Below are 50,656 nucleotides of genomic sequence, written 5' to 3'. Positions count from 1 at the left end.
CGTGCTATTATTTCGCCTCTTTCGGGGTGGTTAGCTCAGTGGTAGAGCACTGCCTTCACACGGCAGGGGTCACTGGTTCGAACCCAGTACTACCCACCAAAGACCTTCTCAGGCTTAACAGCCTTCGAAGAGCCCCAAAAGACAACGCCCATGTCGTAGCAGTAATGCAGCAGTAATTAACGATATCGGTTTTGTTCTTCGGGCAGTATGCAAAAAGCCAACCTTCATCGGTTGGCTTTTTTGTTTTTGATTCATTAATCTTCTTCTGATCTGCCGCAATCTGGCTGCTGCCGGTTGCGCCAAGCCTGTTGCACGCCTATCTATCATCGATAAGTCGGCGAATCGCTGCCGAGCAAAACAGGAGAAGGCCATGGGTCCGCATACCAACACCATGCTCATCATCATCTGCACCGGCGTGGCGCTCATGTTGATCGGCTTCGGGTTTCGTGACCGCAATCTCGGCATGACCCTGATGGGCCTTGGCCTTGTCACCGCGATCGGCGCGATCATCTACAAGGCATACATCACCTTTTACTGACCACCGACCGCCGGCGGTTTCAGCTTTTCGGCGCCTGCTGGCGGGCCACCCGCGCGAGCAGGGTGTCGAGCTGGTTCGCAAACGCCTTGCGGTCGGACTGGCTGAACGACGGAGGGCCGCCTGTGTCCACGCCGCTGGCGCGCAGTTCTTCCATCATGTCCCGCATCGCCAGCCGTTCGCGGATGGTTTCCGGCGAATAGCGTTCGCCGCGGGGATTGAGCGCCATCGCGCCTTTTTCCAGCACCTGCGCCGCCAGCGGAATGTCGCCGGTGATGACCAGGTCGCCCTTTTCCGCCCGCTCCACGATGTGCGCGTCGGCGACGTCAAAGCCGCGCGGCACCTGCACGGCACGGATGAGCGGCGACGGCGGCGTGTAGAGCGCCTGGTTGGCCACCAGCGTCAAAGGCATCTGCCAGCGCTGCGCGGCGCGGAACAGGATGTCCTTGATGACGGCGGGGCAGGCGTCCGCGTCGACCCAGATGTGCATCGCGGTTACTTGCTCAGCGCTTTTTCGAGCGCCTCGGCCACGAGGTCGTTGGTCGATACGCCGCGTTCGGCGGCAGCGGCGCGCAGCTTATCGGCCTGCGCCTGCGACAGCTTCAGCGGGAAGGGCACCAGGCCGGCGGCCTGATCCAGCTTGCGCTGCTCGCGGCGGTCGGGCACTTGGGACGAGGCGCCAAAGCGGTCGGGCGTCGCCGATTGCTTGAGTTGGCCGGCCAGCTTGAGGGCCTGGTTCTTTTGAAGATCGAATTTGTTCATCGGAATTCCTGATAGGGAGCGCCATCATAGACGCAACCCGCGTCAGCGCGGTTTGCCGTGCTCCAGTTGGGCGATGCCTTCCTCTGCGCCGTCGTGCAGCGGCACGCTCAGGCCGAGGCGGGCGGTGGCCGCCGACACCTGCGAACCCTGCGTCGATCCGGCCGCCAGCAGGTCCTGGCCGGCCTGGTAGACCGCGCGCACCACGACAAGCGCTTCGTCGCGCGTGAGGTCGGTGGTGGTCAGCATCAACGCCGCCACCCCCACCGTCGGAATGCGCTCGGCCTGGTTGGGATACGTACCCGCAGCGATGTCGAGCGGCATCAGTGCGTTGTCGCCAGCCGTGAGCGTTTTGATGGCGTCGGCATCGAGCGGCAGCAGCTTGAGCTGCGCGGGAATCAGCGCGTCGCGCAGCGGCGTGGCCGGCACCCCGATCACCTGGGCGGCGGCGTCGACCGCCCCGGATTGCAGCAGCGGCAGGGCGGCCACGAACGGGGTGTCTGACACCTGGTAATCGCGCCCGGCCTGCAGGCCATGCGCGGCCAGCACGGTTTGCAATGTGGCGCGCACCGCCGACCCTTCAGGACCGAGCGCGATCGTCTTGCCCTTGAGGTCCCGTACGCCGCGAATCGCGGGATCGTCGCGTACGACGATATGGACCATCTCCGGATACAGGCTGCCCAGTGCGCGCAGGCTGGGAAACGGCCCTTGTCCCGCGAAGGGCCCCGTGCCCTCGTAGGCCATCCGTGCGGTGTCGGCCTGCGCCAGGGCCACCACGGCGTCGCCGCTGCGCAGCAACGCGATGTTGTCGGCCCCGCCACCGGTAATCAGTGGCGATACCCGGATCTGGCGCGCGCGCGCCACGTCGCTCAGGGCGCGGGCGAAGGCCAGGTACTCGCCGCGGTCCGGACCGCCGGCCAACGGATAACCCTGTTGCAGCCGCGACAGCCGGCCGTTGATGCGCGCCACCGAGCGTTCCAGTTCCTGCTGCACCACGTGCTGGGCCGTGCTGGACGCGCTGTAGGTCACCGAGTGGGTGATCTGGTCCAGCGTGTCCAGCAACTGCCGCGTGACGGGCGGCGGCGCGCCGGTATCCAGCGACGGCGCTTCCGCGGCCTTGAAGCCCGCGGGCGTCACCAGCTTCCACGCGCCGTCCTCTTCGCGATAGATGGCGCTGGCGTGGGCGACGATGCGATCGCCGGCCTTGTTGCCGCCGGACTTCACACCGCTGATGCTGCGCGGTCCGGCGCCCAGCAGCGTCACCAATGACGCCGCGCCGGGCTGGTCCCACGCGCCCAGCGAAATGTCGCGGGTCAGTTCCAGGTCGACGTCGTAATACACGACGCGCCGGGTTTGGCCTGCCGGGGCGGTGCTGTCCGTGGCCGATCCCATGCGCTTGAGGTCGGCGATGCGGAACAGGTCCTGTCCATAGGTCGCGTCCAGGCTGCGCGTGACGTCCGCGCGCAGCGCGTCGGCATCGGGCGCGCGGCCGCACGCGGTCAGCATCGCGCACAGCAGGATGATCATGAGTTTTTTGAACATGGCTACATCCCTCCCACGAACGGCAAGGAGATCAGCGTGCTCAGGACGATCACGTTCAGGATGTCCACCAGGAAGGCGCCGGTGACTGGGACCACGATGAAGGCTTCCGGCGCCGGGCCGTGGCGGCGCGTGAGCGCCTGCATGTTGGCGATGGCCGTGGCCGTGGCGCCCAGCGCGAAGCCGCAGAATGCCGCGGACATGATGGCGGCCTCATAGTCGCGCTTGAGCATCCGGAACACCACCCAGGCGGCATACAGCGCGCACGCCAGCGTCTGCACCGCCAGCATCAGCGCCAGCGGGCCGGCCAGCCGCGCGACGCTGGAAAGGTCCAGCGTCATCATCGTCATGCCCAGGAAGAGCGACAGCGAGATCGTGCCGATGATGTCGGTGGCGCGGTCGTCGAGCCGGATGCCCACCAGCGGGCCCGCATTGCGGATGAGCACGCCGGTGGCGAGGCACCACAGGAAGTTGGGCAGGCTGACCGGCGCGTCCTCCACCAGACCCGCGAGGACGCCGCCGACGACCAGGCAGACGAACGCGGCGGTCATGGACAGGATGAACGTACCGGGGTTGGGCGGCTGATGCCCTTCATTCAGGTCGACGGCCTGGTGCCCTTCGGCCGCGGTGTGGTCCAGGCTGCCCGACACCTTGTGGCGGCGCATGATCCATTCGGCCACCGGACCGCCCACGACGCCGCCCAGCACCAGCCCCAGTGTCGCCGCCGTCATGGCCAGGGGCATGACGTCCTGGATGTTGTTGAAGTCGGCAAAGCGCGTCGCATAGGCAGCGCCGGTGCCGTGGCCGCCCACAAGGGTGATCGTGCCGCCCAGCAGGCCCATGAGCGGGTGCATGTCGAGCAGCCAGGCCATGCCCAGCCCCACGGCGTTCTGCAGCACAAGAAAGGGGATCAGCGCGAGGAGAAAGGCGATGAGGCGGGGACCGCCGCGCGCCAGCAGTTTGAGGTTGGCGGTAAGCCCGATGCAGCCGAAGAACAGCAGCAGCAGCGTCGGCTTGATGCTGGTCTCAAGCGAGACGGCGACACCGCCCCAGGTCGACAGCAGGTAGGCCAGCACGGCGAACAGCAGCCCGCCCACGATGGGGTCCGGAATGCTGTAGCGCGCCAGGACGCCGATGCGCGCGGTCATGACCCGCCCGATGACGAGCACGAGGCAGCAGGCGAGGAGGGATTGGACGGGCGAAAGGGAGATCATATGAACCTTCGCGCCCCGCCGGGGCGCAGCAAGACTAGCTGTTCAAACCCGATGTTCAAGCCAATTGCCGCCGCATCGCTCGCGGACTGCGAAACTATCTTACGTCCAGCCCAGTGCTCCTGTACACGGGGGAGGGCGACGCCATCAGGCCCGCGACGGGCTGGCGGCGGGGAAGGGAAAGGCGCGCGACATGTAACTGGCGCCCTCGCCGTAGCCCGCCAGTTTCTCGGCCAGACCGGGCGTCTGCGGGGCAAGCGGCGCATAGCCATGACGCGTCCAATACCCGGCCGCCGAGGCCAGAGACACCAGGCTGGCGTACTTCAGGCCATTGTCCATGGCGCAAGCGGCGGCGGCGCCGACGAGCGCCTGGCCCACTCCCATGCCCTGCGCCGCCGGCACGACCGCGCAATCATGCAGAAACCAGTGATCGGCCCGTGCCGGCAGCGCCGTTAACGGCACATCCAGCGCAGGCGGCAGGCCCGCATCCCACGGATAGGAAATCAGATAGCCCAGCAGCACTCCTGGGGCCGCCGACGCTCGCGGCTGGGCGACCCAGCAATACCGCGGCGCGAGCGCGAGGCGGTTCAGGAAAAAGCCGGCGCCTTCCAGCAGAAAGCTGGGATAGGCGAGGGCCTGGGCCTGCAGGATGGCGTCCACATCGCTGCCCAGCATGGGACGGACTTGGTATTGCATGACAACCCGAAGATTGGAGATGCCCGCCATTTTAGCGGCCGGGCCCGCGCCGGCATTTCATGAAAATTCGACGAGCGCCTGCGCATACTGCACCGCATCGTGTCCCGCATTCCGTCATTGCAGAACCCCATGCACATCCAGTTCCGGTCCGACCCGCCAGCGCCGCAGGTGCTGGCAAAATCCCTGCCCCTGAGGTCCGTGTGGCCGCCGCAGCCCGCCGACGTGCCGTATGACATCCGCGTCACCTGCGTGATTCCGTGCCTGAACGAGTGCGAGAACCTGCGCGTGCTGCTGCCGCTGCTGCGCAACCGGCTCTCTGCGCTGTGCACAAGCTGGGAGATCATCGTGGCCGACGACGGCAGCACCGACGGCACGGACGCGTTGATGGCCGAATGGACCGAGCACGAGGGCTTTCGCCATGTGCAGTTGTCTCGCAATTTCGGCAAGGAGGCTGCGCTGAGCGCGGGACTGGAGGCCGCCAGCGGCAACGTGGTCATCTGCCTGGACGCCGACCTGCAGCATCCGCCTGCCTTGATCGAACTGATGCTGGCGCGCTGGTCCGCGGGGGCCGAAATGGTGTACGCCGTGCGGCGCGACCGCGCCGACGAATCCTGGCTCAAGCGCTCGGGCGCGCGCTGGTTCTACCAACTGCTCAGCAACGCGCGCGGCGTGCAGGTGCCGGCGCACGCCGGCGACTTCCGGCTGATGGACCGCAGCGTGGTCGACGCGCTGATCGCGCTGCCCGAGCGCACCCGCTTCATGAAGGGCCTGTATGCGTGGGTCGGGTTCAAGGGCGAGGCCGTGCCCTACACACCGGACGAACGCATGCACGGGACCAGCACCTACAGCGGGCTGCGCCTCTTTCGCCTTGCGCTGGACGGCCTGACCGCGTTCACGACGTGGCCGCTGCGCATGGTCAGCCTGGTGGGTGTGGTGTTTGCCGTGCTGGCGCTGGCCTATGCGGCGTTTCTTGTGGGCGATTACCTGACGTCCGGCAACGCCGTTTCCGGGTGGACGACCATCGTCACCGCGGTGCTGTTCTTCGCGGGCGTCAATCTGATTTCGCTGGGCGTGGTGGGCGAATACGTGGCCCGCATCTTCGACGAGGTGAAAGGCCGGCCGCTGTTCGTCGTGCGGCGCAGCCGCGGCCGTCCCGCAGGCAAGGCGCAGGGCTGATGATGGCGGACCATGGCAAACCGGCGCGCTCCGAATGGACCCCGCCGGCAGGACGGTTTCTGCTGGCCGTTGGCATCTGGCTGGCCTGGCTGGCGTGGATACGTCCGCTGACCTTGCCCGACGAGGGGCGCTATGCCGGCGTGGCCTGGGACATGCTGCGCAGCGGCTCGCATGCCGTGCCGCTGTTGGACGGCATGCCGTACTTCCACAAGCCGCCGCTCTACTACTGGCTGACCGAGTTGTCGTTCTCGGTGTTCGGCGTGCATCCGTGGGCGGCGCGCGTGCCGTCGTGGCTGGCCGCGTGGGCCGCCGCCGCCGGGTTGTACGCCTTCGTGCGGCGTCATCGCGATGCGTCTGCGGCCACGCTGACCGTGCTGGCGCTTTGCACGATGCCGTTCTTCTATGGCGGCGCGCAGTTTGCCAACCTGGACATGCTGGTCGCGGGGCTTATCACGCTGTGTGTGCTGGCCGCCGCCGAAACCGCGCTGCGCGTCGAACGCGGGGAAGGGGCTCGCGGGATGTCCGTGGCTGCCGCGGCGCTGGCCGGGTTGGCCGTGCTGGCCAAAGGGTTGATCGGCCTGGTGCTGCCGGGCGCGATCCTGCTGCTCTGGCTGGTCTGGGATCGGCGCTGGCGCGGGCTGGCGGCACTGGTGTGGCCGCCGGCGCTGCTGGTGTTCGTTGCCGTTGCCGCGCCGTGGTTCGTCCTGATGCAGCTGCGGTATCCCGGCTTTTATGACTACTTCTTCGTCTATCAGCACTTCCAGCGCTTCGCGGCCAGCGGCTTCAACAACGCCCAGCCGTTCTGGTTCTACCTGCCGGTGCTGGCCGGCCTGAGCTTGCCGTGGTCGCTGTGGGGCGGCGGCATCCTGCGCCGCGCGTTCTGGGCCGAGGGGCCGACGCGCGGCCTGCGGCGCCTGGCGGCGGTCTGGTTCGCCGTGGTGGTGGTGTTCTTTTCGTTGCCGCATTCCAAGCTGATTGGCTATGTGCTGCCGGCGCTGGCGCCGCTCGCTTTTCTGCTGGCCGAGGTCATTCTGGCGGCGTGGCGCGGCGACACCGGCGGGATGACGCCGCGCCTGGTGCGCATCAGCGCCGCCATCGCAGCCGGGATCTGCGTCATTGCCGTGGGCATTGCGGCGTTCAACGCCCGGGGCAGCGCCGCGCCGCTGGCCAAGGTGGTGCGGCAGGAGGCACGGCCGGACGACACGTTTGTCTCGTTGCATGCCTATCCCTTCGACCTGGCGTTGTACGCGCGCGCGCCACGGCCCACTTGGGTGGTGGACGACTGGCTCAACCCGGAAGTGCCGGTGCGCGACAACTGGCGCAAGGAGTTGTACGACGCCGCGAAGTTCGATCCGGTCACCGGCGCGCAGGTGCTGGTCGGCGGCGACCAGTTCAATGCCCGGTTGTGCGCGGCGCCGGACGGCGCGCGGTTCTGGGTGTGGGGCAATCATGGCGACGGCGCGGTCTACACGCCGCTGCAAGGGATGAAGCCCGCCGCCACCAGTGCGAGGCACGCGATGTGGCTGTTGCAGGTGGACGCGGCGCTCAGGAAGCGGCTTTGTGGCGGAACGCCCACAGCCGGCTAGCGACGAACGTCGCGAACGCCAGGCCGATGAGAATCAGCGCCAGCAGCGTGTCGTACGGCACGTTGGTGGCGTGCAACAGCCAGGCGTAGGCCGTTTCATTGATCAAAAAACCGATCACTGAAATGAAAAAGAAACGACGGGCCGCTACGGTCCAGGGTATGGGCGAATGTCGGAACGTAAGCCGGTAATGGCCGCTGAAGGACACCACGAAGGCAATCATCCAGCCGATCAGGTTGGCCGCCAGCGGCGGTGCGCCGAACGCTTCGACGCAACCCACGGCAACGGCCCAATGCGTTGCTGCGGCGGCGCAACCGACGGCGATGAAAAGACTGATTTGCCGGATGAGGGCGCGCATGAGGGATGTAATGGACGGAAAGACGGAGAGGCGGCGATGAGCAAGCGCGTCGTGGTGTGCGGTGACGATTTTGGCATGAATGCGGACGTCGACGAAGGCATGATTGCGCTGGCCGGCATGCGGCGCGTCAGCGCGGTCAGTTGCCTGACGTTGGGACCTGCCTTCGCGGCTAACGCGCCGCGCCTCGCCGCGCAGGATGTGGACATCGGCCTGCACCTGAATCTGTCGGAAACATTGAGCGCGGGCGCCGAACCCATGCCCACGCTGGCCGCGTTGATGCTGAAGGCCTACGCGGGCCTGCTCGATGCGGCGTGGATCGACGCGCAGATCGCCCGGCAGTTCGACGCGTTCGAAGCTGCGTTCGGACGCGCGCCGGACTATGTCGACGGGCACCAGCACGTGCATCAACTACCCGGCATCCGCAAGCGGGTCCTGGCGCTGCTCGCCCAGCGTTATGGGACGCAGACGGGCGTGCATGCCCCCTGGCTGCGCCAGACAGCGCCCGGCACGCAGTGCGGCATTCCGCTGAAGGAGTCGATGAAGGCGCGCGTAATCGGTGCGTTGGGGGCGTCGACGCTCGCGCGCGAGGCCCGTTCAAGCGGCTTGCGGACCAACAGGCGGCTGCTGGGCGTGTATGCATTCGAAGGCGGCAAGCGCCGCTACGCACAGCTCTTGCAGACCTGGCTGTTCAACGCGCGCGAAGGCGACCTCATCATGTGCCATCCGGCGCTGGGCAGCGGGCAGGACAGCGCCATGGCCCGCCAGCGGCGCGCCGAATTCGACGTGCTGGCTGATCCGAATCTGGGCGAATGGCTGCGCGCGAACGGCGTCAGCATCACGCGCCTGGCGTTGACGCAGGCGGATCCCGTGTTGTCCGTGCCGGCGCGCGCTATCCCTGCGTAAGGCTTTCCAGCAGCCAGGCGCCCGCCGGCCCCAGTGCGCGGCGCGTGGACCAGACCGCGTCGACATGGATGTGGCGCGGCCAGCCCGGCACCTTCAATTCCACGAGCTGGTCGCGGCCGAAGCGCTGAATCATCCAGCGCGGCAGTTCGGTCCAGCCAAAGCCCAAACTGGCCATTTCCAGCAGCATCAGGTAGCCGGGCGCCGACCATGTCGAATGGGCGGGCGTGGCCTCCTTGTCGTCCAGCTCATACGTGCTCAGGCGCAGTTCGCGTTCGGTCTTCAGGTGATCGGAGGTGACCGATGGCAGGCTGGCCAGCGGATGCGAACGCCCCACGCACAGGACGATTTCGGAGCGTTCGGCCAGGCACGCATGCGCCACGTCCGGCGGGTAGCTGTCCTGCGCCGCCATCAACCCCACGTGCGCACGCCCCTGCTGTACAAGCGCCACCACGTCCTCGTATTCCGCGATCAGGCATTCGAAGCGCAGCGCGGGATAGCGCGCGTCGATCTGGCTCAGCATGGCCTCGAACGTGCGCGACTGGAACGTGTCGGACAGCACGACGGTGAGCCGGGGCTCCAGGCCCTCGGACAACTGGCTGGCGCTGCGGTTCAGGCGATCGTTGGCGGCCAGCACTTGCAAGGCCTGTCCCAGCAGCACCTTGCCGGCGGCGGTCAGGGACGGCTGGCGCTGGCTGCGGTCGAACAGCGCGACGTTCAGGTCGACCTCGAGATTGGCGATGGTCTCGCTGATGGTGGACTGGCTTTTGCCGAGCTTGCGGGCCGCGGCCGAGAACGAGCCTTCGGAGGCGACCTGGGCGAAGGCGGCGAGGGATTCGAGAGAGTGGCGCATGAGTAGCCCGGCAATAGGTGTATCGGTTTTTCCGATGGATATTATCTTTTTCGTACCGGAAATGTCGCGGACAATGCGGTCACTCTTCAGCAATCGACCGCAGGTGGGTCATGACCCAAGCCAAGAAAACCCTCAAAGAACGTTTCATCCACGCCTTTCTGTTCGAAATCATCGCCATCGGCCTGTGTGCCCCCGTGGCGGCGTGGGCCATGGGCAAGTCGCTGTTCGAAATGGGCGTGCTGACCGCGGTGATCGCCTGGATCGCGCTGGTCTGGAACATGATCTACAACGCCGGGTTCGACCGCGTCGAAAACCGCTTCGGCTGGACCCGCACGTTCCGCATCCGCGTGCTGCATGCGTTCGGCTTCGAGCTGGGCCTGATCCTGATCGTGATCCCGCTGGCGGCCTGGTGGCTCAACATCAGCCTCTGGGAAGCCTTCGTGCTGGACATCGCGCTGGTGCTGTTCTATCTGCCCTACGCGTTCTTCTACAACCTGGCGTACGACCGCAGCCGTCCCCGCGTGATCGCGTGGCTGTCCCGCCGGAACGGCACTGCCGCCGCCGGCGTCTGACGTCTCAACCCTTCTTGCGCTGGTACGCCTGGCTGGCGTCCTGCATGAAGGTTCTGACCGCGGTCTCGTACTGCGTGCCGCTGCGGAAGGCGCCCGAATGCGAGGCGCCTTCTATTTTCACCAGCCGCTTTAAATCCGGCGCCACGTTGCGGGCGGCCGCAAAGAGTTCGTCGCTCATGGTGTGAGGCACCACGCGGTCCGCGGTGCCATGCATGAACAGCATGGGCGTGTGCAATTGCGCCAGCTTGTCCACCGACGCGAACGGCTGCGTGACCAGGAGGCTGGCGCCGGGCACGTTGCCCCAGCGCAGCGTGGCCAGCATCGCGCCGATGCTGGTGAAGCTGGACTCCACGATCAGGCCCGCGAAGTCCGGCTGCTCCGGGCGCGAGGCCAGGTCGATGGCGATCGCGCCGCCCAGGCTGTGGCCATAGACGAAACGGCGCGCCGGGTCCGGCTGCAGCCGCGCCAATTCCTTCAGACCCGCCATGGCGTCCAGCAGCGCGCTTTCTTCGGAGGGCAGGCGGGGCGTGGACGCGCCGAACCCGCGGTAATCGATCGCCAGCATGGAATACCCCATTCGGCTCCAGCCGTCGATGCGGAACGCGCTGCCGTTCAGGTTCCAGCGCGCGCCGTGTAGGTACAGCACGGTTGGGGCGCCCTTTTTCGGGCTGGCCAGATACCAGGCGCGCACCTTGTCGCCGTTATCCAGCGTCAGGTCGTAGACCTGCGTTCCCGCGGCAGGATCCCGCCACCAGGATTGCGGTTCGGCCTGCGGCGAAAAAATGGTCTGGCGCTGCCAGGAATCGAGCTGGGTGCAGCCGACCACGCCGGCGGCGACGAGCAGAGAGGCGGCAAATAGCCGGCGGGCGGAGAATCGGGGCAGGGCGGGCATGAATGGTCTGACCCGGCAAGTCGGGCCGGGTTCCGGCATCAGCATACTCCGGCGCGATCGCCGTCAGGCCGTGCCGGGGTGAACCTCTCGCGTCAACGCCAGCCACGCCTGCGCCGCATACGAAAGATAACCGCCACGGCGCCACACCAGGACCATCTCCCAATCCGTCCCCGAATCCCGCAAAGGCACGCGAGCCACGCTTGCGTGCAGTTCCTCGTTGGCCTTCATGCGCGGCAGAAAAGCCACGCCCAGCCCCGCCGCCACCAGCGCCACGATGAAATCGATCTGACCGCTGCGCGCGGCGATGGTCGGGACGAACCCCGCCCGTTGGCACGCGTCGTGGATGATGCGGTTCAGGGCAAACCCCGTTTCGAACAGGACGAAGGGCGATTCGCGCAAGTCGTGCAGCCCCACCGATTTGGCGCGGGCCTGCGGGTGATCGGCGGGCATCAACGCCACCAGCGGTTCGCGCGCGACCGGCTGCCATTCGAAGTGGTGCGGCACGGGCTTGAGCGATCCCGCCAGTTCGATTTCGCCGGCCATCACCATCTCTTCAAGCCGGCGGCTGCCGTGTTCGACCAGGCTGATCTCGATGCGCGGATAGCGGCTGCGAAAGCGCGCGAACATCGGCGCAAACAGCGAACTGCTGCCCAGCGGCGGCAGGCCCAGGCGCAGCACGCCCCGTTTCAGGCCCTTCAGGTCGTCCAGCTCGGCTTTCAAGTCGTCGCGTTCGGCCAGCATGTTCACGGCGCGCCGGTACACGATTTCGCCCGCCGCCGTCAGCCGCACCGGCTGCGCCTGCCGGTCCAGCAAGGGCATGCCCACCTCGTCCTCCAACTGCCGCACGGCCTTGCTGACCGTGGGCTGGGTCGCGTGGACCACCTTGGCCGCCTGAGAGAAACCGCCTTGCCGGACCACCTCGACCAGCGCGCGGAGCGTTCGCAATTCCATCGCTATGCCAAATTGGAATAAATAGGATTCATCGAATTCATTTTATCTATGCCCGCGCAAGGCGTAAAACGAGGGCTTGCCGCTGGATCTTCGTCTCATGCCCCGTCTTCGCCATTCCGTCCTTGTCCGCAGCGCGCTGCGCCGCAGCCGTCTGCTGCAGATTGCATTGATCGTCATTTTTGCCCTGCTGGGCCAGGCGGTGGCGCAGGCCTCGGGCCTGCCGGTGCCGGGCGGGGTCATCGGGATGGCGCTGGTGCTGCTCCTGTTGGCGACCCGGCGGCTGCGCGTGCGCAACGTGCAGCGCGGCGCGAGCTGGCTGCTGGGTGAAATGCTGCTTTTCTTCGTGCCGGCGGTCATGTCGCTCCTGGACCACCGTGAGTTCCTGGGCGTGCTGGGCGTGAAGCTGCTGGCCGTGATCCTGCTGGGCACGGCGCTTGTCATGGCCGGCACGGCGCTGACGATCGACCTTTGCTATCGCTGGATGAATCGCCGTGCAGCCTGAATTCAACCTGCTGTTCTGGCCGGCCGCCACCGTTGCCGCGTATGTCTGCGCGCGTCTGTTCTACCGCCGCTTTGCCTATTGGTGGACATCCACCCTGGTCGTCGCGCCCGCGTTGCTGCTGACGCTCGCCATCCTGCTGCACACCGGGTACCGCGATTACATGTCGGGTTCCCACTGGCTGATGGCCATGCTGGGCCCGGTCATCGTGGCGTTCGCGTTGCCGCTCTACGAGCAGCGGGCGCTGATCCGGCGTTACTGGCCGGTATTGGCCGCGGGCGTGGTGGTGGGCAGCGGCATCGCGGGCGTCAGCGCGTGGTTGCTGGGCAGCATGCTCGACTTGCCGCCCGACCTGCGGCTCAGCCTGCTGCCGCGCTCGGTCGCCACGCCGTTCGCCATCGCGGTGTCGTCCCATGTGGGGGGCGTGCCCGACCTGACGGCGGTCTTCGTCATCGTCACAGGTGTCTTCGGCGCGGCCATCGGCCAGTTCATGTGCCGCTGGCTCCCGCTGCGCTCGGCGCTGGCGCGCGGCGCGCTGTTCGGCATGGGCGCCCACGGCGCGGGTACGGCCAAGGCCCGCGAACTTGCCGCGGAAGAGGGCGCGGTCGCGGGGCTGGTGATGGTGATGGCGGGCCTGTTCAACGTGCTGGTCACGCCAGCCGTCGTGGTGGGACTGCTGGCCTGAACGGCCGTTCAGTGCAGCAGTTCGAGCGCGACCGGATACAGCGAAGCAACAAGCAGCAGCGCCATGCCCACATTAAACGCGCGGATCGCGGCGGGCCGGTGCAAAACGCGGCGCAGCGCCGTGCCGAACGTCACCCAGATGCCGATGCTGGGCAGATTGACGATGCCGCAGACCAGCGTCGCGATCACCAGATTGGCAAAGAATCCGTTCTGCGGCGTATAGGTGGCCACCACGCCCACCGCCATCACCCACGCCTTGGGATTGACCCACTGGAAGGCGGCGGCCTGCAGGAACGTGAACGGCTTGCCGCGCGCTTCGCCCTCGTCCAGTGGACCCGAGTTGGCGATCTTCCAGGCCAGGTAAAGCAGATAGGCCGCGCCGGCGTACTTCAGGACGGTATAGAGGACGGGCGTCTGCTGGAAGACCGACCCGAGCCCGACGCCGACCAGAAAGATCATCAGCGTGAAGCCCAGATTCACGCCCAGCAGGTGCGGCACGCTGCGCCGGAATCCGAAGTTCAGGCCCGACGACGCCAGCATCACGTTGTTGGGGCCGGGCGTGATCGAGCTGACCAGCGCAAACAACGCCAGCGGACCCAGGAGGGAAAGCGAGGCCAGCGGGACGTCGGCCCAATTGGCGGGAAACAGGTTCATGTCGGGGTCCTTACGATGGCGCGGCGTCCGCCGGCAATAACGGCGATCACGGCGGCGGCAAACACGAACGTCGTCGCCTCCACGGTTTCGCCAAACAGCAAAGCAGCGGCCACGACGGTAAGGAAGGGTTGCAGCAATTGCACTTGTCCCACCCGGGCAATTCCGCCGGCGGCAAGGCCGCGATACCAGGCGAAAAACCCCAGGAACATTGAGCCGAAAGCCAGGTAGGCGCAGGCGGCGATCACGTCCGAGCTGGGCCAGTAGGGCTGCTGCGCCGCCATCCAGCCGACGGGGACGGCAACAACCGGGGCGCTGATGGTCAGCGCCCAACATATTGTGCGCCAACCGCCCAGCGTACGCGAGGCCCGCGCACCCTCGGCGTACCCCATTCCGCCCAGCACCACGGCCACCAGCAGCCACAGGTAGCCGGCCGTCAGCGTGCCTTCGCCCTGGCGCAACGCGTAAGCGGTGACCAGCGCGGCGCCGGCGACGGCCCAGGCCCAGAAGGCGGCCGACGGCCGCTCGCCGCTGCGCAGGGCCGCAAAGGCGGCGGTGGACAGCGGCAGCAGGCCGTTGAATACGGCGCCTTGCGCCGAAGGCACCGTCTGCATCGCCATCGACGAGGCCAGCGGCCAGCCCACCACGATGCCCAGCGCGGCCAGGATCACGCCGGGCCACTCCTGCCGGTTCGGCCGGCGGCTGCGCGTCAGCCAAAGCAGTGCGATGGCGGGCAGGGCGGCGATCAGCGCGCGGCCCAATCCGACCAGCAACGGCGACAGCTCCGCCACCGCCACACGGGTCATCGGCAGCGTGAGCGAGAACACCAGCACGCCCAGGAAACCGTAGCCGTATCCCTCCCATAAGGAAGATGAGGCGGCGGAGGCGGCCGAAGGCGGAGCATAAAGCGCGGGACGGGACATGACGGCACCGTAAAAAGTGACATGGCCGCGACGCCTGCGGTTGCAGGTTTGCGGCATTGCTGTCACTCTACGCACAGTCATCAGTACAGTACCGGTACACCTACGCACGTCACTTTAATCACTGGCCTGGTCAAATCTCCATGACAGTTGCTCACTCCGCCCCATCTTCCTTGCCTTGGCAGCCCGTTCGCCAGGCCGATGCCACCCTGGTGGCGCAACTGGCCGACGGCCTGGCCCGCCGCATCGACGAGCAAGGCCTGCGCCCCGGCACGCGCCTGCCGTCCATCCGCAAGATGGCTGAACAGTCGGGCGTCAGCCGCTTCACCGTGGTCGAGGCTTATGACCGCCTGGTCGCGCGCGGGCTGGTGCAGTCGCGCCGGGGCGCCGGCTTTTTCGTGAAGGCGCGCAGTGGCCCGCTGACGGCGGTGGCCGCGGCCGCGCCCAGCACGCTTGCGCCGCCCGCGCGGGTGGACATCGCGTGGCTGTTGCGCAGCATGTTCCGGGAGTCCACCGCCCCGGGCATGCCGGGTGGCGCGGGCCTTTTGCCGCCCGACTGGCTGGACCCGGAAATGGTGGCGGGCGCGGTGCGCGCCGTGGGCCGCTCGGTGCGCGCCAACCTCGTCAGCTACGGCAGTCCGCAGGGATTCGCGCCGCTGCGCCAGCAGATCGCGGCGGTTCTGCAGAACGAGGGCGTGCCCGCCCATCCTGAGCTCAACCTGCTCACGACCAACGGCGTCACCCACGGGCTGGATCTGATTGCGCGCCATCTGGTCAAGCCGGGCGACACCGTGCTGGTCGAAGACCCGGCCTGGTTCGTGATCTTCGGCCGCCTTGCCGCGTTTGGCGCCCGCCTGATCGGCGTGCCGCGCGGGCCGGACGGCCCCGATCTCGACCTGCTCGAGCAACTGGCCGCGCAGCACAAGCCCAAGCTCTTCATCATCAACGGCTCGGTCCACAATCCCACCGGCCATACGCTGTCCGCGGGAGCGGCCTACGGCATCCTGCGCATTGCCGAGCGCCACGACTTTATGGTGGTCGAAGACGACACCTACGGCGAGCTGCATCCGGGCGGGGCCATCAAGCTCGCCGCGCTAGACCGGCTGAACCGCGTCATCTTCGTGGGCGGCTATTCCAAGATGCTGGCGGCCAGCCTGCGTGTCGGCTATGTGGCGGCCAACCCCGAATTGCTGCAGAAGCTGGCCGACCTGAAGATGCTGGCGGGCCTGACCTCACCCGAACTCGGCGAGCGCGTCGTGCACCGGGTGCTCATGGAAGGGCAGTACCGGCGCCATATCGAGCGTGTGCGGCAGCGGGTCGACGACGCGCGCCAGCGCTGCATGAAGGGGCTGCTGAAACTGGGCCTGACCATCCCGCACGAGCCGCACGGCGGCATGTTCGTCTGGGCCGATTGCGGCCGCGATTCCGAGGTGCTGGCGCGCGAAGCCGCGGACCGCGGCCTGTTGCTCGCGCCCGGCACCTTGTTTTCGCCGACGCAGGCGCCGTCCACCATGCTGCGCTTTTCGGTATCCGTCGCCGACCACCGGGGAATCTGGGCCGAACTGGAAAAACTTTTCGCGCAAAACGGGTCCTACAATCAATAATTCCGAGCCACATCGACCAGTCACCGAAGGAACCGTCATGTCCGCACCCATCAAGCCTCTTACCCAGAACTTTGCCGTCGCCCCGCAACTGGGTCCCGACGACATGGCCGACGTGGCCGCCGCCGGCTACAAGAGCGTCATCATCAACCGCCCCGATTTCGAGGGCGGTCCCGATCAGCCCACCGCCGCCGATGTGTCGCGCGCCGCGCAGGAAGCCGGCCTGCAGATCGAATACCAGCCCGTCGTGGGCAGCGCCATGACCGCCGCCGATGTTGCACGCTTTGCGGAGCTGCTGCGCACCCTGCCGGGCCCGGTCCTGGCATACTGCCGCACCGGCACCCGCTGCACGAACCTGTTCGCGGCTGCCCAGCAGTTGGGATAAACCCGGCCTTGACCCTCGTCAAGGCCGCCGGTTCGACGGATGTGGACCCGGCGGCTTTCCGGTAGCATAAAGATTCCTTTAAAACAGGAGCAGGCAAGATGTTCAAGAAGATCCTGATTCCCACCGACGGTTCCCCGCTCTCGGCGCAAGCCGCCAACGCAGGTATCTGCTTCGCGCGCTCGGTTGGCGCCGAAGTCGTCGCCCTCTACGTGACGCAGCCGTTCGCGGCCACCATCGGATTTGACGGCATGGCCGCGGCCTACGCCATCACCGACGAAGACTACGAAAAGGCCTCCGCCGAGCAAGCCGACAAGTACCTCAAGCAGATCATCGACCGCGCCGACACTGCCGGCGTCAAAGCCGATGCGCGCGCGGTGTCCAACTTCAACGTCGCCGACGGCATCGTCCAGGCCGCCACCGACGCCGGCTGCGACCTGATCTTCATCGGCAGCCACGGCCGCAGCGGCCTGTCGCGCCTGCTGCTGGGCAGCGTCACCGCCAAGGTGCTGTCGCTGGCCACCACCGCCGTGCTGGTGTATCGCGTCAAGGAAGACAAGAAGTAATTGCGCGCCAAAGTGGTGCGCGCTGCGCGCCGCTGCATGCGCCACGGCCCCTCCTCGGAGGGGCTTTTTTATGCCCGCCGAATCCGCTTATACGTTGGTATGGCGGGGCCAAACTCATTGCCTTCGCAAAGACCCTTCGGAAGGCCGATTCAGGCTTGTATCTTGCCGCACGGCGCGTAATATTTACGCATCTTCATCCAACCGTAGGAAGAGGCCATGACCCGCAAGACGCGCATCGAGCTTTATCGCAATATCGGCATCAGCGCCCATATTGATGCAGGCAAAACGACGACCACCGAGCGCATCCTCTTCTACACCGGCATCACCCACAAGATCGGCGAAGTCCATGACGGCGCCGCGGTGATGGACTGGATGGAACAAGAGCAGGAACGGGGCATCACCATCACGTCGGCCGCCACCACCGCCTTCTGGAAAGGCATGGCGGGCAACTACCCCGAACACCGCATCAACATCATCGACACGCCGGGCCACGTCGACTTCACCATCGAAGTCGAACGTTCCATGCGCGTGCTCGACGGCGCCGTCATGGTCTATGACGCCGTGGGCGGCGTGCAGCCGCAGTCAGAGACCGTCTGGCGCCAGGCCAACAAGTACAAGGTGCCGCGCCTGGCCTTCGTCAACAAGATGGACCGCGTCGGCGCGGACTTCCTGCGCGTGCAGCGCCAGATCGCCGAGCGCCTGAAGGGCGACGCCGTGCCCATCCAGTTGCCGATTGGCGCCGAAGACCACTTCGAAGGCGTGATCGACCTCGTCAAGATGAAAGGCATCATCTGGGACGACGCCAGCCAGGGCGTGAAATTCCAGTACGTGGACATCCCCGCGGCCATGCAGGAGCAGGCGCAGGAATGGCACGACAAGATGGTGGAAAAGGCCGCCGAGGCCAATGAAACCCTGCTTGAAAAATACCTGTCCGGCGAACCGCTGACCGAGGCGGAAATCAAGGAAGGCCTGCGTGCTCGCACGATCGCCAACGAGATCGTGCCGATGCTGTGCGGCAGCGCGTTCAAGAACAAGGGCGTGCAGGCGATGCTGGATGCGGTCATCGACTACATGCCGTCGCCGGTGGACGTGCCCGCCATCAAGGGCCATGACCAGCGCGACAACGAAATCGAGCGCCATCCGACCGACAACGAGCCGTTCTCCGCGCTCGCCTTCAAGATCATGACCGACCCGTTCGTCGGGCAGCTCGTGTTCTTCCGCGTGTATTCCGGCGTGGTGAAATCCGGCGATTCGGTCTACAACCCGATCAAGGAAAAGAAGGAACGCCTGGGCCGCATTTTGCAGATGCATGCCAACGAGCGCCGCGAGATCACCGAAGTGTATGCGGGCGACATCGCCGCCGCCGTGGGAATCAAGGATGTCACCACCGGCGACACGCTGACCGATCCGTCGCACATCATCATCCTCGAGCGCATGGTCTTCCCCGAGCCCGTCATTTCGCAGGCCGTCGAACCCAAGACCAAGGCCGACCAGGAAAAGATGGGGATCGCGCTGGGCCGCCTGGCGCAGGAAGACCCGTCGTTCCGCGTGCGCACCGACGAGGAATCCGGCCAAACCATCATCTCCGGCATGGGCGAGCTTCACCTCGAGATCCTGGTCGACCGCATGAAGCGCGAATTCAACGTGGAAGCCACGGTAGGCAAGCCGCAGGTCGCGTACCGCGAGACCATCCGCAAGACCTGCAACGAGGTCGAAGGCAAGTTCGTCAAGCAGTCGGGCGGCCGCGGGCAATATGGCCACGTGGTGCTCAAGCTTGAACCGCAAGAAGCGGGCAAGGGCTACGAGTTCGTCGACGCCATCAAGGGCGGCGTCGTGCCGCGCGAGTTCATTCCGGCGGTGGACAAGGGCATCCGCGAGGCGCTCAACGCCGGCGTGCTGGCCGGGTACCCCGTTGTGGACGTGAAGGCGACGCTGTTCTTCGGCTCGTACCACGACGTCGACTCGAACGAAAACGCGTTCAAGATGGCCGGCTCGATGGCGTTCAAGGAAGGCATGCGGCGCGCCGATCCGGTGCTGCTGGAACCCATGATGCAAGTCGAGGTCGAGACGCCGGAGGACTTCACCGGCAACGTCATGGGCGACCTGTCGTCGCGGCGGGGCATGGTGCAGGGCATGGAAGACATCGCGGGCGGCGGCGGCAAGGTTGTGCGCGCCGAAGTGCCGCTGGCCGAGATGTTCGGCTATTCGACGTCGCTGCGGTCGCTGACGCAGGGCCGCGCGACGTACACGATGGAGTTCAAGCACTACGCCGAAGCGCCGCGCCAGGTGGCGCAGGAAATCATGGCGGCCCAGGGCGCGGGCCGCTGATTTTCCCGCGGCGGTTTTTCAGGCCGCCGCGTTTCAGGCAACCGCGTTTCAGGCAACAGCGTCAGGCGGCGGCTGCGGCCGCCGCCGGGCGCAGCCGCGTCGCGGCCAGCTTCACGCCCAGCAGGATCATCGCAAAGCCATACGCATGAAAGAGCTGCGGCGCCTCGCCCAGCAGCGGCCAGGCCAGCAGCGCCGCGTAGACCGGCACCAGGAACATCGACAGGCCTGCGGTCGCCGGACCGGCCAGGCTGATGAGCCGGCCGTACACGTAATAGGCTCCCAGGCTCGGTACCACCGCCAAAAACAGCAGCACCGCCGCCAGGCGCGGGTCCGTCCACGCGGGCGCCATGCCGGCCGCCGCTTCAATGCCCGCAAACGGCGCCAGCGCCAGTGCACCGCCCAACATCATCGTCGCCAGCCGCGCGCTGTCGGGCACGGCCGGCAGGGTCAGACGCTTCTGCAGCACGGTGTACAAGGCCCAACCTGTGGCCGCCAGCAGCACCCACAGGTCACCCTGTCCAAACGCCAGCCGGGCCAGCGCGTTGGCGTCGCCGCGCGTCAGCACCACCAATACGCCGCCCAACGCCAGCGCGAGGCCGGCCGCGCGCGGCGCGGACAGCGGCTTGCGCCAGATCACCGCCTCCAGCAGTGTCACCAGCAGCGGGCTGCACGAAAAGATCAGCGCGATATTGGTGGCGCTGGTGGTCTGCGCGCCGATGTACTGCGGCGCCACCGCCACGCCCATGCCCAGTACGGCCAGCGGCAACAGCGCCGGCAATCCGCGCCAGAGCGCCCGGCGATGGGCGCGCAGGGCGGGCAGGGCGAACGGCAACAGGATCAGGAGGGCAATCAGCCAGCGGCCGAACGCAAGGAAAACAGGGGGAAGGTTGGCGTCGTGGGCCCAGCGGGCTGCGACCATGTTTGAAGCGAATAGCGCCGGGGCGCTGAAGAGCATGACGGCGCCGGACAGGCCGAGACCGGTTTTTGCGGGTGCTGCTGCGTTGGGCATGATTTCCAGCCGCGCGGATCGGCGCGCGGGCTTGCTGCGTGGGAACTGCCGGCGCGCCCGCCGGGTTGTGCCGCAGCGAAAGCGCCGAATCGGGACGCGCGGGATAGGTGCGCGCCTTGGAAAAAGTCTACGCGCCGACGCGCAAAATAGGTTTCTTGATTCACGCCGGTTTGCCGTGATATGAAGAATCTTATTTCTGTAAAATCGGCTGTCGCAGGGATTCTGTCTTCATATATCGCCAACGATGCCCACATTGCCCAAACTCGATGAAACCGACCGGAAGATCCTGCGCGCCCTGCGCGCGGACGGACGGCTGACCAACCTGAAGCTGGCCGACATGGTCGGCCTGTCGCCCACGCCGTGCTGGAACCGGGTCAAGGCGTTGGAAGAGGCCGGCGTGATCGAAGGCTACGCGGCCTTGCTGAACCAGAAGGCGCTCGGGCTGCCCGACACGGTGATGATCGAAGTCACGCTGGAACACCACGACGACGACACGCTGGCGCGCTTTGGCGAAGAAATCAGCCGCCTGCCCGAGGTGGTGGAGGCATTTCTGGTGACGGGCGAATACGACTACCTCATCAAGGTCGCCGTGGCGGGCACTGAGGGCTACGAGGAATTCCTGCGCAAGCGCCTGTACAAGCTGCGCGGCGTGCGGCACAGCCGCTCCACCTTTGTGCTGCGCCGCCTCAAGCACACGCCGTCGGTCGAACCCTGACGGGGGGGCGCCTTACCCGCCGATGAATTCCTGGATGGCGCCATTGAAAGCGCGGGGATTGCCCAGGTTCATGCCGTGCGACGAGCCCACGATGTCCACGCGGCGCGATTGCGGCAGCCATTGCGCCAGCGCGTCCAGCACGGCCGGATAGGGCGCCGGGCTGAGCGCACCGCCGATCAGCAGGACCGGCATCGTCAGGCTGCCGATCTGCGCCGGCGTCAACGTGTCAGGCTGCTCGTCCACCTGACCGAAGAGCGTGCCCACGTTGTCACGCACCATTTCCTTGAACCACGGCACCATGCGCTGCCAGGTGTCGGGTCCGGTCACGGTATCCACGAACAGGGCCAGGCCTTCTTCGACATCGCCTTGCCGGATCAGCGTCAGGGCGCGCTGGCGAAAGCCGCCGCGTTCATCTTTGCAACCCGGCAGCGGCAGACCGGGGTCGGCAAGGGTAAGACTGCGCAGCGAGCCGGGCTGACGCAGCGCGGCCTCCAGTGCGACGCGGCCACCGCGCGAATGGCCCACCAGATGGGCTGGGCCGCCGGCCACCGTGTCGATGAATTCCAGCACGTCGCTGGCATGCTGCTCGACTGAAAAGCCGCCGCCTTCGCCGTCCCAGGTTTCGGGCCAATACCGGCGCAGGCACACGGCCAGCACCCGGAAGGAACGACCCAGCGGCGCCATCTGCGACTTCCAGTAGCGGGCGTCGGACAGCGAGCCGTGCACCAACACCAGCGGCGTGCCGCTGCCGTACTCGGTGTAGGACATGGCGTAACCGCCGATGGACGCGGTTTGCAGGGGCAGAACGGGTTCGGAACGCATGTGGATCGGGTGGTGGAGCCAGGCCCGCATTCTAGCCCGGCACGGCGCTGCGGCGGACGCTGATACACTCGTCTGCGGCGCGCCGGCGGGAGTCCGCTCGCGCGCCAGTTTTCCTGAACGGAGTTTTCAACGATGTCGCCAGAATCCATCGCCGCCTTGCCGGAATCCGCCCAGCGCGTTGCGCGCCTGCTGGTGGACATGGGGCACGACAAACCCGTGGTGGTACTGCCCCAGTCGGGCAAGACCTCGGCGGAAGCGGCTGCGGGCCTGGGCTGCAAAGTCGCCCAGATCGCCAAGTCCATCATCTTTCGCCGCGCTACCGATGACGCGCCGGTGCTGGTCATTGCCAGCGGCGCCAACCGCGTGGACGAAAGCAAGGTCGCGGCGCAGGTCGGCCCGCTGGCCAAGGCCGATGCGCGTTTCGTGCGCGACATGACCGGCTACGCGATCGGCGGCGTCTGCCCCATCGGCCACGCGGTCAAGCCCGTGATGCTGCTGGACGCGGATCTTTTCAACTACGAAAGCCTGTGGGCCGCCGCCGGCCACCCGCACACCGTGTTCAACCTGACGCCGGCCCAGCTGGCCGACATGACCGGGGCGCCGGTCGCGGACGTGGCGCTGCGGGCGTGACGGTCCGGGTCTGAGCTTGGAGCTTGAGCTTGGGGCTTGAGCTTGGGGCTTGAGCTTCGGGCTCGGAGATCGCGGCCTGCGCGCCGGCCCGCCCCGGTCAGCCGGGGTGCGCCTGCAGCCCGTCGATCAGCACCTGCCGCCGGCCTTGCGAGCACGACTCCACCCGCGCCTCCACGCCGTAAACGGCAGCCAGTGAATCCGGCGTGATGACGTCCGCCGGTGTTCCCGCGGCGTGCAGTCGCCCCTCATGGATCATCACCGCCCGGTCCGCATGCTGCAGGGCCACGTTCAGGTCGTGCAAAACAATCAGGCTGATAAGACCGTGCTCGCGCGTCTCTTGGCGCAGCAGCCGCATGACGTGGAACTGATAGTTCAAATCCAGGGCCGATAGCGGCTCGTCCAGCAGCAGCACACGCGGATGGCGGATCAACGCCTGCGCCAGGCCCACCAGTTGCTTCTGTCCGCCGGACAGCGCGTCCAGATAGTGCAGCGCCAGATGCGCGATGCCCAGCCGCGCCAGCAACTGGTCGATGGCCTGCAGATCCACCGGACCGGCCGCCGCGTCGCTGGCGCGCCCCGCCACCAGCACCGACTCGAACACGCGCAGGTGGACCGCCGCAGGCAGGCTCTGCGGCAGATACACCACGTGGCGCGCACGCTCGCCGTGGTCCAACCGGGTCAGGTCACGGCCGTCCAGTGCCGCGTTGCCTGTCCGAGGCCGCACCAGTCCCGCCAGGGCCTTGAGCAACGTCGACTTGCCGCTGCCATTGGGTCCCAGTAGCGCCGTCACCTCGCCCTCGGCCAGGGCCGGGATCGACAGGTCGTGCAGGACGTCCTCGCGCCCATAGCCCACCGTCAGCGCTTGCACCGCCAGTCCGGCAGATTGGGGCGTGTGTGCCGGTTTTGTCATGGCAGTTGCCGGCGCAGCACGACGGAAATGAAGAACGGAATGCCGACCAGTGCGGTCACGATGCCCACGGGAACGACCACGCCAGGCATCAGATTCTTGGACGCGATGGATGCCAGCGACAGGATCACCGCGCCGACCAGGGCGCTGCCCGGCAGATAAAAGCGGTGGTCCTCGCCGAACAGCCGGCGCGCGATGTGCGGTGCGACCAGTCCGATGAAGCCGATGGTGCCGACAAAGGCCACCGCCAGCGCGGACAGCAGGCTCACACGCGCCAGCGCCGACACGCGCACGCGGCGCACATCCACGCCGAAGCTCGCGGCGCGGTCCTCGCCCAACCGCAGGGCGGTCAGCTTCCAGGATTGCCGCATGGCCAGCGGCAGCGCCACCGCGAACGCCAGGGCCAGCACGCCCACGGTCGTCCAGCTTGAACGCGCCAGGCTGCCCATCGTCCAGAACACCAGGTTCTGCAAGGCTTCGGCGCTGGCCGTGAACTGCACCAGCGACACCAGCGCATTGAAGGTGAACACCATGGCGATGCCGAACAGCACGACGCCCGAGGTGTTCATGCCGCCCCACCGGGCCACGGCATCCAGCAGCAGCGCCGCCAGCAGGGCAAACAGGAAGGCGTTGGCGGCAATCAGCCAGCCGGGGGGAATACCGGGCAATCCGAACTGAAGCACGATCGCCAATGACGCGCCAAAGGCGGCGGCCGACGACACGCCCAGGGTGAACGGGCTGGCAAGGGGATTGTTCAGGATGGTCTGCATCTCGGCGCCCGCCAGGCCCAGCGCCATGCCCACCAGGGCGGCCATCAGGGCGGATGGCAGGCGGATGTCCCAGACGATCACGCGATAGGTTGGATCGGCCTCGGCGGGTGCGACAAGCGTCTGCCAGAGCGCACGCCAGGGCAGCCCGGACGGGCCCACGGTGAAGTCGATCAGCAGCGCAAACAGAATCGCCGCCAGCAGCAGGGCAATCAGCCCCGCCCGGCGGCGAAGAATGTGGCGGTAAGCGCCTGCCGCGCTTGCGGCGTGCCGCATTACTGCAGCAGTTGCAGCCGGCTCTTGGCCGTAGTGGCGGCCGGCGTGGTCGGGTAGTCGCGGACGATGCGCTGCAAGGTGGTCTTGGCGCCGGCGCGGTTGTTCAGTTCGATCTGGCTGCCGGCGATGATCAGCAGCGCGTCGGGGGCGCGGGCGTTATCCGGCGACTTCTGGACCATGGCGTTCAGTTGCTCGATGGTGCCCTTGAAGTCCTTTAGCGCATAGCGGCTGCTGCCCTGATAGAACTGGGCGCTGGGCGCGAGCTGGCTGTTGGGATAAAGCGCGGTGAAGGCGGCCAGCGATTCGGCCGCTTCCTTGTACTGGCCCTTGCGGAACAGGTCCATCGCGCCGTCATAGGCGGTCTGTTCCTGGGGATCGCCGGCAGAGGCGCCCGGGGGATTGGCGCTGCCCGGCGCAGTGCCCGGCTTGGCGCTCGGTTGCTGGCGCGACACCAGTTCGAGCTGGTCGCGCAGTTGGGCGATTTCCTGCTGCAACGACTGGATCTGATCGGCCAGTTGCAGCTTGGCGCGTTGGCTTTGCTCGTTCTGCTGCTGCACCTGCTGGCGCAAATCCAGGATGGCCTTGCGGGCTTCATCGTCGGAAAAAGCGTGAGCGGGGGCCGTGAGGGCGGCAAGCGCCAGGCCAGTGGCCACAATCAGGGGACGCAGGGACAGAACGTAATCGCGCATGAATATTCCCGGGTAAAAAAACAAACGTCGGGACGGCCGGCTGGCCGTCCCGACGCGAGGTAGGGCTCCAGACTAAGCGAAAATCTTAGCGCAGATAGTTGATATCGGCGCGGCGGTTTTCAGCAAAGTCGGCTTCAGTCGTACCCGTCGAGCGCGGCTTTTCCTTGCCGAAGCTGATGGTTTCGATCTGGTTGTCGCTGACGCCCAGCAGGGTCATCATGCGACGCACGGCGTCGGCACGACGCTGGCCGAGGGCCAGGTTGTACTCAGCACCGCCACGTTCGTCGGTGTTGCCTTCGATCTTGATCTTTTGCTGTTGGTGCGAAGCCAGGTACTTGGCATGGGTTTCGACCAGGCCACGGTATTGGTCCGACACGGTGTAGCTGTCGAAATCAAAGTACACCGAGCGCTGTTGCGCCAGGATGCTTTGGGGGTTGAAAGGATCAAGGATTTGGCCAGAGGCCGAAGATCCTTGGCCAGCGCCTCCACCCTGACCCGCTTTATCGTCGAGAGGGACGGAGCTGCAAGCTGCCAGGGCGGCAGCCAGAGCGGCGATGGTTAGGCTTTTGGCAATGCGCGACTTCATGATAGTTCCTTTGCAAAGAGAGTCACACGTGTTATCGGGTAATGAATGGGCCCCAAGTCGGTTCACGTATTTCCCCGTTCAGTACCGAAAGCGTTTGTCGCACGCGTCCATCGCTTGACACACCTGCCAGCACGCTACGGCCATTTTGGATGGCGGCGTAGAGGACTTGCATTCCGTTGGGCGCAAAGCTGGGCGACTGATCGTCACGACCATCAGTCAGCAAGGCTTCGGCACCAGTGGACAAGTTCAGAGATGCGATTCGAAACGCGCCGTCTCGTCTTGCAACGTACAGCAGCGTCGATCCATCGGGGGAAATTCGGGGTGAGATGTTGTAACCACCATTAAACGTGAGACGGCGTGCTTCGCCGCCTGTCGAGCCGGTCTGATAGATTTGCGGCCCGCCGCTGCGGTCACTCGTAAAGATAATGGAAGCGCCGTCGGGCGTAAAGCTCGGCTCGGTGTCAATCCCGGGAGAACGCGTAACTCGGCTCGGATTCGAGCCATCGGCCGCATTAACGACGTAAATTTGCGACAAACCGTCACGCGTCAGGGCGACGGCGAGCTTGCTGCCATCAGGCGACCAACCCGGGGCGCTGTTGTTGCCCTTGAAGTTGGCGACCGGTGCGCGGGCGCTGGTGGCCAGCGTGTGCACGTAGACGACGGGTTTGCCGGACTCGAAGCTCACGTAGGCGAGCTTGGCGCCATCGGGCGACCAGGACGGCGAAATGATCGGCTCGCGCGAGCGCAGGGCAACCTGCGGATTCTGGCCGTCGGCGTCAGCCACCTGCAGTTCGTAGGTGGAGCCCTTCTTCAGCACATACGCGATACGAGTCGAGAACACGCCGCGAACGCCGGTGATCTTTTCGTAGATGCGGTCGGCGATCTGGTGGGCCACGCGGCGCAGTTCCTGCTCGGTGCCCGAAAAGGCCACGCCGTCCAGCTGCGACTTCTTGACCGTGTCGGCCAGGCGGTAGCGCACGTCGTAGCGGCCATCGGCGCCGCGCGTGATGCTGCCGTAGGCGATGAAGTCGGCGCCCTTGCCGCGCCAGTCGTCGTGGGCGATGGGGGAGTCGACGTTCAGGCCGGAGCCGGCTGCGTTGATCAGGCGGAACTGGCCGGTGCGGGTAAGGTCGGCGCGGATGACTTCGGCCAGCGCGCGGCCGTGGGTGTCGTCAACGGCGAAGTCGGCGATGGCCACGGGATACTGCGTGGCGCCGGTGCCGGAGATATCGACACGCAATTGTGCGTGGGCGGGCTTCATGGCCATCAGGCAGGCAAGCGCCACCATCAGCAGTCCGATTCCATACGCTCTCCAGAGCGCGAGAGTGGGTACTCGTCGACTATAAGCGGGAGTCATGTTCGTCAATCTCCTGTCAGTCATACATTCTGTAGACAACGTCAATAATGGGTTCGTAGCGGCCCGTCGAGGGCTTCGGGAACGGGTTGCAACGGCGGATGCCCGTCTCGACCGCGCGGTCGAAGCCGGAGTTGCCGGAAGAACTGGTCAACGTGACGCCATTCACCTTCCCGTCAGAACCTAACTGTACCCGGTATTGCGCGGTCGGATTCCCCGAGCCGCTGCGGGGCGGGGGCGGATACGCCACCCCGGGTTGCACGCAGGCGCGGACCTTGGCGCCATAGCCGCTGTCGCGTCCGCCGCCAGCCTGGTTGCGGTCGGCCGTGCCGCCCGGGATGCCGGCGGCGCCCAGGGCGTCGTTGCGGAAGGCATCCTTCAGCGCCTTGTCGGCGGCGGCCTTCTTGGCGGCAGCAGCCTTCTCGGCGGCAGCCTTTTCTGCAGCCGCTTTCTCAGCCGCGGCCTTTTCGGCAGCGGCCTTCTCCGCGGCAGCCTTTTCAGCAGCCGCCTTCTTGGTGGCTTCTTCCTTGGCCTTCTTCTCGGCAGCCGCCTTCTCAGTGGCGGCCTTCTCGGCTGCGGCCTTTTCAGCGGCGGCCTTTTCAGCGGCAGCCTTCTCCGCAGCCGCCTTCTGGGCGGCAGCCTTTTCAGCCGCGGCCTTCTCGGCAGCCGCCTTTTCGGCGGCCTGGCGTTCCTGCTCCAGGCGCTTCTTTTCCTTCAGTTCGGCCTGCTTGCGCTCTTCCTCGAGGCGCGCCTTTTCCTTGGCGGCCTCGGCGGCTTCGCGTGCCTTTTCTTCCTGCTCGCGCTTCTTCTTGGCTTCCTGGATGGCGATCTCGGGATCGACTTCCTCGGTCTTGGCCTGAACTTGCGGCTCGGGCTCGGGAGGCGGCGGCGGGGGGGGCGGCGGAGGAGGCGGCTCAGGCGTCTTTTCAGGCTCCGGCTCGGGCTGGGGCTTGGGTTGCGGCTTGGGCGGTTCGGGTTGCGGCGTGGGCGGCGGCGAGACGGGCGAATTGCCGTCTGCCCAGAGTTGCACCTGGACGGGGCCAGGGTTCTCGGTGTGCCAGTTCACGCCAAAGATCAGGGCGACCAGCAGCAGCAGGTGCACCGCCACAGCCAGAATCAGCGAATTCCGGTTGTCGTTGTTGGGCGGGGTGGCCGGCGGGCCGCTGCGGTGTCGAATTATGGGTGGCGTCATGTGCGGTGCATGCCGGCCAGGCCGGCGGAGGGCGGCGCGTTAGCGTTTCTTGGCGGGGACGGGCTGGGAGGCGGCGCCGGACTGGTCCACCAGCAGGCCCAGGCGGGTGATGCCGTTGGTGCGCAGCTCGTCCATGACCTTCACGACCGTCTCGTAGGGCACCTTGCCGTCGGCGGCGATTACCACCGGCGTTTCCGCGGTGATGCGCGAACGCACTTGCGCGACCAGTTCGGGGCGCGCGATGTCCTGCATGGTGGCGCCGGCTTCGCGCATGCGCAGCGCGATCTTGCCGTCTTCCGAAATCTGGACTTCCAGGGGCTTGACCGGCACGTCGGAGGCGGCGCCCACCGACGGCAGCTGGATCAGCCCGGGTGTGATCAGGGGTGCGGTCACCATGAAGATGACCAGCAGCACCAGCATCACGTCGATGTACGGCACCACGTTGATGTCGGCCTTCATGCGGCGGCCGGACCTGCCGCGCGAGCTTACCGAGGGCATTAGCGCACCTGCCGTTGCAGAATGTTCAGGAATTCATCGACGAAGCTGTCGAAACGGATCGAGATGCGATCGATGTCATTCGTGAAGCGGTTGTAGGCAACCACGGCCGGGATGGCGGCGAACAGGCCGATCGCGGTGGCGATCAGTGCCTCGGCAATGCCGGGCGCCACCGAAGCCAGCGTGGCCTGTTGCATGTTCGACAGGCCGATGAAGGCGTGCATGATGCCCCAGACCGTGCCCAGCAGGCCGATGTACGGGGACACCGAGCCGGCGGACGCCAGGAAGTTGAGGTGGGATTCCAGCGAGTCCATTTCGCGCTGGTAAGCGGCGCGCATGGCGCGGCGCGGGCCGTCCAGCACGGCCGTGGCGTCGCCGCTGGCGTTGCCGCGGCGGGCCTTCAGGAATTCCGTCATGCCGGCATCGAAGATGCGGGCGAGGGCGCCTTGCTCGTCGCGGCGCGAGGCCACGGCCTGCTGCAGCATCGACAGGTCGCCGCCCGACCAGAAGTCGTCTTCGAAGCGGCGAGTCTGGTCATGCGCCCGCTTGATGGCCATGCGCTTGGCGAAGATATAGGTCCAGGACATGATCGAGATGCCCAACAGCATCAGCATGATGAGCTGGACCGGCACGCTGGCGTGCGAAATCAGCGAAAGCAACGACATGTCGTTGGTGACTTGCATGGTTATTCCTGAATGAATTCCAGTTTTGCGCGAATGTCAGCCGGCAACTCCGCCGGCCGCATGTGAACGGCATCGACGCAACAGACTTGGATGTTGCCTTCGGCAAGCAGTTCCCCGTTGCGCTCCGCGCGCTGCGCGAAGTGTATCGAAGCGCGGCCCAGTTTGGTGACTCGGCTGCGTATGGTAAGCAAATCGTCCAGCCTGGCCGGTTTGCGGTAGGACATGTCCAAGGCGCGGACAACGAACAGCCGTTGCTCGCTGGCGGCCAGTCCGGACTGGTTGACGCCCAAGTCCCGCAGCCATTCGGTGCGGGCCCGCTCCAGGAATTTCAAGTAGTTGGCGTAGAACACCACCCCGCCGGCATCCGTGTCTTCGTAGTAGACGCGGACTTGCAGGGTAGATTCGGCGGACTTCGGGTCGGTCACGGTACTCAAATGATGATGGTGCAGATCGGGACGCGGGAAGTCCGTAGCAACTATAGGGTTAGAGCGTGTCGAGCTTGGTCAGCACGGCTTCAAGCGCGGACTCTACCGGAATCTTGGCCGCTTCGGTTTCCCGACGGGCCTGCAATTCCACCACACCATCGTTCAGGCCGCGTTCTCCAACTGTTACTCGCAGCGGCGCACCGATCAGTTCCCACTCGGCAAACATGACGCCGGGGCGGGCATCGCGGTCGTCCAGCACGACATCCACGCCGCGCGCCAGCAGGGATTCATAGAGCTTTTGCGCGGTGTCACGCACCGTTTCACTTTTGCCCCAGCCCACCGGGCAGATCACGACCTCGAACGGCGCCAGCGCACGGGGCCAGATGATGCCGCGCGCGTCGTGGTTCTGCTCGATGGCGGCGCCCACGATGCGGGTCACGCCGATGCCGTAGCAACCCATTTCCAGCACGGCTGGCTTGCCGGTTTCGTCCAGGAAGGTGGCCTTCAGGGCTTCGGAGTACTTCTTGCCCAGGTAGAAGACGTGGCCCACTTCGATGCCGCGCTGGATCGACAGCGTGCCCTTGCCGTCGGGCGAGGGGTCGCCGGCGACCACGTTGCGCAGGTCGGCAACGAGTTCGGGCTCGGGCAGGTCGCGGCCCCAGTTCACGCCCTGGGTGTGGAAATCTTCGCGGTTGGCGCCGCAGACGAAATCGGCCATGTTGGCCACGGTGCGGTCGGCAATGACGTGGACCGGCTTGGCCGTCTTGACCGGGCCCAGGTAGCCGGGCTTGCAGCCGAAGTATTCGACGATCTCGGTTTCGGTGGCAAAGCGGAAGCCCGCCAGGCCCGGCAGCTTGCCCGCCTTGATCTCATTCAGTTCGTGGTCGCCGCGCAGCAGCAGCAGCCAGATGTCGACCTTGCCCTTTTCGCCGTCGGTGGCCAGGACGATCGACTTGATCGTGCGTTCCAGTGCAATGCCCAGCAGCTTGGCGACGTCTTCGCACTTGGCGGCGCCGGGCGTCGCGACGTCTTCCATCGCCTGGGCGGCGGCGGCGCGGGTGGGGTACAGGCTGGGCGCCTCGGCCAGCTCGATGTTGGCGGCGTAGTCCGAGTCCGCGTTGTAGACCAGCAGGTCTTCGCCCGTGTCGGCGATCACCTGGAACTCATGGCTGCGCGTGCCGCCGATGGAGCCCGTGTCGGCCGCCACCGCGCGGAACTCAAGGCCCAGACGGCCGAAGATGCGCATGTAGGCGGCGAACATGGTGTCGTAGCTGCGCTGGGCGCCTGCTTCGTCGCGGTCGAAGGAGTACGCGTCCTTCATCGTGAACTCGCGGCCGCGCATCAGGCCGAAGCGGGGACGGCGCTCGTCCCGGAACTTGGTCTGAATGTGATAGAAGTTCAGCGGCAACTGGCGGTAGCTGTGGATTTCATTGCGCGCGATGTCCGTGATGACTTCCTCGGACGTCGGCTGCAGCACGAAATCGCGCTGGTGCCGATCCTTGATGCGCAGCAGTTCGGCGCCGTACTGCTCCCAGCGGCCGGATTCCTGCCAGAGCTCGGCCGGCTGCACCACGGGCATCAGCAATTCTATGGCGCCCGCCGCGTTCATTTCTTCGCGGATGATCGCCTCGACCTTGCGGATGACCTTCAGGCCCAGCGGCATGTAGGTGTAGATGCCGCCCGCGAGCTTGCGGATCATCCCGGCGCGGGTCATCAGCTGGTGGCTGGCGACTTCCGCTTCGGACGGGGCTTCTTTGAGGGTGTTGATGTGGTAGTTGGATGCGCGCATGTTTAAAGGTGGCAGCAGATACGTATAATCGACCGTAATTGTATTGAATTCGGTGGGGGTGGCCCATGCTTGACCGCGAAGGCTACCGCCCCAATGTCGGCATCATTCTCGTCAACACTAGAAACGAGGTCTTTTGGGGCAAGCGTATCAGGGAACATGCGTGGCAGTTCCCCCAGGGCGGCATCAAGTATGGCGAAAGCCCGGTGCAGGCCATGTATCGCGAACTCCATGAAGAGGTGGGCCTGAAGCCCGAGCATGTCCGTATTTTGGGGCGTACACGCGATTGGTTACGTTATAACGTGCCCGATCACTTTGTCCGGCGTGAGTGGCGTGGCCACTATAAAGGACAAAAACAGATTTGGTTCTTGTTGCGCCTGGTGGGACGTGACAGTGATGTTTGCTTGCGCGCGACGCAGCATCCGGAATTCGACGCCTGGCGCTGGAGCCAGTACTGGGTTCCGCTGGATGCCGTCATCGAGTTCAAGCGAGACGTCTATACCCAGGCGTTGAACGAGTTGTCGGCTATCCTCTTTCGGCGCCATCACGAAACCCGCTACCTGCGCCAACGGGTGCATGGTCAGCGGGCTGCAGAGAATTTGCCCGAAGGAACGGACGGTCATGCGCATATTGTTGGTTGAAGACGAACGGGACATGGCGTCCTGGCTGATGCGCGCGCTCGCCCAGAGCGGGTTCGTGCCCGATCACGCGGCAGACGCGCGCACGGCCGAAGCCTTCATGGCGGGCACCGAATACGATGCCATCGTCATGGACCTGCGCCTGCCCGACAAGCATGGTCTCGTCGTCCTCCGGGAAATGCGCAACCGCGACGACCGCACGCCGGTCCTGCTCCTGACTGCGCAGGGCGCGCTGCAAGACCGCGTGCGTGGCCTGAATCTGGGCGCCGACGACTTCCTCACCAAACCCTTCGCCCTCGAAGAACTCGAAGCCCGTCTCACGGCGCTCGTGCGCCGCAGCCGCGGCCGCCAGCATCCGCGCCTGCAATGCGGCTCCCTGTCCTACGACAGCGAAAGCCGTGCCTTCACGCTGGACGGATCGCTGCTGTTCCTGACCCCGCGTGAACACGCCGCCCTGGCGGCGCTGCTGACGCGCAGCGGTTACCCGGTGGACAAGTCGCAGTTGTTCGGCAAGGTCTTCACGCACGACAGCGAAGCCAACCCCGACGCCATCGAGGTCGTGCTGCACCGCCTGCGCAAGAAGCTGGCCGGCAGCGACGTGCGCATCGTGACCGTGCGCGGGCTGGGCTACATGCTGGAAAGCGTCGCCAGCGAGTCAGCGGAACCCTAAGTGAGCCTGCGGATACCCGGACTGCCGCGCGTCGGCATCCGCGCGCTTCTTATCATCCTGCTGCTGCCCGGCGTGGTGGTGCTGCTCGTCATCGACAGCCTGAACGACTACCGCACCCTGGCCGAAATCACCAACGAAGCCTACGACAGCGCGCTAGTTGAACCGGCGCGCGTGCTGGAAAGCAGCCTGGAATTCACGCCCGACGGCAACCTGCAAGTGGCCACGCCGCTATACGCGCAGGTCATGCTCGAATCGCGGGCGGGCCTGCGCAAGTATTTCCGCATCGAGGAAATCGATCCGCCCCTGCCCGACGGCGCGCCCGTGCCGCCCACGCAGGGCAAGACGCTGCTCGGCATGCCCGAGATGCCGCGTCCGCCGTCCTGGCCGCGGTCCAACGGCCAGCCCATCTTCTACGACAGCGTGTACCGCAACGATCCCGTGCGGGTCGTGTCCGTTGTGCGCGATCTCTATTACCAGGGCCAGCATCGCCAGGTGCTGGTGGTCGTGGCCGAAAGCACCGGCAAGCGCATCGAGGCCGAGAACAATGCGCGGCGGCAGGAGATCCTGCGCGATTCACGGATGTTGGCGCTGGTCGTGCTGCTGGTCTGGTGGGGCGTGTCGTGGGCCTTGAAGCCGCTGCGCCGGCTGCAGGCCGACATCCGCGGACGCCGCCCGGACGACCTGACGCCGCTGGACGCCTCGCGCGTGCCCAGCGAAGTCGCGCCGCTCGTCGAAGCCGTCAATCACCACATCGCCCGCTACCGGCGGGTACTGGACGAGCAATCCAACTTTCTGGCCGACGCCTCGCATCAATTGCGCACGCCGCTCGCCATCATGCTGACGCAGGCGCAATACACGCTGCGCGAACGCGATCCCGCGCGTGTGCGCGAAGGGCTGCGCGCCATCGTCGACCAGCTTGGCCGCACGCGCCGGCTGACGGAACAGCTCCTGTCGCTGGCGCACGCCCACCAGGCCGGCCAGACCCCGCGCCAATTGCTCGACATGAACGCCGTGTCGCGCGAAGTCGTGCTGCAGTACCTGCCGCTGGCGCACGAAAAACAGCAGGATCTGGGCTGGCTGCAGGCCGACGCAGAAGACGGCCAGGACACGCCGGTGCCGGTGACCGGCAACGAGGCCGAGCTGCACGAGGCCTTGTCCAATCTCGTGCACAACGCCATCCATTACGCGCCGGTCGGCGCGCAGATCACGGTTTCCGTGTGCCGCACCGACAACCGGGTCGAGGTCGCCGTATCCGACAACGGACCCGGCCTGGATCCCGTCATGCGCACGCGCGCCTTCACGCGTTTCGAGCGCGTGGGCACGGACAAGCCCGTGACGTCCTCCGGTTCCGGCCTGGGCCTGGGCATCGCGCGCGCCTATGCCCGGCGTAATGAAGGCGACATCGAACTGCGCGATGGCGAGCCCAACGAGCAGGGCGGCGTCGGCCTCGCGTCGGTGCTGTGGCTGCCGCTGGCGCCCACTGTGTCGCAGTATCCGCGGCCCGCCGAGGTCCAGCTCAAGGGCGATCAATAACTGCCCTTCCTCAACGCCCGATCCTTCAACGCCCGCTTCTCCACTTTCCGACTTTCTCGCGCTCGCCGCGTCTGCCGATCAGGGATAACCCCCGGATTCAGGAATGCGACAGCGCACAGAAAGCGGATTAGCAGCTTCCTTCCGTAATCTGCGATCCGGCCTGTCGTCAGGGGCCGGGCGCTGCCCGCTTCGTGCAGCGCATGAAAGGCCGGCGTGGCCCGGTACAAGGAAGGAGGACGGAAGTGAAAAAGACAATCAACAGAAAGGACTATTACGGCGGCGCGCTGATGGTCCTGATCGGCCTGGGCGCTGTCTATGGCGGCACGGACTATCACATCGGCTCGCTCAGCCACATGGGCCCGGGCTTCTTTCCCGCGGCGCTCGGCGGCCTGCTGGCGCTGACCGGCTTGCTGATCGCGATGTCGGCGCGCTCGGCCGAACCCGCGGCGCCCGCGCCCGCTGAAGGCCACCCCACCGGCATGCCCGATATCCGGGGCAGCGTCTGCATCCTGCTCGGCATCCTGGCCTTCCTGCTGCTGGGCCATTACGGCGGCCTGCTGCCCGCCACGTTCGCCATCGTCTTCATTTCGGCGCTGGGCGACCGCAAGAACACGATCAAACAGGCCATCCTGCTGTCGATCGCCATGTCCGCGATCGCGGTCGTCGTTTTCTGGTGGGCGCTGCAACTGCAGCTTCCGCTGTTCCGCTGGGGTTGATGCGCCATGATTTCTCAAGCTTTGGTAGACCTTTGGTACGGCTTCGGCGTCGCGTTCCAATGGCACAACCTGATGTGGTCGTTCTTCGGCGTGCTGGTGGGCAACCTCATCGGCGTGCTGCCCGGCATGGGCGCGCTGTCCGCGATTTCCATCCTCCTGCCGCTGACCTATGTCATGCAGCCCGTGCCCGCCATCCTGATGCTGGCCGGCATTTTCTACGGCTCGCAGTACGGCGGCGCCATCGGCGCCATCCTGCTCAACCTGCCTTCGCATCCGCCGCACGCGGTCACGTGCCTTGATGGTTATCCACTGACCAAGCAGGGCAAGGGCGGGACAGCGCTCGGCATCACGATGATCTGCTCGTTCTTCGCGGCGTCGGTCGGCATCATCGTCATGATCTTTGCCTCGCCGCTGCTGGTGGAGATCGCGTTCAAGTTCGGCCCGACCGAGATCTTCTCGATCATGCTGCTGGGCCTCCTGGCAGGCGCCACCATGTCGCGCGGATCGCCGCTCAAGGGCGTGGCGATGACGCTGTTCGGCCTGATGTGCGGCGTGGTCGGCACCGACGTGAACACCGGCACCATCCGGTTTTCGTTCGGCCTGCTCGACCTGTCGGACGGCCTGGAACTGGTCGCGATTTCGATGGGTCTGTTCGGCGTGGCCGACTTCCTGATGAGCGTGAACCGCATGACCATCATCGGCAGCGGCGCCAAGCTGCGCCTGCGCGACATGCGGCCCAGCAAGCAGGAATTGAAGACGGCCTTCTGGCCCATGGTGCGCGGCACGGCCGTGGGCACGCTGTTCGGCGCCATGCCCGGCACCGGTCCGACCATCACCACGTTCGTCGCCTACGCGCTGGAACGCAAGGTCTCCAAGACGCCCGAAAAGTTCGGCACCGGCATGATCGCCGGCGTGGCATCGCCGGAAGCGTCGTCGCACTCGAAGACGCAGGTCGACTTCATTCCGACGATGAGCCTGGGCATTCCCGGCGACGCCGTGATGGCGCTGATCCTGGGCGCGCTGCTGATCCAGGGCATTCAGCCCGGACCGCAGCTCATCACCGAGCATCCGGACATCTTCTGGGGCTTGATCGCCAGCTTCTGGGTGGGCAACGTGCTGCTCATGGTGCTGAACGTGCCGCTCATCGGCGTGTGGGTCAAGCTGCTCCAGGTGCCGTACCGCTACCTCTTCCCGTCGGCGCTGTTCTTCATCGCAGTGGGCGTGTACAGCACGCAGAACAGTCTCTTCCAGATCTGGGAAGTGCTGGCCTTCGGCGTGATCGGCGCGGTGCTGATGACGTTGGAATTCTCGGTGGCGCCCATTCTGCTGGGCTTCGTGCTCGGCCCCATGGTCGAAGAGAACTTCCGCCGCGCACTGCTGCTGTCGCGCGGTGACCTGGCGGTGTTCGTCGAGCGTCCGATCAGCGCCTGGTTCATCGGCGCAAGCGCCTTGCTGATCGCGCTGCAGGTCTGGGCGTTCGTGCGCCGCAACAAGGGCAAGAACAAACCCCAGGTGCCGCAGACGGCCTGATCCCTCACCTTGCATCTGCTACACGCGGCCCGGCCTTTGCCGGGCCGTTTGATTTGTGCGGCGGCATCCCTCATGCTTGGGGTTTTCATCGCCCTCGCACTGCCACCATGCACATTCTCTTTGCTTGTCCCCATCACGATCCTGACGCCTGGGTGCCTCGCCTCGAGGCCGCCATGCCCGGTTGCCGTGTTTCGGTATGGAATCCCGACGGCCCGCCCTCCGGCGCGGAGGTCGCGCTGGTCTGGCGTCCGCCGGCCCAGCTCTTCCAGCACGAAACCGGCTTGCAGACGCTCTTCAATCTGGGCGCGGGCGTCGATGCCTTGCTCAAGATGCCTGAGATCCCGGCCGACGTTCGCATCGTGCGCCTCGAAGACGCCGGCATGTCGGTGCAGATGGCCGAATACGCGCTGTATGCGCTGCTGCGCGTCTCGCGCGATTTCGAAGCCTTCGACCAGGCGCAGGCGCGCCAGCATTGGGACACGCGCGAAGGCACCCGGCAGGCCGATTGGCCCGTGGGCGTTCTTGGGCTGGGGCAGGTCGGTGCGCGCGTTGCGCAGACGCTGGCCGAATTCGGCTATCCCGTTGCCGGCTGGTCGCGCTCGCCGCGTGAGATCCCGGGCGTTGAATCCTTCGCCGGCGAGGCCTCCTTGCCCGCTTTCCTGGGCCGCACGCGCTTTCTCGTCAACGTGCTGCCACTCACGCCCGACACGCAAGGCATCCTGAACCGCGAAACGCTGTCGCAGTTGCTGCCCGATGCGCATCTGGTCAACGTGGGCCGCGGCGAGCATCTGGTCGAAGACGATCTGGTGCAGATGCTCGAAGAGGGCGAAATCGCGGGCGCCACGCTCGACGTCTTCCGCACTGAACCGCTACCGAAAGACCACCCGTTCTGGCACGACCCGCGCGTCCACGTCACGCCGCATATCGCCGCGCGCACGCTGCGCGACGAAAGCATCGAACAGATCGCGGGCAAGGTCGCGCAACTGATGCGCGGCGAATCCATCACGGGCGTGGTAGAGCGCTCGCGCGGCTACTGAGGCGCGGGCGCCACGGCTTTCTCCAGCCGCTGGTACATCGACGGCAGACGCTGCGACAGAAAGTCCAGCAGCGTCCGAACGGCGGGCATCATGCCCCGCCGTGACGGATAGATGCAGTGCACGATGCCCTCGGGCGATTGCCATTGCGGCAGCACCGGCACCAGCTGCCCGCGGCGCAGTTCCTCCTGCGTGGCGATCGACGGCAGCAACGCGATGCCGCGACCGCGCACGGCCGCTTCCGTCAGCACGATGAAGTCGTTGCACGACAGTTGCGGCTTCAGTTCGATCTGCACCTCTTCGCCCTTGTCATTGCGCAGCGGCCACCGCACTTCGTTCTGCGGATCGCTGAAGCTCAGTGTCACGTGCGACGCCAGGTCCTGCGGCGTATCCGGCGCGCCATGGCGCTGCAGGTATCCCGGGCTGGCCACCAGTGTGCCGCGCGCGGTGCCAAGGTGCCGCACGACCAGCTCCGCGTCCGTATCGAGCTTCGTGCGCACCCGCAGCGCCAGGTCCACGCCCTCGCGGATCAGGTCGACCCGCCGGTTGGTCACCAGCAATTGCACTGATATCGCGGGCCACGCATCCAGGAACTCCGGCAGCAGCGGGGCCAGCACGTCCTGCGCGATCGACACCGGGCAGCTCACGATCACCGGGCCGGTCGGCTCCGCCTGCAGCTGCCGCATCGCATCGTCCGCCGCACGCGCCGACGCGGCCATTTCCCGGCAGTAATGCAGATAGCGCTCGCCGGCGGAAGTCAGCCGCAGCCGGCGCGTCGTGCGCTGTAAAAGGCGCACGCCCAGGCTTTCTTCCAGATGGGAGATTCGGCGGGATAGACGGGATTTTGGAATGTCCAGCGCGCGCGCCGCAGCGCTGAAGCCTCCTTGCTCGACGACTTGCGAAAAGTAGTAGAGGTCATTGAGATCTTGCATGATTGTTCTATGTTTGGAACGAACAGTTCATCATACCCGTATTTATGTATTCAATCGGTCCCACTACAGTGTCGCCATGCACAACGGATCTGCCAACGCCGCCCAAGCGGCAAGGCCCCGCCCGATCATCCTGACGGGTGCGGCGCTGACAGATCCAGACCGTCCGCCGCGGGCGGGCCCACTGGAGATATCTGCAATGAAAACCCTCGTCATCCTTTCCTCGATTCTCGGCGAACGTTCCAACAGCAAGCAATTGGCCGATCACCTGATCGCCCGCATCAAGGCGTCGAACCCGGCCTCGGCCATCAAGGTCCGCGACATTGGCGCGCAACCGATTCCTTATTTCGACGGCAACACCGCTGGCGCCCTGTTCACGCCCGCTGAATCGCGCACGGTCGAGCAACAGCGTCTGGTCGAACTGAGCGACTCGCTGGTCGCCGAACTGATGGAAGCCGACCGCATCGTCTTCGCCGTGCCCGTGTACAACTTCAACCTGCCGGCGCAGTTCAAGTCCTACCTGGATCACCTGGCGCGCGCCGGCGTCACGTTCCGTTATACGTCGGAAGGCGTGCCCGAGGGGCTCGTCAAGGGTAAACAGGTGGTCGTGCTGACGGCACGTGGCGGCAAGGCGGAAGGCACGCCGTCCGACACGATGACGCCGTACCTGCGCCAGATGCTGGCATTCCTGGGCATGACCGAAGTCACGTTCATCGCCGCGGAAGGCATGGCCATGGGCGAAGTGGCCGCGCTGGAAGGACTGGCCCTGGCCAAGCAACGCATCGACGCGCTGCTGCCGGCTGCGAGCGAAGCCTCGCTCGCCGCCTGACCCGGCGCTGCCGCATCAAGCAAAAAGGCGAGCCGGAAAGGCTCGCCTTTTTCATTGGGCCAGGACGGCTGGCTTAGTCGCGCAGGCGCTTGATGAGGCTGGACGTGTCCCAGCGTCCGCCGCCCAGTTTCTGGACGTCGCCGTAGAACTGGTCCACCAGCGCGGTCAGCGGCAGGCGCGCGCCGTTGTTGCGCGCCTCGGCCAGCACCAGGCCCAGATCCTTGCGCATCCAGTCCACCGCGAAACCGAAGTCGAACTTGTCGTCGACCATGGTGCCGCCGCGGTTCTCCATCTGCCAGCTCTGCGCCGCGCCCTTGCTGATCACGTCCAGGACCTGCTTCATGTCCAGATCGGCTGCTTGGCCGAACGCGATGGCTTCGGACAGGCCCTGCACGATGCCGGCGATGCAAATCTGGTTGACCATCTTGGCAAGCTGGCCGGCGCCCGGGGGGCCAACCAGCGTGACCGCGCGGCCAAAACACTGGGCCACGGGCTTGATGGCGTCGAACACCGGCTGCTCGCCGCCGCACATGACAGTCAGCGCGCCGTTGACGGCGCCAGCCTGACCGCCCGACACGGGGGCATCGACGAAGTTCAGGCCCAGCTCCTTGGCTTTCGCGTGCAGTTCGCGCGCCACATCGGCGGAAGCCGTGGTGTGGTCGACGAAGACGGCGCCCGGCGCCATGCCGGCGAACGCGCCATCAGGACCCAGCACGACGCTGCGCAGATCGTCGTCGTTGCCCACGCAGGCAAAGACGATCTGCGCGCCGGCAACGGCTTCCCGCGGGGTGGCCGCGCTATGGCCGCCAAATTCGGCGACCCAGGCCTGCGCCTTGGCGGGGGTCCGGTTGTAGACGGTGACGTCATGCCCGGCGCGGGCCAGGTGACCGGCCATGGGCAAGCCCATCACGCCCAATCCGAGGAAAGCGACTTTCTGGGCTACGGCTGCGTCGTAGCTCTTGGTACCGATCGTTGCCATGCAATGGACTCCGCTGAATAAGGGTAGGTCTGTTTCAGGACACTAACCTTAACGCAATCAAAAGCCGGCGGCGAGTCCATCTCGGCGGCTGTCGCTGGCGCTGACGTAACCGTCCACGGCCGGATCGCCCAGCCGCCAGATGAATTGCCCTGATCCAAAGTCCATGTAGGGATCGTCCATGCCCTGCAGCACATGGCCGCGCTCGCGCAGTCCTTGCGCAACGGCAGGGGACACCGTCGGCTCCAGGTCCACCTCCAGGCTCCGGTTCCACTTCCAGCGCGGCGCATCGCAGGCGGCCTGCGGCTGCTGGCGGTAGTCCAGCATGCGCACCAGCGCCTGCATCTGGCCCTGCGGCTGCATATTGCCGCCCATGACGCCAAAGCTCATCACCGGTGCGCCATCACGCATCAGGAAACCCGGAATGATCGTATGGAACGGTCGCTTGCCGCCCGCGACCACGTTGGCGTGTTCGGGATCGGCGCTGAAGCAATGGCCGCGGTTCTGCAGGCTGACGCCCGTGCCCGGCACCACGACGCCGGATCCAAAACCCATGTAGTTCGATTGGATGAAGCTGACCATCATCCCGTTGCGGTCGGCGGCGGTCAGGTAGACCGTGCCGCCTTGCGGCGCATGGCCGGTCGCGAAGGTCTGCGCCTTACGCGGATTGATCAGACGGGCACGCTCGGCCAGGTAGTCGGCCCGCAGCATCTGTTCCGGCGCGACCCGCATGTGGCGCGCATCGGCCACGTGCGCGTAGACATCGGCAAACGCCAGCTTCATCGCTTCGATCAGCAGGTGCTGTGTCTCGGGATGATCGATTGGACGCGCCGCCAGGTCGAAGTTCTGCAGAATGCCCAGCGCGATCAGCGCCGCGATGCCCTGGCCGTTGGGCGGAATCTGATGCAGCGTATGGCCGCGGTACGCCTGGCTGATCGGGATCACCCACTCGGGGGCGTAGTCGCTCAGATCCTTCAGCGTCAGGGCCGCGTCGTGCGCCTGCGCGTGGGCCACCAGCTTGTGTGCGGTCTCGCCTTCGTAGAAGTCGCGGCCGCTTGTCGCGGCAATGCGCTTGAGTGTTGCGGCCGCGCCTTGCAGGACGAAGTGTTCGCCGACGTGCGGAGCACGTCCGCGCGGCAGGAAGTGATCGGCAAAGCCGGGCTGCGGCTGCAGCACGTCCGCCTGCGCGGTCCACTTCTGATGCACCATCGGCGTGATCGCGAAGCCGCGTTCGGCGTATTCGATGGCGGGCGCCAGGATGTCGGCGAAAGACAGGCGGCCCAGCTTTTCGTGCAGGGCGCTCCAACCCGCCACGCAGCCCGGGACGGTCACGCTGTCCCACCCCCGCGCCGGCACCGCGCCCTGATGCTTGCGCCGGAAGTAGTCCACGTTCCAGGCGGCAGGCGCCGGTCCGGAAGCGTTAAGCCCGTGAAGTTTGGCGCCGTCCCAGATGATGGCAAAGCAATCCGAACCCAGGCCGTTGCTGACGGGTTCGACCAGCGCCAGCGTTGCCGCCGAGGCAATTGCCGCGTCCACGGCATTGCCGCCTTGCGCCAGGATGCGCAATCCCGCCTGGGCGGCCAGCGGTTGGGAGGTGGCGACGACGTTGCGGGCAAAGACGGGCGTGCGGGTGCTCGTATACGGATTCTTCCAGTCGAAATTCATGTCGAATCATCGCGTGGGGTAAACCCGTAGCTTAACGTAGATGAAATCGGCTTTGTACGATTTGTTGCTGTAGGTAATTTTCAGTAGTCTTCAGCCGGATGCCCGATGCGCACCCAAAGAAAAACCCCCGGGACAAGTCCGGGGGTTTTTGGCTGGCAGGCGCCGCACAGGCGGCGCGATGCACCTTTACTCTTCTTCGACGAAGGTCTCTTCGCGCTTCTTGCGGATGGCCGGCAGGGCCACCAGGATCACCAGGAACACGGCGACGGCCAGCAGGGTCGCCGACAGCGGACGCGTCACGAAAGTGGTGAAGTCGCCACGGGACAGCAGCAGGGCACGGCGGAAGTTTTCTTCCATCATGGGGCCCAGGACCAGACCCAGCAGCAGCGGAGCGCCTTCGCACTTCAGCTTCGACCACACATACCCAATGACGCCGAACATGGCCGTGGTGAAGATGTCGAACGGGTTGTAGTTAAGTGAGTACACACCGATCGTGCAGAACACCAGAATCGCCGGGAACAGGATGCGGTAGGGCACCTTGAGCAGCTTGACCCACAGGCCGATCAGCGGCAGGTTCAGCACCACGAGCATCAGGTTGCCGATCCACATCGAGGCGATCAGGCCCCAGAACAGCTCCGGGTGGCTCGTCATGACTTGCGGGCCGGGCTGGATGTTGTGGATCGTCATGGCGCCCACCATCAGCGCCATCACGGCGTTGCCGGGGATACCAAGCGTCAGCAGCGGAATGAACGAGGTCTGGGCTGCAGCGTTGTTCGCCGATTCCGGACCGGCCAGGCCGGCCGGGTGGCCCTTGCCGAAGCGTTCCGGATTCTTCGAGATCTTCTTTTCCAGCGTGTAGGAAGCGAACGAGGACAGCACCGCGCCACCGCCCGGCAGGATACCCAGAGCCGAACCCAGCGCCGTGCCACGCAGCACGGCGGGAGCGGCTTCCTTGAATTCCTGCTTGTTCGGGTACAGCGTGCCGATCTTGTCGGTGATGTCGACGCGGTTTTCCTTTTGCTCGAGGTTGGTCATGATTTCGGCAAAGCCGAACACGCCCATGGCCACGATGGCGAAGTCGATGCCGTCCTGCAGTTCCGGCACGCCGAAGTCGAAGCGGGCAACACCCGAGTTGACGTCGGTGCCGACCATGCCGAGCAGCAGGCCCAGGATGATCATCGCGATTGCCTTGGGCAGCGAGCCCGAGGCCAGCACCACGGCGCCGACCAGGCCCAGGCACATCAGCGAGAAGTATTCGGCAGGACCGAACTTAAACGCGACTTCAGCAAGCGGGGGCGCGAAGGCAGCCAGCAGCAGGGTGGCAACGCAACCGGCGAAGAACGAACCCAGCGCGGCAATTGCCAGCGCGGCGCCCGCCCGGCCGTTGCGGGCCATCTGGTGACCGTCCAGCACGGTCACCACCGCTGACGTTTCTCCTGGCAACGCCACAAGAATCGCCGTCGTGGAGCCGCCGTACTGGGCGCCGTAGTAAATACCCGCCAGCATGATCAGGCCGGCCACCGGGGGCAGCACGTACGTGATCGGGAGCAGCATTGCGATGGTCGGAACGGGGCCAATGCCCGGCAGCACGCCAATCAGCGTCCCCAGGATGCAGCCCAGCAGTGCATACAGCAGGTTCTCGGGCGTGAACGCCACCGAGAAACCCATCATCAGGTTGTCAAACAATTCCATGGCCGGTTGCTCCTCAGTTCATGCCCAGAAACGACGGCCACAGCGGGAAAATCAGCCCCAGCCCCTTGATGAATGCCAGGTACGTGAAGACCACCAGGAAGATGCCGTTGGCAACGGCGACCTTGAGGTTGAATTCATGGCTGGCAAGACTGCTGACGACCACCAGCACGAATACCGAGATGTACACGCCGAGCAGCTTCAAGACCAGGCCGTACAGAACGACCGAGCCCACCACCAGGAAGACGATGCGCCAGTCGAACTTGTCGACGTGAGTTTCATGGGCTTTCTTGGACAGCGAGCCAAGCAGCACGATGGCGCCGAGCAATGCAAGAACAATGCCTAGCCAGAAAGGAAAGTACCCTGGGCCCATTCGGGCAGCAGTACCCATTTGGTAGCTGCTGGCCTGCCAGGCGAATCCCAGTCCGAGAGCGATGAACATCACCCCCGACCAGAAATCCTGTCGATTGCGTAGCTGCATGATTGGTTGGCTCCTGTTTACAGCATGTAGATAAAAGAGGTTTGTAGCCGGATGGACGCTCGCCGAAAGGCGAGTGACAGGCACAAAAAAGGCACTTCGGGGTGCCATTAATTATTCTGAAAGCGACGTTGTGGTTTCTTGAAAGGCCGAATGGTAATGGACGCCCGCCACGCTGCAAACCCTGTAAGGTCTGTGAAAGGCTGGGGTTTTCCCTAGAATTGGGGAACTCCCGATCCCCGTTTGTAACGCGGTCGGAAGTTTGAGGGCTTTTTGAAAGCTAAGTGAAAGTTTATAGAAAGATTGGCGAAAGCCGGATCGGCCGGATGCGGCAATTTCGGCGGATGGGGACTTTTCTTGGCAGGCAAGAGCCGGTAACCTTCGCGCGCCAAAACCCAACCGTATTTCCTACTGAATATTGCCGGGTTTCTCACCTTGCGTGAAGAGGCCCGGTCCAACCCAGGATGGTTTACGATAGCGCCCATGCTGCAAGATCTAGACCAACTCGCCGCCCGAATCGGGCAACTGGTGCAACGCACCCGCCAACTCCACGCCGAGCGTGACGCGTTGCGTCTTCGCCTGAACGACTTCGAAGCCGAGCAGCGTGTGCTCAAGCAGCGCGCCGCTGACCGCGAGGCCGAAGTCGTCACGCTGCAAAGCAAGCTTCAAGATAACGATGGCGCCGTCTCGGCCCTTCTCGAAGAAGCCAAGCGATCGGAAGCCGCGCTGCGCGAACAACTGGCGCGCGAGACCACCGAGCGCCAAGCGCTCGAGTCGCGCTTCGCCGCCCGCGAAAGCGAACTGCAGGGTAGCCTGCAATCGCGCGACACAGAACTACAGCGCTTGCGTGTGGCCGCCGCTTCGGCCCGCGAGCGCATCGACGCCGTCCTGGCCCGCTTGCCGGGTGCGCCGTCCGGAGAGCAACACTAATATGGAACGTGTAGACGTATCGATCCTCGGCCGTGAGTATTCACTTGCATGCTCCGTCGAAGAAAAGCCCACGCTGCTGGCCGCCGTGCGCCATGTCGATCAGCTCATGCTGCGCATCCAGGGCACGGGCAAGGTTTCCAGCAACGAACGCATCGCCGTGATGGCCGCATTGCAGATCGCTGGCGAGCTGCTTGCGATGAAAGCGCCGGATGGTCCGCTGGGCGGTTTGGCGGTCGGCGACTTCAAGCGTAGAATTGAGGACATGAACGCAGTACTCGATGACGCCTTGTCGGGTCAGGAAAAACTGCTCTAACGTTCATAAGCTGCATTCAAGATTTTCAAGTTTGTCCCTGCCGTGTTCGTGACTAGGCCATACATTCTCTGAACCTATGTCTTTTTGGCATATTGGTTGCGGGAGTGCAGAGCTGGAGTGATTGTCTCTTGCAGACGAACCCGATGCTCTTCGGAACGCGACCACCTTGAACCTCAGGGTTCGAGATGCCGGCCTTGACGGCACAGGCGGGGCATCTATCCCAGCGGACCTGCCATGGAGCAGGTCCGCGTCGGGTGCCTCTCGGCAATTCCCCTTCGTCCTCCCACATAGGACCAGTCCATGTTCAAACACCCCGTTTTTTCGCTCACCAAGCTTGGTGCGGCGTGCGCAGCCGTGGCCGCGATCGCTGTGGCTCAACCCGTTTTTGCGCAGGCCCAGGCGCCCGCGCCGGCGGCCGCTGCCGAGTCCTCCGCGAACCGTGCGCCGGAGCTGACCTTGCAAGCGATGGCGTCGTCCGAGGTCAAGCAGGACACCGTCCGCATCGCTTTGTCCGCCGAAGTCGACGCGCCGGATCAGCCGACCGCCGGTCAGAAATTGACCGCTGCGCTGGAAGACGCGGTCAAGCGCGCGCGCGACACGAAGGGCGTGGAAGTGCGCACCAGCAACTTCAACGTCTGGCCCAACATGAACAACAAGGGAAAGATCGCCTCGTGGCGCGGCCAGGGCGAGATCGTGCTGGAATCCAAGGACTTCGCGGCTGCCGCGGCCCTGGCTGCCAAGCTTTCCGACAAGACCGCCATTTCGAACATCAGCTTCTCGCTGTCGGACGCCGCACGTGAAGCCGAAGAGCGCAAGCTGCTGAAAGAAGCGGCGCAGGCCTTCAAGGACCGCGCATTGGCCGCGGCCAACGCATTCGGTTTCGACGGCTACCGCCTGTCCAAGCTGGACCTCGGCGGCTCCGGCGCTCCCGCGCCGATGCCGCGCATGATGGGCGCGGCCATGGCGAAAGGCGGTTCGTTCAGCAGCGCCGACGTCAGCGTTCCCCTGGAAGCAGGGAACGTGACGGTCAGCGTCGCCGTCAACGGGACGATCGTTTTGCAGTAAGACTGAACATGATGGCGCCCAGGGCGACCATCGGCAGGGACAGCCACTGTCCCATGCTCAAACCACCCGCGAGCAGACCCAGGAAGTTGTCCGGCTCGCGGGTGAACTCCACCAGGAAACGGAACGTTCCGTAGCCCATCAGGAACAAGCCGCTCACCTGTCCCAGCGGTCGCGGCTTGCTCGAAAACCACCACAGCAGCGCAAACAGCACGATGCCTTCCAGGCCCAGCTCATAGAGCTGCGACGGATGGCGCGGCAGTCCATCGCCGCTGTCGGGAAACACCATCGCCCACGGCACATCGGTGGGACGGCCCCACAGCTCGCCATTGATGAAGTTGCCCAGCCGGCCAAAACCCAGGCCCAGCGGAATCAACGGCGCGATGAAATCGCTGATCGCAAAGAACGGCAGACCCTTCTTGCGCGCAAACAGCAGCATCACCAGGATCACGCCGATCAGGCCGCCGTGGAAAGACATGCCGCCCTGCCACAGGTACAGCACCTCAAGCGGATGCGACAGGTAGTAGCCCGGCTTGTAGAACAGTACATATCCCAGCCGGCCCCCCAGCACCACGCCCAGCACGCTATAGAAGATCAGGTCTTCCAGGTCCCGCACGTTCAGCGACGTGGTGTGCCCGCTCTTGATGCGGTGGCGTCCCAGCAAATACACGAGCGCGAAGCCCGCCAGGTACATCAGCCCATACCAATGGATGGCGAGCGGCCCGATCTGCAGGGCGATGGGGTCGAATTTTGGATATTCCAGCATGTTCTGCCCGACACAATAAAGTTGAATGATAATAACCGGCGAGCACTGAAGATTCGCATGCAAGCGAGCCAGCTTCCCCGGGTGCGTTCGCCATGTCCGCGCCCCGACGGCCGACAGGAGACACTGACCATGCCGCACAACGAACGTTCCCGCCACATCACCGAAGGCGTCGCGCGCGCACCCAATCGCGCCATGTATTACGCGCTCGGCTACAAAGAAGCTGATTTTCAGAACCCCATGATCGGCGTGGCCAACGGCCATTCAACGATCACGCCCTGTAATAGCGGCCTGCAGCGGCTGGCTGACGCGGCCATCGACGCGATCCGCGCGTCGCGCGCCAATCCGCAGGTGTTCGGCACGCCCACTATCTCCGATGGCATGTCCATGGGCACCGAAGGCATGAAGTACTCACTCGTATCGCGCGAGGTCATTGCCGACTGCATCGAAACCGCCGCGCAGGGCCAGTGGATGGACGGCGTCGTCGTCATCGGTGGGTGTGACAAGAACATGCCCGGCGGCATGATCGCCTTGGCGCGCACCAACGTGCCGGGCATCTACGTCTACGGCGGCACCATCAAGCCGGGCCACTACAAGGGCAACGACCTCACCATCGTGTCCGTGTTCGAAGCCGTCGGTGAATACACCATGGGCCGCATGCCCGAAGAGGACTTCAAGCAGATCGAGAAATGCGCGATCCCGGGCTCCGGTTCCTGCGGCGGCATGTACACCGCCAATACGATGAGCTCGGCATTCGAAGCCATGGGCATGAGCCTGCCGTATTCCAGCACGATGGCCAACGAAGACGAGGAAAAGGTCACTTCGGCCGCCGAGTCCGCGCGTGTGCTGGTCGACGCGGTCAAGCGCAACCTGCGCCCGCGCGACATCATCACGCGCGAAGCCATCGAGAACGCGGTGTCCGTCATCATGGCCACGGGCGGCTCCACCAACGCGGTGCTGCATTTCCTGGCCATCGCGCACGCCGCCGAAGTGCCGTGGACCATCGACGACTTCGAACGCATCCGCCGGCGCGTGCCCGTGCTGTGCGACCTGAAGCCGTCCGGCAAGTACGTGGCCACCGACCTTCATCGTGCTGGCGGCATTCCACAGGTCATGAAGCTTCTGCTCAACGCGGGCCTGCTGCATGGCGATTGCATCACCATCACGGGCAAGACCATCGCGGAAACGCTGGCCGACGTGCCTGACGTGCCGCGCGCGGACCAGGACGTCATCATGCCGATTGATCGCGCGCTCTATCCGCAGGGGCACCTTGCCATTCTGAAGGGCAATCTTTCGCCGGAGGGCTGCGTCGCCAAGATCACCGGTCTGAAGAACCCGGTCATCACGGGTCCCGCGCGCGTATTCGACTCCGAAGATGACGCCATGTCGGCCATCATGGCCCAGCAGATCCGCGATGGCGATGTCGTCGTCATCCGCTACGAAGGCCCGAAGGGCGGACCGGGCATGCGTGAGATGTTGGCGCCCACCTCCGCGCTCGTTGGACAAGGCCTGGGCGAAACCGTGGGTCTCATCACCGATGGCCGCTTTTCCGGCGGCACCTGGGGCATGGTGGTGGGGCACGTCGCGCCGGAAGCGTATGTGGGTGGCCCCATCGCGCTGATCCAGGAGGGCGATTCGGTTACCATCGATGCCCACAAGCTGCTGCTGCAGCTCAACATCAGCGACGAAGAGATGGCGGCTCGTCGCCAGGCCTGGGTCCAGCCCAAGCCGCGTTATACACGCGGTGTGCTTGCCAAGTTCGGCAAGCTCGCCAGCACCGCCAGCCGTGGGGCAGTAACCGATGCGTTTGAAGATTAGTCTGTTGTTGGCCGCGGCCGGCGCCCTGGGCGCTGGCGCGGTGCATGCGCAAACCACTGGCCTGGATCTGGCCAAGAGCAAGGCCTGCATGGCCTGTCATCAGGTGGAAGCCAAGCGGGTCGGGCCGCCCTTGAAGAGCGTGGCGGAACGGTACGCGGGGCAGGGCGACGCCATGGTGGATTACCTGGCGGGCAAGATCCGCGGCGGCGGCCGGGGCGCCTGGGGCGCGGTGCCCATGCCCGCCCAGACACACGTCACGCCTGAAGACGCCCGCGCCTTGGCCGAATGGATCTTGTCGCTGGCGCCGGCAAAGCAGTAGCCTTATTCTCATGCCCCGGCACCACGCCGGGGGCGCCGGCCGCGTGCATCGGCCGTCTACAGCAAAGGAATCGTCATGGCAGAACAACCATCACCGGGCAATGAAGTCGCCGTTCTTGGCGGCGGTTGCTTCTGGTGCGTCGAAGCAGTGTTTGCCGATCTGCGCGGGGTAAAGAGCGTCTTGCCGGGCTACAGCGGCGGACACGTCGACAATCCCAGCTACGAGCAGGTCTGCGGCAAGGACACCGGCCACATCGAAGTCGCGCGCATCGAATACGATCCGGCAGAACTTTCGTACAGCGATCTGCTGCGCGTCTTTTTCGCCACCCACGATCCCACCACGCCGGGGCGCCAGGGCAACGATATCGGCCCGCAGTACGAGTCCGCCATCTTCTGGCAGAACGAATCGCAGCGCGAGCAGGCCGAGGCCGTCATTGCCGAGGTCGAGGCGCAGAAGGTCTACGATGCGCCCATCGTGACCAAGCTGCTGGCGCCGGCGCATTTCTGGCAGGCCGAGGACTATCACAGCAATTATTTCGCCCTGCATCCCGAGCAAGGTTATTGCCAGTTTGTGATCGCACCCAAGGTTGCCAAATTCCGCAAGCAATTCCAGGATCGCCTGGCGCGCTGAGCCGCGGGAATCGTTCCGCGCGACTGATGGCCCCGTACGGCGGACTGTGTTCCGCCGATTGAGCGCCCAAAGAAAAACCCCGCCTGTTGAACTGACCCCCGAAAGTTGGACTTTGATCCAACCTTCGGGGGTTTTTGCATGG

55 protein-coding genes, 1 tRNA gene and 1 other RNA gene are annotated in these 50,656 nt (G+C 65.5%); 28 read left to right on the top strand and 29 right to left on the bottom strand.

From position 1 onward, the window contains the following. The first annotated feature begins 24 nt into the window (after nucleotides 1-24). Both RT697_RS13810 and RT697_RS13805 read left to right on the top strand, forming a co-directional pair. Nucleotides 25-99: transfer RNA gene (locus RT697_RS13810), tRNA-Val, on the top strand. A gap of 271 nt (nucleotides 100-370) precedes the next feature. Beyond that, on the top strand, nucleotides 371-538 hold the full coding sequence (locus RT697_RS13805) for a hypothetical protein (protein WP_175125403.1): 168 nt from the start codon (nucleotides 371-373) through the stop codon (nucleotides 536-538). A gap of 19 nt (nucleotides 539-557) precedes the next feature. Here the strand turns inward: RT697_RS13805 and RT697_RS13800 are convergent, their stop codons facing one another. The 5 genes from RT697_RS13800 to RT697_RS13780 all read right to left on the bottom strand — a co-directional run bounded on the left by RT697_RS13800 (nucleotide 558) and on the right by RT697_RS13780 (nucleotide 4,719). Further along, nucleotides 558-1,025 (bottom strand): YaiI/YqxD family protein, encoded by a 468-nt coding sequence (locus tag RT697_RS13800; protein WP_313699566.1) that lies wholly within the window; start codon nucleotides 1,023-1,025, stop codon nucleotides 558-560. 5 nt (nucleotides 1,026-1,030) lie between these two features. Beyond that, nucleotides 1,031-1,297, bottom strand: coding sequence for a hypothetical protein (locus RT697_RS13795; protein WP_286939685.1), 267 nt, complete (start codon nucleotides 1,295-1,297; stop codon nucleotides 1,031-1,033). A 42-nt stretch (nucleotides 1,298-1,339) separates the two neighbouring features. Further along, nucleotides 1,340-2,836: a TAXI family TRAP transporter solute-binding subunit gene (locus RT697_RS13790; RefSeq protein WP_313699564.1), complete on the bottom strand. Its 1,497-nt coding sequence runs from the start codon at nucleotides 2,834-2,836 to the stop codon at nucleotides 1,340-1,342. A 2-nt stretch (nucleotides 2,837-2,838) separates the two neighbouring features. Then, complete coding sequence (gene gltS / locus RT697_RS13785; protein WP_313699563.1) at nucleotides 2,839-4,047, bottom strand: sodium/glutamate symporter; 1,209 nt, start codon at nucleotides 4,045-4,047, stop codon at nucleotides 2,839-2,841. Between the two features lie 144 nt (nucleotides 4,048-4,191). Continuing rightward, entirely contained in the window at nucleotides 4,192-4,719 is a 528-nt protein-coding gene (locus RT697_RS13780; protein ID WP_313699572.1) for a GNAT family N-acetyltransferase, read from the bottom strand. Between the two features lie 150 nt (nucleotides 4,720-4,869). Between RT697_RS13780 and RT697_RS13775 the strand changes: the two genes are divergently transcribed. Next, a complete protein-coding gene (locus RT697_RS13775; RefSeq protein ID WP_313699561.1) occupies nucleotides 4,870-5,916 on the top strand; it encodes a glycosyltransferase family 2 protein in 1,047 nt (348 codons plus the stop codon). Nucleotides 5,917-5,918: 2 nt separating this feature from the next. After that, the gene (locus RT697_RS13770; RefSeq protein WP_313699570.1) at nucleotides 5,919-7,502 is read left to right on the top strand and encodes a glycosyltransferase family 39 protein; all 1,584 of its coding nucleotides are present in this window, start codon (nucleotides 5,919-5,921) and stop codon (nucleotides 7,500-7,502) included. Here the strand turns inward: RT697_RS13770 and RT697_RS13765 are convergent. Continuing rightward, entirely contained in the window at nucleotides 7,462-7,857 is a 396-nt protein-coding gene (locus RT697_RS13765; protein ID WP_313699559.1) for a GtrA family protein, read from the bottom strand. The two genes, RT697_RS13770 and RT697_RS13765, sit on opposite strands and share 41 nt — an antisense overlap. Nucleotides 7,858-7,893: 36 nt before the next feature. Here RT697_RS13765 and RT697_RS13760 point away from each other — a divergent pair, with 36 nt between their 5' ends. Further along, nucleotides 7,894-8,760, top strand: a complete 867-nt coding sequence (locus RT697_RS13760) for a ChbG/HpnK family deacetylase (RefSeq protein WP_313699557.1) — start codon at nucleotides 7,894-7,896, stop codon at nucleotides 8,758-8,760. On the opposite strand, the gene RT697_RS13755 is transcribed toward RT697_RS13760, so the two are convergent. Beyond that, nucleotides 8,747-9,610 (bottom strand): LysR family transcriptional regulator, encoded by an 864-nt coding sequence (locus RT697_RS13755; RefSeq protein ID WP_312437868.1) that lies wholly within the window; start codon nucleotides 9,608-9,610, stop codon nucleotides 8,747-8,749. The genes RT697_RS13760 and RT697_RS13755 overlap by 14 nt on opposite strands. A 110-nt stretch (nucleotides 9,611-9,720) precedes the next feature. Here RT697_RS13755 and RT697_RS13750 point away from each other — a divergent pair, with 110 nt between their 5' ends. Beyond that, on the top strand, nucleotides 9,721-10,182 hold the full coding sequence (locus RT697_RS13750) for a multidrug/biocide efflux PACE transporter (protein ID WP_313699555.1): 462 nt from the start codon (nucleotides 9,721-9,723) through the stop codon (nucleotides 10,180-10,182). A 4-nt stretch (nucleotides 10,183-10,186) separates the two neighbouring features. Here RT697_RS13750 and RT697_RS13745 read toward each other — a convergent pair whose 3' ends face one another. After that, a complete protein-coding gene (locus RT697_RS13745) occupies nucleotides 10,187-11,074 on the bottom strand; it encodes an alpha/beta fold hydrolase (RefSeq protein WP_313699553.1) in 888 nt (295 codons plus the stop codon). Between the two features lie 63 nt (nucleotides 11,075-11,137). Next, the gene (locus RT697_RS13740; RefSeq protein ID WP_313699551.1) at nucleotides 11,138-12,025 is read right to left on the bottom strand and encodes a LysR family transcriptional regulator; all 888 of its coding nucleotides are present in this window, start codon (nucleotides 12,023-12,025) and stop codon (nucleotides 11,138-11,140) included. A gap of 97 nt (nucleotides 12,026-12,122) precedes the next feature. On the opposite strand from RT697_RS13740, the gene RT697_RS13735 reads away from it, so the two are divergent. Together RT697_RS13735 and RT697_RS13730 are read left to right on the top strand one after the other, a co-directional pair. After that, entirely contained in the window at nucleotides 12,123-12,527 is a 405-nt protein-coding gene (locus RT697_RS13735; protein ID WP_313699550.1) for a CidA/LrgA family protein, read from the top strand. After that, nucleotides 12,517-13,209 (top strand): LrgB family protein, encoded by a 693-nt coding sequence (locus tag RT697_RS13730; protein WP_313699548.1) that lies wholly within the window; start codon nucleotides 12,517-12,519, stop codon nucleotides 13,207-13,209. Before RT697_RS13735 ends, RT697_RS13730 begins: the two co-directional genes overlap by 11 nt. 8 nt (nucleotides 13,210-13,217) lie before the next feature. Here RT697_RS13730 and RT697_RS13725 read toward each other — a convergent pair whose 3' ends face one another. Then, nucleotides 13,218-13,862 carry a LysE family translocator gene (locus RT697_RS13725; RefSeq protein WP_056564249.1) on the bottom strand — a complete coding sequence of 215 codons (645 nt, stop codon included), beginning with the start codon at nucleotides 13,860-13,862 and terminating at the stop codon, nucleotides 13,218-13,220. Continuing rightward, nucleotides 13,859-14,782 carry a DMT family transporter gene (locus RT697_RS13720; RefSeq protein ID WP_313699546.1) on the bottom strand — a complete coding sequence of 308 codons (924 nt, stop codon included), beginning with the start codon at nucleotides 14,780-14,782 and terminating at the stop codon, nucleotides 13,859-13,861. Before RT697_RS13720 ends, RT697_RS13725 begins: the two co-directional genes overlap by 4 nt. Nucleotides 14,783-14,922: 140 nt before the next feature. On the opposite strand from RT697_RS13720, the gene RT697_RS13715 reads away from it, so the two are divergent. From RT697_RS13715 to fusA, 4 genes are all read left to right on the top strand, one after another. After that, on the top strand, nucleotides 14,923-16,383 hold the full coding sequence (locus RT697_RS13715; RefSeq protein ID WP_313699544.1) for a PLP-dependent aminotransferase family protein: 1,461 nt from the start codon (nucleotides 14,923-14,925) through the stop codon (nucleotides 16,381-16,383). A gap of 37 nt (nucleotides 16,384-16,420) precedes the next feature. Beyond that, nucleotides 16,421-16,765 (top strand): TIGR01244 family sulfur transferase, encoded by a 345-nt coding sequence (locus RT697_RS13710; protein ID WP_062838528.1) that lies wholly within the window; start codon nucleotides 16,421-16,423, stop codon nucleotides 16,763-16,765. Nucleotides 16,766-16,863: 98 nt separating this feature from the next. Further along, the gene (locus tag RT697_RS13705; RefSeq protein ID WP_175125369.1) at nucleotides 16,864-17,328 is read left to right on the top strand and encodes a universal stress protein; all 465 of its coding nucleotides are present in this window, start codon (nucleotides 16,864-16,866) and stop codon (nucleotides 17,326-17,328) included. 216 nt (nucleotides 17,329-17,544) lie between these two features. Then, nucleotides 17,545-19,656 carry an elongation factor G gene (gene fusA / locus RT697_RS13700; protein WP_313699542.1) on the top strand — a complete coding sequence of 704 codons (2,112 nt, stop codon included), beginning with the start codon at nucleotides 17,545-17,547 and terminating at the stop codon, nucleotides 19,654-19,656. A 61-nt stretch (nucleotides 19,657-19,717) separates the two neighbouring features. On the opposite strand, the gene RT697_RS13695 is transcribed toward fusA, so the two are convergent. Beyond that, nucleotides 19,718-20,665, bottom strand: a complete 948-nt coding sequence (locus RT697_RS13695) for a DMT family transporter (protein WP_313699541.1) — start codon at nucleotides 20,663-20,665, stop codon at nucleotides 19,718-19,720. A 244-nt stretch (nucleotides 20,666-20,909) separates the two neighbouring features. On the opposite strand from RT697_RS13695, the gene RT697_RS13690 reads away from it, so the two are divergent. Beyond that, on the top strand, nucleotides 20,910-21,380 hold the full coding sequence (locus RT697_RS13690; protein ID WP_175125365.1) for an Lrp/AsnC family transcriptional regulator: 471 nt from the start codon (nucleotides 20,910-20,912) through the stop codon (nucleotides 21,378-21,380). A gap of 12 nt (nucleotides 21,381-21,392) precedes the next feature. Here the strand turns inward: RT697_RS13690 and RT697_RS13685 are convergent, their stop codons facing one another. Further along, the gene (locus tag RT697_RS13685; protein ID WP_313699539.1) at nucleotides 21,393-22,202 is read right to left on the bottom strand and encodes an alpha/beta hydrolase; all 810 of its coding nucleotides are present in this window, start codon (nucleotides 22,200-22,202) and stop codon (nucleotides 21,393-21,395) included. 132 nt (nucleotides 22,203-22,334) lie between these two features. Between RT697_RS13685 and RT697_RS13680 the strand changes: the two genes are divergently transcribed. Continuing rightward, on the top strand, nucleotides 22,335-22,832 hold the full coding sequence (locus tag RT697_RS13680) for a YbaK/EbsC family protein (RefSeq protein WP_313699537.1): 498 nt from the start codon (nucleotides 22,335-22,337) through the stop codon (nucleotides 22,830-22,832). A gap of 97 nt (nucleotides 22,833-22,929) precedes the next feature. Here the strand turns inward: RT697_RS13680 and RT697_RS13675 are convergent, their stop codons facing one another. From RT697_RS13675 to RT697_RS13630, 10 genes are all read right to left on the bottom strand, one after another. After that, nucleotides 22,930-23,742, bottom strand: a complete 813-nt coding sequence (locus RT697_RS13675) for an ABC transporter ATP-binding protein (protein ID WP_313699536.1) — start codon at nucleotides 23,740-23,742, stop codon at nucleotides 22,930-22,932. Next, nucleotides 23,739-24,782 carry an iron ABC transporter permease gene (locus RT697_RS13670; protein WP_313699534.1) on the bottom strand — a complete coding sequence of 348 codons (1,044 nt, stop codon included), beginning with the start codon at nucleotides 24,780-24,782 and terminating at the stop codon, nucleotides 23,739-23,741. Before RT697_RS13670 ends, RT697_RS13675 begins: the two co-directional genes overlap by 4 nt. Continuing rightward, nucleotides 24,782-25,471 (bottom strand): tol-pal system protein YbgF, encoded by a 690-nt coding sequence (gene ybgF / locus RT697_RS13665; protein ID WP_056564227.1) that lies wholly within the window; start codon nucleotides 25,469-25,471, stop codon nucleotides 24,782-24,784. The genes RT697_RS13670 and ybgF overlap by 1 nt, the downstream gene beginning before the upstream one ends. A gap of 85 nt (nucleotides 25,472-25,556) precedes the next feature. Continuing rightward, the gene (pal, locus tag RT697_RS13660) at nucleotides 25,557-26,057 is read right to left on the bottom strand and encodes a peptidoglycan-associated lipoprotein Pal (RefSeq protein WP_056564223.1); all 501 of its coding nucleotides are present in this window, start codon (nucleotides 26,055-26,057) and stop codon (nucleotides 25,557-25,559) included. A gap of 31 nt (nucleotides 26,058-26,088) precedes the next feature. Next, nucleotides 26,089-27,414, bottom strand: a complete 1,326-nt coding sequence (tolB, locus tag RT697_RS13655; RefSeq protein ID WP_175186389.1) for a Tol-Pal system beta propeller repeat protein TolB — start codon at nucleotides 27,412-27,414, stop codon at nucleotides 26,089-26,091. Between the two features lie 16 nt (nucleotides 27,415-27,430). Next, the gene (gene tolA, locus RT697_RS13650; RefSeq protein WP_312437903.1) at nucleotides 27,431-28,603 is read right to left on the bottom strand and encodes a cell envelope integrity protein TolA; all 1,173 of its coding nucleotides are present in this window, start codon (nucleotides 28,601-28,603) and stop codon (nucleotides 27,431-27,433) included. 39 nt (nucleotides 28,604-28,642) lie between these two features. Beyond that, a complete protein-coding gene (tolR, locus tag RT697_RS13645) occupies nucleotides 28,643-29,101 on the bottom strand; it encodes a protein TolR (protein ID WP_105237338.1) in 459 nt (152 codons plus the stop codon). After that, nucleotides 29,101-29,781 carry a protein TolQ gene (gene tolQ, locus RT697_RS13640; RefSeq protein ID WP_056564211.1) on the bottom strand — a complete coding sequence of 227 codons (681 nt, stop codon included), beginning with the start codon at nucleotides 29,779-29,781 and terminating at the stop codon, nucleotides 29,101-29,103. The genes tolR and tolQ overlap by 1 nt, the downstream gene beginning before the upstream one ends. Before the next feature lie 2 nt (nucleotides 29,782-29,783). Further along, nucleotides 29,784-30,206, bottom strand: a complete 423-nt coding sequence (gene ybgC / locus RT697_RS13635; protein WP_056564208.1) for a tol-pal system-associated acyl-CoA thioesterase — start codon at nucleotides 30,204-30,206, stop codon at nucleotides 29,784-29,786. A gap of 58 nt (nucleotides 30,207-30,264) precedes the next feature. Beyond that, the gene (locus RT697_RS13630; RefSeq protein ID WP_313699530.1) at nucleotides 30,265-31,995 is read right to left on the bottom strand and encodes a proline--tRNA ligase; all 1,731 of its coding nucleotides are present in this window, start codon (nucleotides 31,993-31,995) and stop codon (nucleotides 30,265-30,267) included. A gap of 65 nt (nucleotides 31,996-32,060) precedes the next feature. Between RT697_RS13630 and RT697_RS13625 the strand changes: the two genes are divergently transcribed. The 6 genes from RT697_RS13625 to RT697_RS13600 all read left to right on the top strand — a co-directional run bounded on the left by RT697_RS13625 (nucleotide 32,061) and on the right by RT697_RS13600 (nucleotide 38,116). Then, a complete protein-coding gene (locus RT697_RS13625; protein WP_056327909.1) occupies nucleotides 32,061-32,633 on the top strand; it encodes an RNA pyrophosphohydrolase in 573 nt (190 codons plus the stop codon). Further along, nucleotides 32,614-33,300 (top strand): response regulator, encoded by a 687-nt coding sequence (locus RT697_RS13620; protein WP_056327910.1) that lies wholly within the window; start codon nucleotides 32,614-32,616, stop codon nucleotides 33,298-33,300. Before RT697_RS13625 ends, RT697_RS13620 begins: the two co-directional genes overlap by 20 nt. Then, the gene (locus tag RT697_RS13615; protein ID WP_313699529.1) at nucleotides 33,301-34,833 is read left to right on the top strand and encodes a sensor histidine kinase; all 1,533 of its coding nucleotides are present in this window, start codon (nucleotides 33,301-33,303) and stop codon (nucleotides 34,831-34,833) included. It abuts the gene before it with no gap. A 287-nt stretch (nucleotides 34,834-35,120) separates the two neighbouring features. After that, entirely contained in the window at nucleotides 35,121-35,549 is a 429-nt protein-coding gene (locus RT697_RS13610) for a tripartite tricarboxylate transporter TctB family protein (protein WP_313699568.1), read from the top strand. A 6-nt stretch (nucleotides 35,550-35,555) separates the two neighbouring features. Then, a complete protein-coding gene (locus tag RT697_RS13605) occupies nucleotides 35,556-37,079 on the top strand; it encodes a tripartite tricarboxylate transporter permease (RefSeq protein WP_105237340.1) in 1,524 nt (507 codons plus the stop codon). A 107-nt stretch (nucleotides 37,080-37,186) separates the two neighbouring features. After that, nucleotides 37,187-38,116 (top strand): glyoxylate/hydroxypyruvate reductase A, encoded by a 930-nt coding sequence (locus tag RT697_RS13600; RefSeq protein WP_313699525.1) that lies wholly within the window; start codon nucleotides 37,187-37,189, stop codon nucleotides 38,114-38,116. Here RT697_RS13600 and RT697_RS13595 read toward each other — a convergent pair. After that, on the bottom strand, nucleotides 38,110-39,045 hold the full coding sequence (locus RT697_RS13595; RefSeq protein WP_313699524.1) for a LysR family transcriptional regulator: 936 nt from the start codon (nucleotides 39,043-39,045) through the stop codon (nucleotides 38,110-38,112). The two genes, RT697_RS13600 and RT697_RS13595, sit on opposite strands and share 7 nt — an antisense overlap. Nucleotides 39,046-39,241: 196 nt before the next feature. Between RT697_RS13595 and RT697_RS13590 the strand changes: the two genes are divergently transcribed. Continuing rightward, the gene (locus RT697_RS13590; RefSeq protein ID WP_313699523.1) at nucleotides 39,242-39,871 is read left to right on the top strand and encodes an NAD(P)H-dependent oxidoreductase; all 630 of its coding nucleotides are present in this window, start codon (nucleotides 39,242-39,244) and stop codon (nucleotides 39,869-39,871) included. A 73-nt stretch (nucleotides 39,872-39,944) separates the two neighbouring features. Here the strand turns inward: RT697_RS13590 and RT697_RS13585 are convergent, their stop codons facing one another. From RT697_RS13585 to RT697_RS13570, 4 genes are all read right to left on the bottom strand, one after another. Then, nucleotides 39,945-40,850: an NAD(P)-dependent oxidoreductase gene (locus tag RT697_RS13585; RefSeq protein ID WP_056564192.1), complete on the bottom strand. Its 906-nt coding sequence runs from the start codon at nucleotides 40,848-40,850 to the stop codon at nucleotides 39,945-39,947. Between the two features lie 57 nt (nucleotides 40,851-40,907). Beyond that, nucleotides 40,908-42,512 (bottom strand): gamma-glutamyltransferase family protein, encoded by a 1,605-nt coding sequence (locus tag RT697_RS13580; RefSeq protein ID WP_313699522.1) that lies wholly within the window; start codon nucleotides 42,510-42,512, stop codon nucleotides 40,908-40,910. A 186-nt stretch (nucleotides 42,513-42,698) separates the two neighbouring features. Beyond that, a complete protein-coding gene (locus tag RT697_RS13575; protein ID WP_313699520.1) occupies nucleotides 42,699-44,204 on the bottom strand; it encodes a tripartite tricarboxylate transporter permease in 1,506 nt (501 codons plus the stop codon). A 13-nt stretch (nucleotides 44,205-44,217) separates the two neighbouring features. Then, a complete protein-coding gene (locus tag RT697_RS13570; RefSeq protein ID WP_175125334.1) occupies nucleotides 44,218-44,682 on the bottom strand; it encodes a tripartite tricarboxylate transporter TctB family protein in 465 nt (154 codons plus the stop codon). Nucleotides 44,683-45,162: 480 nt separating this feature from the next. On the opposite strand from RT697_RS13570, the gene RT697_RS13565 reads away from it, so the two are divergent. From RT697_RS13565 to RT697_RS13550, 4 genes are all read left to right on the top strand, one after another. Continuing rightward, nucleotides 45,163-45,609, top strand: coding sequence for a hypothetical protein (locus RT697_RS13565; RefSeq protein ID WP_313699519.1), 447 nt, complete (start codon nucleotides 45,163-45,165; stop codon nucleotides 45,607-45,609). A gap of 1 nt (nucleotide 45,610) precedes the next feature. Next, the gene (locus RT697_RS13560; protein WP_175186397.1) at nucleotides 45,611-45,922 is read left to right on the top strand and encodes a cell division protein ZapA; all 312 of its coding nucleotides are present in this window, start codon (nucleotides 45,611-45,613) and stop codon (nucleotides 45,920-45,922) included. A 31-nt stretch (nucleotides 45,923-45,953) separates the two neighbouring features. Beyond that, nucleotides 45,954-46,139, top strand: a non-coding RNA gene (ssrS, locus tag RT697_RS13555) — 6S RNA. Between the two features lie 83 nt (nucleotides 46,140-46,222). Further along, nucleotides 46,223-46,987: an SIMPL domain-containing protein gene (locus RT697_RS13550; protein WP_313699518.1), complete on the top strand. Its 765-nt coding sequence runs from the start codon at nucleotides 46,223-46,225 to the stop codon at nucleotides 46,985-46,987. On the opposite strand, the gene lgt is transcribed toward RT697_RS13550, so the two are convergent. Further along, nucleotides 46,962-47,750, bottom strand: a complete 789-nt coding sequence (gene lgt / locus RT697_RS13545) for a prolipoprotein diacylglyceryl transferase (RefSeq protein ID WP_092579583.1) — start codon at nucleotides 47,748-47,750, stop codon at nucleotides 46,962-46,964. The genes RT697_RS13550 and lgt overlap by 26 nt on opposite strands. 129 nt (nucleotides 47,751-47,879) lie before the next feature. On the opposite strand from lgt, the gene ilvD reads away from it, so the two are divergent. The 3 genes from ilvD (at nucleotide 47,880) to msrA (ending at nucleotide 50,514) form a co-directional block, all read left to right on the top strand. Continuing rightward, nucleotides 47,880-49,565 carry a dihydroxy-acid dehydratase gene (gene ilvD / locus RT697_RS13540; RefSeq protein WP_313699516.1) on the top strand — a complete coding sequence of 562 codons (1,686 nt, stop codon included), beginning with the start codon at nucleotides 47,880-47,882 and terminating at the stop codon, nucleotides 49,563-49,565. After that, on the top strand, nucleotides 49,549-49,884 hold the full coding sequence (locus tag RT697_RS13535; protein ID WP_175125326.1) for a c-type cytochrome: 336 nt from the start codon (nucleotides 49,549-49,551) through the stop codon (nucleotides 49,882-49,884). The genes ilvD and RT697_RS13535 overlap by 17 nt, the downstream gene beginning before the upstream one ends. A 75-nt stretch (nucleotides 49,885-49,959) precedes the next feature. Then, nucleotides 49,960-50,514, top strand: coding sequence for a peptide-methionine (S)-S-oxide reductase MsrA (msrA, locus tag RT697_RS13530; RefSeq protein WP_313699514.1), 555 nt, complete (start codon nucleotides 49,960-49,962; stop codon nucleotides 50,512-50,514). The last annotated feature ends 142 nt before the right edge of the window (nucleotides 50,515-50,656 follow it).

It is taken from the genome of Achromobacter sp., from assembly GCF_032113835.1.
Classification (GTDB): Bacteria; Pseudomonadota; Gammaproteobacteria; order Burkholderiales; family Burkholderiaceae_B; genus Achromobacter.
This window is presented reverse-complemented; position numbering and strand designations above follow the sequence as displayed.

Coding starts and splice junctions, on each gene's coding strand:
- RT697_RS13760 (WP_313699557.1), top strand. CDS start 7,894: ATGAGCAAGCGCGTCGTGGTGTGCGGTGACGATTTTGGCATGAATGCG.
- RT697_RS13805 (WP_175125403.1), top strand. CDS start 371: ATGGGTCCGCATACCAACACCATGCTCATCATCATCTGCACCGGCGTG.
- RT697_RS13575 (WP_313699520.1), bottom strand. CDS start 44,204: ATGGAATTGTTTGACAACCTGATGATGGGTTTCTCGGTGGCGTTCACG.
- pal (WP_056564223.1), bottom strand. CDS start 26,057: ATGAAGTCGCGCATTGCCAAAAGCCTAACCATCGCCGCTCTGGCTGCC.
- tolA (WP_312437903.1), bottom strand. CDS start 28,603: ATGACGCCACCCATAATTCGACACCGCAGCGGCCCGCCGGCCACCCCG.
- RT697_RS13790 (WP_313699564.1), bottom strand. CDS start 2,836: ATGTTCAAAAAACTCATGATCATCCTGCTGTGCGCGATGCTGACCGCG.
- RT697_RS13670 (WP_313699534.1), bottom strand. CDS start 24,782: ATGCGGCACGCCGCAAGCGCGGCAGGCGCTTACCGCCACATTCTTCGC.
- RT697_RS13550 (WP_313699518.1), top strand. CDS start 46,223: ATGTTCAAACACCCCGTTTTTTCGCTCACCAAGCTTGGTGCGGCGTGC.
- ilvD (WP_313699516.1), top strand. CDS start 47,880: ATGCCGCACAACGAACGTTCCCGCCACATCACCGAAGGCGTCGCGCGC.
- RT697_RS13770 (WP_313699570.1), top strand. CDS start 5,919: ATGGCGGACCATGGCAAACCGGCGCGCTCCGAATGGACCCCGCCGGCA.
- RT697_RS13600 (WP_313699525.1), top strand. CDS start 37,187: ATGCACATTCTCTTTGCTTGTCCCCATCACGATCCTGACGCCTGGGTG.
- RT697_RS13715 (WP_313699544.1), top strand. CDS start 14,923: ATGACAGTTGCTCACTCCGCCCCATCTTCCTTGCCTTGGCAGCCCGTT.
- fusA (WP_313699542.1), top strand. CDS start 17,545: ATGACCCGCAAGACGCGCATCGAGCTTTATCGCAATATCGGCATCAGC.
- RT697_RS13725 (WP_056564249.1), bottom strand. CDS start 13,862: ATGAACCTGTTTCCCGCCAATTGGGCCGACGTCCCGCTGGCCTCGCTT.
- RT697_RS13630 (WP_313699530.1), bottom strand. CDS start 31,995: ATGCGCGCATCCAACTACCACATCAACACCCTCAAAGAAGCCCCGTCC.
- RT697_RS13585 (WP_056564192.1), bottom strand. CDS start 40,850: ATGGCAACGATCGGTACCAAGAGCTACGACGCAGCCGTAGCCCAGAAA.
- RT697_RS13750 (WP_313699555.1), top strand. CDS start 9,721: ATGACCCAAGCCAAGAAAACCCTCAAAGAACGTTTCATCCACGCCTTT.
- RT697_RS13765 (WP_313699559.1), bottom strand. CDS start 7,857: ATGCGCGCCCTCATCCGGCAAATCAGTCTTTTCATCGCCGTCGGTTGC.
- RT697_RS13595 (WP_313699524.1), bottom strand. CDS start 39,045: ATGCAAGATCTCAATGACCTCTACTACTTTTCGCAAGTCGTCGAGCAA.
- tolR (WP_105237338.1), bottom strand. CDS start 29,101: ATGCCCTCGGTAAGCTCGCGCGGCAGGTCCGGCCGCCGCATGAAGGCC.
- RT697_RS13795 (WP_286939685.1), bottom strand. CDS start 1,297: ATGAACAAATTCGATCTTCAAAAGAACCAGGCCCTCAAGCTGGCCGGC.
- RT697_RS13625 (WP_056327909.1), top strand. CDS start 32,061: ATGCTTGACCGCGAAGGCTACCGCCCCAATGTCGGCATCATTCTCGTC.
- RT697_RS13690 (WP_175125365.1), top strand. CDS start 20,910: ATGCCCACATTGCCCAAACTCGATGAAACCGACCGGAAGATCCTGCGC.
- RT697_RS13740 (WP_313699551.1), bottom strand. CDS start 12,025: ATGGAATTGCGAACGCTCCGCGCGCTGGTCGAGGTGGTCCGGCAAGGC.
- RT697_RS13680 (WP_313699537.1), top strand. CDS start 22,335: ATGTCGCCAGAATCCATCGCCGCCTTGCCGGAATCCGCCCAGCGCGTT.
- gltS (WP_313699563.1), bottom strand. CDS start 4,047: ATGATCTCCCTTTCGCCCGTCCAATCCCTCCTCGCCTGCTGCCTCGTG.
- RT697_RS13590 (WP_313699523.1), top strand. CDS start 39,242: ATGAAAACCCTCGTCATCCTTTCCTCGATTCTCGGCGAACGTTCCAAC.
- RT697_RS13610 (WP_313699568.1), top strand. CDS start 35,121: ATGGTCCTGATCGGCCTGGGCGCTGTCTATGGCGGCACGGACTATCAC.
- RT697_RS13535 (WP_175125326.1), top strand. CDS start 49,549: ATGCGTTTGAAGATTAGTCTGTTGTTGGCCGCGGCCGGCGCCCTGGGC.
- RT697_RS13560 (WP_175186397.1), top strand. CDS start 45,611: ATGGAACGTGTAGACGTATCGATCCTCGGCCGTGAGTATTCACTTGCA.
- RT697_RS13675 (WP_313699536.1), bottom strand. CDS start 23,742: ATGACAAAACCGGCACACACGCCCCAATCTGCCGGACTGGCGGTGCAA.
- RT697_RS13720 (WP_313699546.1), bottom strand. CDS start 14,782: ATGTCCCGTCCCGCGCTTTATGCTCCGCCTTCGGCCGCCTCCGCCGCC.
- RT697_RS13620 (WP_056327910.1), top strand. CDS start 32,614: ATGCGCATATTGTTGGTTGAAGACGAACGGGACATGGCGTCCTGGCTG.
- ybgF (WP_056564227.1), bottom strand. CDS start 25,471: ATGCGCGATTACGTTCTGTCCCTGCGTCCCCTGATTGTGGCCACTGGC.
- RT697_RS13580 (WP_313699522.1), bottom strand. CDS start 42,512: ATGAATTTCGACTGGAAGAATCCGTATACGAGCACCCGCACGCCCGTC.
- RT697_RS13775 (WP_313699561.1), top strand. CDS start 4,870: ATGCACATCCAGTTCCGGTCCGACCCGCCAGCGCCGCAGGTGCTGGCA.
- tolB (WP_175186389.1), bottom strand. CDS start 27,414: ATGACTCCCGCTTATAGTCGACGAGTACCCACTCTCGCGCTCTGGAGA.
- RT697_RS13780 (WP_313699572.1), bottom strand. CDS start 4,719: ATGCTGGGCAGCGATGTGGACGCCATCCTGCAGGCCCAGGCCCTCGCC.
- msrA (WP_313699514.1), top strand. CDS start 49,960: ATGGCAGAACAACCATCACCGGGCAATGAAGTCGCCGTTCTTGGCGGC.
- RT697_RS13605 (WP_105237340.1), top strand. CDS start 35,556: ATGATTTCTCAAGCTTTGGTAGACCTTTGGTACGGCTTCGGCGTCGCG.
- RT697_RS13565 (WP_313699519.1), top strand. CDS start 45,163: ATGCTGCAAGATCTAGACCAACTCGCCGCCCGAATCGGGCAACTGGTG.
- tolQ (WP_056564211.1), bottom strand. CDS start 29,781: ATGCAAGTCACCAACGACATGTCGTTGCTTTCGCTGATTTCGCACGCC.
- RT697_RS13800 (WP_313699566.1), bottom strand. CDS start 1,025: ATGCACATCTGGGTCGACGCGGACGCCTGCCCCGCCGTCATCAAGGAC.
- lgt (WP_092579583.1), bottom strand. CDS start 47,750: ATGCTGGAATATCCAAAATTCGACCCCATCGCCCTGCAGATCGGGCCG.
- RT697_RS13745 (WP_313699553.1), bottom strand. CDS start 11,074: ATGCCCGCCCTGCCCCGATTCTCCGCCCGCCGGCTATTTGCCGCCTCT.
- RT697_RS13735 (WP_313699550.1), top strand. CDS start 12,123: ATGCCCCGTCTTCGCCATTCCGTCCTTGTCCGCAGCGCGCTGCGCCGC.
- RT697_RS13685 (WP_313699539.1), bottom strand. CDS start 22,202: ATGCGTTCCGAACCCGTTCTGCCCCTGCAAACCGCGTCCATCGGCGGT.
- RT697_RS13705 (WP_175125369.1), top strand. CDS start 16,864: ATGTTCAAGAAGATCCTGATTCCCACCGACGGTTCCCCGCTCTCGGCG.
- RT697_RS13570 (WP_175125334.1), bottom strand. CDS start 44,682: ATGCAGCTACGCAATCGACAGGATTTCTGGTCGGGGGTGATGTTCATC.
- RT697_RS13695 (WP_313699541.1), bottom strand. CDS start 20,665: ATGCCCAACGCAGCAGCACCCGCAAAAACCGGTCTCGGCCTGTCCGGC.
- RT697_RS13710 (WP_062838528.1), top strand. CDS start 16,421: ATGTCCGCACCCATCAAGCCTCTTACCCAGAACTTTGCCGTCGCCCCG.
- RT697_RS13755 (WP_312437868.1), bottom strand. CDS start 9,610: ATGCGCCACTCTCTCGAATCCCTCGCCGCCTTCGCCCAGGTCGCCTCC.